We start from the raw sequence: 57,671 nt of genomic DNA, 5'->3' as shown, positions 1-57,671 counted from the left end.
GGGTGATTTCTTTATGGATGTAGACACCAATACACCAGTGGTGCTGATTTCTGCAGGTGTCGGCCTTACGCCAACACTGTCAATGCTAGAAAGCTTGACGGAACATCACGCGCCAGTGACTTGGGTACATGCAACAGAAAACAGCAAACACCACGCCTTTAAAGAGCACGTAAACCAGCTAGTCACAGCGAAAGAAAACATGAACGCGCTCATTTGGTATAACCAACCAACGGCAAAAGACAAGATAGGTGAAGACTTCCACTTTACCGGCTTTGTAAACCTGCATGAAATCGAAGCCGCACTCAAACAAGACAACGTACAAGTGTACTTCTGTGGTCCGGTGGGCTTTATGCAGCACGTCGCGAAACAGCTACAAGAACTTGGCGTCCCTGAGGAACAATTCCATTACGAATGCTTTGGCCCACATAAGGTGGTTTAAGCGCGTTCACCTATCGGGAAAACAACAAAGCCCACGAAGTGTGGGCTTTGCTGTATGAAGTTACCGAGAATTTTCTGGAGATCTACCAGAACATGTCACGCCTTTTTGCGCGTGCAATGATGTTTTGTGGCATACGCTGTTCTAGCCCACGCCTTAACACGGCAATGCGTTTGTGTTGACGCTGATCGGCGGTCACCGAGTTGTACAACCAGCGGTAAGCATCTTCATAGTCCAACGGACTACCGTAATCGCGTAGCAGTAATTCAGCCAGATGAATACGCGCGTTTAAATTACCCATAGAAGCCGCTTCACGCAAATACGGAATCGCACGCTCTTTGTCTTGTTGCACCAAAGTACCGCGCGAATAGTAACGTCCAATCTGCTCTAATGCCGCAGGTAAGCCTTGCTGCGCGGCATTTTCCATGTAGTAGAGCCCCAGCTCGACATCTTGCTCGACACATACGCCCCACGCCAACATGTCGCCATATAAGAACTCGTAAGCAGGCAAGTTAATTCGAGTCGCACGAGCTACGATATCTTCCACCAGCTGGCAGTTATCAGCGCGCACGCGTTGTAAATGCTTATTCTGCTCAATAAGCTTTATCAGTTCTGCTTCGGTGTAGATGGGGACTGGCGCGCCAACATCAGCAGCACTCGCTCGCACTGTTGTGGCAGACAGCATCAGTAACAGTGAAGCAGCCACTGTTCGTAACTTCATAAACGTACTCTTCAAGGTATCTGAGAAACCAAAGATCAGCCAAGGATCTCCTCTGCTTGATAAACTTATCGGCAATCAGCAGCTAAGCTTTAGACAATTTTTGCCTCTTCCTTAAGCTTAACGGCAATAACTTGCCATATGCAGATTATTTATCGCTGTGGGTATTTTTATCTCAGATACAAAAAAGCCGACCTTGAGGTCGGCTTTTAAAATCTCTAACGAGTACTTATTAAGCTTCGAATGGGTGAACCTTAATGATAGTTTCGTTACGGTCTGGACCAGTTGAGATGATGTCTACTGGTACGCCCGTTAGCTCTTCGATACGTTTGATGTAGTTTAGAGCTGCTTGTGGTAGAGCATCTAGTGACTTAGCACCAAATGTGTTCTCAGACCAACCTGGCATTGTTTCGTAGATTGGCGTCGCTTTTTCGAATGCTTCAGCAGCCATTGGAGACACTTCTAGTACAGAGCCATCTTCCATCTTGTAACCAGTACAGATTTTAAGCTCTTCTAGGCCATCTAGTACATCTAGCTTAGTTAGACAGAAACCAGATACAGAGTTGATTTGGATTGCACGACGCATAGCTACAGCATCGAACCAACCAGTACGACGTAGACGACCAGTGGTTGCGCCGAACTCGTGACCTACAGTACCTAGGTGCTTACCTACTGGGTCTTGCTTCTCTAGACCATCGTATAGCTCAGTCGGGAATGGACCTGCACCAACACGAGTACAGTACGCTTTCGCGATACCTAGAATGTAACCGATGTGACGAGGACCGAAACCAGAACCTGCAGCAACACCACCAGCAGTCGTGTTAGAAGAAGTTACGTATGGGTAAGTACCGTGGTCGATATCAAGTAGTGTACCTTGCGCACCTTCGAACATGATCTTGTCGCCGCGCTTGCGTGCTGCGTCTAGTTCGTCAGTTACGTCGATAACCATTGAAGTTAGTAACTCTGCGTAGCCTTTTGCTTCTTCAAGCACTGCTTCGTAGCTTACTGGCTCAGCTTTGTAGAAATTAACTAGTTGGAAGTTGTGGTATTCCATAACTTCTTTAAGTTTCTCAGCGAAAGCTTCCATATCGAATAGGTCGCCAACGCGTAGACCGCGACGAGCAACTTTATCTTCGTATGCAGGACCGATACCACGACCAGTTGTACCGATAGCTTTTTTACCGCGAGCGATTTCGCGAGCTTGGTCCATTGCAACGTGGTAAGGAAGAATTAGAGGACATGCTTCAGAAATGAAAAGACGTTCGCGTACTGGAATACCACGCTCTTCAAGAGGTTTCATTTCTTTAAGTAGAGCTTCAGGTGATAGTACAACACCGTTACCGATAACACATTTTACGTTATCGCGAAGGATACCTGATGGAATTAAGTGAAGAACGGTTTTTTCACCGTCAATTACAAGAGTGTGACCTGCGTTGTGACCGCCTTGGTAGCGCACCACGTATTTTGCATCTTCAGTTAAAAGGTCTACAATTTTACCTTTACCTTCGTCACCCCATTGGGTGCCTAGAACGACTACGTTATTTCCCATCTTTCCAAGTCTGATTGCTAGTTAAAAATGGATTCTAGCACCGAATCGCAATTCTTGCAGTCATTTTTTGTTCACAGAGTTGATACCAGAATGTAATCTCATCAACGCTGTACATTTCGAAATCAATACATCACTGATAATATTTACTTTTCTAAATTCGACTGGAAATCTTTATGTCTGACTCTATTTGGCTAGCGATTGGACTTGTTTTAATTGTCGAAGGCATAGGCCCTTTGATCGCGCCAAACGGCTGGCGAAACATGGTGGCACAGCTGAGTGAACAACCGGACAACCAGCTACGGCGCATTGGTGGCTGCCTTGTGGTGGCGGGAGCCGTCATCGCATTTATGATGAGCTAATGTTTGGTGGCATACCAATGGTACAACCGATACAAAAAAGGCTCCTTACGGAGCCTTTTTAGATTTCAGATGGTCCGCTTATTCAGCTTTCGCACCTTTCGCGTTATTCATGTACTGGAAGAAGTCACTCTTCGGATCCAGAACAAGAATGTCGTTCTTAGAGCTGAATGATTTTTCGTATGCTCTTAGAGAACGTAGGAAGCTGAAGAACTCAGGATCTTTGTTGTATGCATTCGCATAGATCTTCGCTGCTTCTGCATCCGCTTCACCGCGTGTAACACGAGCGGTTTTATCCGCTTCTGCAAGAATGGTTGCTACTTCAAGTTCCGCTTGTGCACGAATGATTTCTGCTTTCTCACGACCTTGAGAACGGTGCTTACGAGCTACCGACTCACGCTCAGCGCGCATACGACGGTAAATCGACTCACTGATCTCATCAGGAAGGTTGATTTTCTTCATACGGAAATCGACAACACGAACACCCAAGTCTTTCATTGCACTTTCACGAGTATCTCGCAGTACATCCGACATGATTAGGTCACGTTCACCATCAATTTCTAACGCTTCACGTGCCGCTTCTGTGTTCACTTCATCACTGCTTGCGTCTTCTGGTAGCACGTCATCATTACGTGGACCTGAAACGATTTGTTTGATTTCACGAGCACCAATTTCAGAACGAAGTACGTCTGTGACTTTACGCTCAAGAAGTGCTTCAGCTGTCAGAGAGTTACCACCGCCTGTTGCTAGGTAGTAACGGCCGAAGTCTTCAATACGCCATTTCACGTACGAATCGATGATAACGTCTTTTTTCTCTGACGTTACGAAACGGTCAGCACGTCCATCCATCGTTTGAATACGAGCATCTAACTGCTTCACGCGATCAAACAGTGGCATTTTGAAATGCAGACCCGGCTCATAAATTCGAGTGATGTCGTTGTTGTCTTTAAGAACACGACCAAATCGAACCACAATACCGCGCTCACCTTCAGGAATCACAAACAGAGACATCAGCATCAATGCTAGTGCGATTACCAGTACAGGGATCATTAACTTACGCATTCTTAGTATCTCCCTTGACGTGTACCTGTTGAACGAGACTGCGTGTTCGATGTTTCTTCTTGTGTACGCTCAGACTCTAGTTGAATGTGATCGTAGGTTGAAGAAGATTTCGATTTACGTTTAGTGTCTGTTTGACCTTCTTGACCTGCCAATTTATCGATTGGTAGGTACAAAAGGTTGCCGCTTGATTCAGAGTCAATCAACACTTTAGATGTGTTGGTGTAAACCTCTTCCATCGCGTCAATGTACAGACGGTCACGTGTTACGCCAGGAGCCGCTTGGTATTCAGGTAGTAGTTTTTCAAACTGTGCTACTTGACCCAATGCTTCGTTAGTTACACGCTCGTTGTAACCTTGAGCTTCTTTCTTCAAACGTTCAGCACGACCCGTTGCCTTCGGCAAGATTTCGTTCTTGTAAGCTTCTGCTTCACGGATGAAACGCTCTTCATCCTCACGCGCAGCAATCGCGTCATCAAACGCATCTTTTACTTGCTCTGGCGGACGTGCAGACTGGAAGTTCACGTCAACAATCACCAGACCCATATCATAGCTATCGATGATTTGGTTTAGTGTTTCTTGAGTGCTTTGACGAATTTGCTGACGACCACTGGTTAGAATGCTATCCATTAGTGAATCACCAATTACCGCACGTAGTGCAGAGTCTGTTGCTTGACGCAAGCTATCATCTGCGTTGGTCACGCGGTATAGGTATTTGTATGGGTCAGCAACTCGGTATTGAACGTCCATTGCAACCGTTACTACGTTTTCATCTTTCGTCAGCATTAGACCAGATGCACGTAGTGAACGAATCGCTTGTACGTTAACCGCTTCGTATTCATCAATAAAACGAGGACGCCAGTTAAGGCCTGGGTCTACGATACGATCGTATTTACCTAAACGCAGTACAACACCACGTTCTGCTTCACCGATGGTGTAAAAACCAGCGAAAATCCACACCGCAATTGCAATGATCGCAATGACACCAAAGCCAATTGCACCACCGCCACCGCCGATAGAGGAACCACCGCCGCCTTTTTTACCAAACTTGCCACCCAGCTTTTGACTCAGTTTGTTGAACACTTCATCTAAATCTGGCGGACCTTGATCTCGGCCACCAGGACGCTGGCCACCACGATTATTATTACCCCAAGGGTCATTATCGCGGCCATTGTTGCCGTTGTTATTTCCAGGCTCATTCCACGCCATTAGAAAGCTCCATCATTTGATATGACGTTATACTGTAGCAGTCCTTTAAGTGACTATAAAGTCAGTCAAAACTGCCCCTTCTCTTTTTTCAAGTCTAGACCAATCTACTTGCTGCATTCGAATATCGATCAACAAGTTACCATCCTGGTCGTATTCCTCACGTTGAATACACTTCATTTGGAAGAATGTACTACGGAATCTTCCTTGATACTGTGGAGGAATTCGCAACTGATGCTCGACCATTTGCGACGCCAGACGTTCCGTCAGCGCATCAAACAGGAGCTCAATGCCCAATCCTTCCATTGCAGATACCCAGACCGCACGAGGAACCCCTTCCTCATCACGTTCTATACGTGGTGTCTGCGACTCTAGATTGTCGATTTTGTTCATGACGACAAGCGTCGGCACTTCGTGCGCGTCGATCTCTTCTAATACTTCATGAACAGCTTGAATATTCTCACGAAAACGCTCATCACTGGCATCAACAACATGTAACAAAATGTCAGCTTCTTGCGTTTCCTGCAAGGTCGCTTTGAAGGCAGCAACCAAGTCGTGAGGCAAATGTCGAATAAAACCAACCGTATCTGCCAGTATGGCTGGGCCAACATCCGCTAATTCCATCTTACGTAGTGTAGGATCCAAAGTAGCAAACAATTGGTCAGCGGCATACACGCCAGCTTCGGTTATTCGGTTGAAGAGTGTCGACTTACCCGCGTTGGTGTAACCCACGAGAGAAATTGTTGGGATTTCAGCTCGATTTCGGGCACGGCGTCCTTGTTCACGCTGCTTGGCTACCTTTTCTAGGCGGCGCAGGATGGCTTTGATTCGTTCACGCAATAAACGACGGTCGGTTTCCAGCTGGGTTTCACCCGGGCCACGTAAACCGATCCCCCCTTTCTGCCTTTCAAGGTGCGTCCAACCACGAATTAAACGAGTAGAAATGTGTCGAAGTTGGGCCAGCTCGACCTGTAGCTTACCTTCGTGTGTTCGTGCTCGTTGAGCAAAGATATCGAGGATGAGACCAGTGCGGTCGAGAACTCGACATTTGCACAGTGCTTCGAGGTTACGTTCTTGGGCAGGAGAGAGGGAGTGATTAAAAATCACAATTTCAGCACCAGTCAACTGTACCGTAGTAGCAATTTCTTGGGCCTTACCCTCTCCGACATAGTATTTCGGGTGTGGGGATTGACGACTACCAGTTACAACTTGCAGCGTCTCAACCCCAGCGGAAGAAACCAGCATCTCGAACTCAGCCAGATCTTCCCATTCACCTTCTTGCGTGAAGTTGATATGAACAAGTACGGCTCGCTCACCGGATTCATAACGGTCAAACAAGCAATCAACTCCTTATTTTAAAAATACTCGATGAAGAATTAATCTTCTGATTTCTCTTGTGGACGGTCGCCTTGAGGACGATCACCGCTGTGGTGGCTCACTGGACGAGCCGGCACAACTGTAGAAATCGCGTGCTTGTACACCATTTGGTTTACAGTATTTTTCAGCAGGATCACGAATTGATCGAATGATTCGATCTGACCTTGTAGCTTGATACCGTTCACAAGGTAGATAGACACTGGAATACGCTCACGACGTAGCGCGTTTAGAAATGGGTCTTGTAGAGATTGCCCCTTAGCCATTTTATTTTCCTTATTTAATTTGTAGTTGTAATTATTTAGCTAGTGGTGCAATGCAAAAAGTACTGCTTTTGCATCTGAGCTAAACGAATCAAAAATGCACTCTAAGTAATTAGCAGCATAGTATAAAAACTGCCAACAACAGATCCTTTGAGAGTGCGTTCACGCAAAAACGATCACATTATACACAGCTATCTCAATCAGATGCTATTGCTTCTGACATGGTTTCGAGTGCCTGCTCAATGTTATCGCTATCCAACCAAGTTAAGTCATCCCAGCTGCGTAACCAGGTGATTTGACGCTTGGCCAATTGACGAGTCGCACATACGCCACGAAATACAGCTTCATCACGTGTGCACTCCCCATCTAAATACTCCCACATCTGTCGGTAACCAACGCAACGAATAGAAGGAAGATCCGGATGAAGATCTTTGCGCGCATACAACGCTTTCATTTCATCTTCAAAACCCGCTTCCATCATTTTGTCGAAACGCAGTTCAATGCGACGGTGAAGTTCTGCCCTATCCTTGGGAGCTATTGCAAACTGTTTAACTCGGTACGGCAGGCTTTCACCTTTAGTTTGAGTCAACTCAGTAAGAGTTTTACCTGAAATACGATACACTTCCAACGCCCTAGATAAACGCTGGGGATCATTTGGATGTATTCTCGCCGCTGATACAGGATCAATTTCTTTCAGTTCATCGTGCAACACTGACCAACCTTTAGTCAATGCTTCTTGTTCAATTTGCTGACGAATTTCAGGATTTGCAGCAGGAAGAGGTGATAAGCCTTCAAGTAATGCCTTGTAATACAGCATTGTACCACCCACTAGGAGTGGAATTTTTCCTTCTGCAACAATATCATCCATCGCTTGCAAAGCATCGCGGCGAAAGTCCGCCGCCGAATAAAATTCGCTAGGATCTAGGATATCAATTAAGCGGTGCGGCGCTAAACTCAACTCTCTTTCGTCAGGTTTTGCCGTACCGATATCCATTCCTTTGTAGATCAATGCAGAATCCACACTGATGATCTCAACCGGAAACTTTTGACGCAAGCGAATCGCTAGCTCGGTTTTACCTGATGCAGTTGGCCCCATCAAGAAAAGAGCCAAAGGTAGTTTGTCTGTCATGGTTTTAATTTGGCTATCGTGGCAGAGAAATCAACAGCAGATACGAATGTTTTATCGTCTAGTGGCAATTGACCATGCCTTAACTGTTCAAGTTCCGCAATAATTTGAATGGCTTCAGAGAGAGTATAGTGACTCTTGACCGTTGTGACCTGCACAGCAAGCCAATCGATCAGAGCAGGAAGCATCTGAGTTGACGCCTTTTCTCCCTTCATCCACGTTTGCGCGTAAGATAACAGATCTGGCACTAAATTTTGTAAGTTTTGTTGGCGTAATGGTGCTGGCACGCCCATGACCATTAGCGCTTTATCATTTCTGGCTTTTAATTGGATACCCAACTGAGCAAAGTCTTGTTGATAATCTTGTGCCAACTTCACTAAGTCAGTGTCCAACTTCATCGACAACGGTACTAATAAAGGCTGCGCTTTTAACGCTCCTTCACTTGGCGTCAACTGACCTTTGGTGCGATAGAACTCAGCTCGAGGTAATGAAACTAATGCTACTCCACTGTCGCTGCTCATCAGTACAAATTGTTCATCCACAACAGCCAACGCTTTCCCCAATGCTGTAACTTGAGGCAAACTCACTTCTCGAACGGACTCTGTCGATGTCGGTTGCTCAGCTTGTTGAGATTCGAAGTCGGGTGTTTTTAGCAGTTCATGGTAAGCGTGGACTTCTCGCTTACTTGGTGCAGGTTCAGCATGACGCTCTTTACCTACATTTGGTTTAGGCGCAGGTTTGGACTCAATCCAATCCGTTCGCTTAAAGGAATCTGCAATGCGCGCTTCACGCACAGATGAATCACTCGGCGCACGATCGCGTGGCTTTATCTCATAATCAGTACGTCCAGGGTACGTAGGCGTTTTATCAATCGCTTGATACACACGCTCTGGGACAGTAGTACTCACTGATTGTGGCGAGTATTGAGGCGTCGTTTCCGGTTGGCTTTCTCGCTCTTCAGGCTCTGCTCGATGGAACGCGGACTCATTGACTTGCGGCTTATCAATCACAGAGCTTTGTGCCAGTGCATCAGCCAAAGCTTGATAGATAAAGTCATGTACCAATCTTGCTTGGTGGAAACGCACTTCATGCTTCGCTGGATGAACGTTCACGTCCACCTGATGCGGGTCTAGCTCGATGAACAACACATAAGCGGCGAATTGATCCGGCTTTAAACTCATTTCGTAGCTTTGACGGATCGCATGATTAATCAGTTTGTCCCGCATCATGCGGCCATTCACGTAACAATACTGCAAATCGCTTTGCTGACGAGCCCCATCCGGGGTGGTGATCCAACCATGCAACTTGAGGCCTTGATGCTCAAGCTCAATACGAAGCATGTTACGCACAAATGCATTACCACACACCGCCGCTATACGCTTTTCGGTTTGCAGTTGATTCTTAGCCGCACGGTACTGGCGGATAACTTTGCCGTTATGGCGCACGTTGATCGAGACATCAAAGCGGCTCAGTGCAATGCGTTTTAACAGCTCGTCAATGTGAGCAAATTCCGTTTTTTCGGTACGCAGAAACTTACGGCGTGCAGGAGTATTGAAAAACAAATCCAGCACTTCAACCGTGGTACCAATGGGATGGGCAGCAGGCTGCAATTTGACCTGCATATCACGCCCTTCCGAATATGCACTCCACGCTTCTTCTTGCGCAGCAGGGCGAGAGGTTAATGTAAGACGAGAAACGGAACTGATACTCGCCAATGCCTCTCCACGAAAGCCCAAGCTCATGATCGCTTCTAAATCATCTAAGGTATGGATTTTAGACGTTGCATGACGACTGAGTGCCAGCCCGAGCTCATCTTTCGCAATCCCTTTTCCGTTGTCACGAACACGAATAAGCTTGGCACCGCCTTTTTCGATATCGATATCGATTCGGGTTGCGCCAGAGTCGAGGCTATTTTCCACCAACTCTTTGATGACAGAGGCAGGTCTTTCGACCACTTCCCCTGCCGCAATTTGGTTGGCGAGCCTAGCTGGCAAAATTTTTATCGTCATAATGAGTTAGAAGCTCACTTACTTATTTGTTTGGAATGATCAGGACTTGCCCAACAGCAAGCTCGTCCGAGCGCAAGTTGTTTGCTTGGCGAATACTCGCAACACTCACGCCATATTTGGACGCAATCTTACCAAGGTATTCCCCTCGCGCGACTTTGTGCTTGCGAATCGGTTTATCTTTCACTGCTACGGTGATCTTAAGTTTTTGACCAACCCATAAGGTATCGGATTTTAAGTTGTTCTCACGACGAATATCCGACAGCTTCACTTTATAGTGACTTGCGATCTTACCCAAGAACTCACCCGATTTAACGGTATGAGTAATCGTTTCAGTCTCTACTGTAATAGGCTTGCTTGGCACTTGGATCTTGCCAGCTGACGGAATACGCAGTTTTTGTCCAACCGCTAAGCTGGTCGATTTCAACTTGTTCTCAGCCATCAACGCTTTCGAGTTAGTACCGTATTTATTCGCAATCACAGACAGCGATTCACCACGCTTAACAATGTGCACCATTGGTTTAGAGGAAGGTGAGAACACCGTGCCTTCAGGTGGGTTATCTTTTAGATATTTAACCACCGCTTTAGAGATAGCCTGCGCTAACTTATCTTGGTGCGCGCGTTGGAACAGCAGTTTCTCTTCTGTTGGGTTAGAGATAAATCCAGTCTCTACAAGGACCGATGGAATTTGTGGCGAACGCAATACTGCCAGACTAGTGTTGATTGGCTTGGTGTTGTGTAGATGCGCGACGCGTCCCATTTCACCCAAAATTTCGGTCGCCAACTTGTAGCCTTCTTTTTGCGAATGGCTGAACTGGAGATCGAGCAAAGTTTGGTTCACGTTGCGGTCTTTCGTGTTCGTGACAAATGCATTGCCAGAACCACCGAGCAACTCGGACTGTTTCTCGTGGTTCTCAACCCAACGAGCAATCTCAGTGTTTGCGCGACGCGTATTCAATACGAATACCGATCCCCCACGAGGTTGTGGTGACGTGAACGCATCCGCGTGAACTGAGATTAACAGGTGCGCGTCATTTTCGCGGGCAAATGCAACACGGCGGTTTAAGTTAACAAAGTAGTCACCGGTACGCGTCATGCGCGTTTTGATTCCCGGCGTCGCATCAAGTTGCGCTGCAAGCTTACGAGAAATGCTCAGTACCGCGTCTTTTTCATACTTGCGACGAGATGGACCAATTGAGCCAGGGTCTTCACCACCATGACCAGGATCGATCACGATCAATACTTCTTGAGCACGCTGTACGGTACTCATGTCTTTGCTGGTTGTCGTCGGTTTGCTTGGTTTCGCTGCTGCTGTCGCGGTTTTCTTACCGTGTGGCAGGTCAATCACCAAACGATGCCCATATTGGCCGCCCGGCGTTGGACTGAGTTTGAATAACTCTGCCTGAACGTTTTTCTTTAATTCAAAAACAAGGCGATAGGTGCCTTTCTCTGGAGGCGAGCTTTTACGCACCAATTTAAGCACTGGGCTATCAGAAACGGTCACTGGCAATTTAGCTTGCATGGTGGTGTCTTTCATATCCACCACAAGACGGTCCGGCCCTGACAAAGAAAAATAGGAATAGTCCGCTTCCGAGCCTAAATCGATGACAACACGAGTCTCATCTGGGGAAGGCCACACTCGGAAACTTTTAACGACGTTAGCAAATGCTACATTGGGGATGATAAGGAGAAAAGTGGCGACAAACGTCGCCACTGCTCTAAAATTTGAAAGACTCAACATAGCTCCAATCGACTGAGTAACTGCACACCGTAATCATTGTTCGCCGTTATCTCAGCGACGCGTTGCTCACCTTGATAACGAATTTCTACATCTAAATCTGGTTGTGGCAGCAATCCTTGCCCTTTTTCAGGCCATTCAACCAAGCAGATCGCATCATCTGTGAAGTAATCTCGGATCCCCATGAATTCCAATTCTTCAGGATCTGCCAATCGGTAAAGATCAAAGTGGTAAACCTGCCACTTATCTAATTGGTAAGGTTCGACAAGCGTATAAGTCGGACTTTTCACGTTTCCTTGATGCCCAAGAGCACGGACAAAACCACGACTGAAGGTTGTTTTACCTGCACCTAAATCGCCATGCAGATAAATAGTGGTTTGTTGAGAACAAAGTTGAGCCAGCTCGGTGCCCAGTGCTACCGTTTCTTGCTCATCTTTTAAAGTAAATTGTTTCGTGCTCATTGATGCTTCTCTAACTAATGATCGTTGACTATATAAAAATCAAAAGAACAGGAATAGTAAACCGTGTTGGTTTTGAGAGACAAGCTTTCAAATGTCATATGTGCGAAAAAAGTAGCCAAAAACTGTAACTTATTTACCGAGTATTAACTTTGATCGAAAAGAGTTTAACTCACAGTTATAAGAACGCCGCATATAGCAAAAGGTTCCGTGATACATGCATAATGATTTTGCTGATAAAAACGCGCCAATGGCCATTCAGCCTGAACTTTGAGAAACGAATTTACGAGTACCAACCTCAACTTTACGGTAGCACCAATAGAATAGATCCGTTAAGATCCCGCCCCCTTTATCTCGGTGATAAAACATGAACTACGAACAACTCGCACAACAAATCAAAGTTTGGGGAAAAGAGCTCGGCTTTCAAAAAGTGGGCATCTGCGACGTTGATCTTAGTGAACATGAAGCCGCACTACAAAAATGGCTAGATGCTGGCTATCACGGCTCAATGGATTGGATGGCTCGTCACGGAATGATGCGCGCCAGACCCAATGAGTTATTACCGGGAACCGTTCGCGTTATCAGCGTCCGGATGGACTACCTACCGCCAGAAGCGCAATTCGCTTCAAATCTCGCGAATAAAAATCACGCTTATATTAGCCGCTATGCGCTAGGGCGTGATTACCATAAGCTGGTCAGAAAGCAGCTCAACAAGTTGGGTAAGCTCATAGAAGAAGAAGTGGGTCAGTTTGGTTATCGCCCTTTTGTCGACTCTGCGCCAATACTTGAGCGCCCTTTAGCCCAAAAGGCCGGATTGGGTTGGACAGGTAAACACTCACTGATCTTAGATAAAGAGTGTGGTTCTTGGTTCTTCCTTGGTGAACTGCTGATTGACCTACCTTTGCCAGTCGATACTCCAAGTGTCGACCAATGCGAAAAATGCCGAGCGTGTATTACGTCATGCCCGACTCAAGCCATTGTAGAAGATAAAGTTGTCGATGCGAGACGCTGTATCTCTTATCTCACGATAGAGTTTGATGGTGTCATCCCTGAGGAATTCCGCAAACCGATGGGTAACCGCATCTACGGCTGTGATGACTGCCAACTCGTCTGCCCATGGAACCGCTATGCAGACGTAACCGAACAAGAAGATTTCCATCGCAGGGAAAGCTTTCACAATCCAGACTTAGTTGAATTATTCCAATGGGACGAGGCGACGTTCTTAAAAAATATGGAAGGTTCTGCTATCCGTCGTATCGGTCACGAACAATGGCTACGTAATATATCTGTCGCACTTGGTAATGCAGAATACAGCCAACGGGTGATAGACGCACTTAATGCGCGACTTGGTGAAAGTAAATTACTGGATGAGCACATCGAATGGGCACTTACCCAGCAGCTCAACCATATCCCTTCTGTAGATGCAGAACTGATTGAGACGAAGAAAAAGCGTTTAATTAGAATTGTTGAGAAAGGCTTACCTAGGGATGCCTAGTGCGTAGCCTATATGCAAGAGATTGAAAACACTTTTTGCATGCTCAATACATGACCCTGTTCTCAATTCTGTAATGTGGAAAAAAATTCTAGATTTGATTAAAAATGGGTTGCAAAAAAAAGTTAAACACAACCTGAGTAAATGACTAGGATCAAAAAAAGACAAGGTTATGATCGTATTTTAACGTATTCGATCCGATGAAATAATACATTTAACCTTAAATAACAATAAGTTAAGACCAAATCACCAGCAACCAAGACTTCCTAAAAAACAAAAGATCTTTCTTTACCCATCAAAATCCTCAAGCTAAAAACACTTTATCAACCAACTTATCCACAGAACGTTATATGTGGATAACTCTGTTAATTAACATAGGTAAAACGCTCCGAACATCATGAAATGATTACGCCAGCCGATTCATATCGTGTTTTAAACACAAACGAAACCGTCCGACATCATTTGATGCGGATTAAGATATGCTTTTAGGGGATTCATGCTTCGCAGCATTATGAAAAGAGCGATGGAATGGAGCGAAAGCCAAAGTGAACTGGGCGGCGCATCCGTGACGATCTGAGAGCTAGAAAATACCAACTACTCAAACTGCAACTATCGTCTGAAATTGGTTGCGGGGGCCGGATTTGAACCGACGACCTTCGGGTTATGAGCCCGACGAGCTACCAAGCTGCTCCACCCCGCGTCCGTATTACGTCACCGTTAAGTACGATGAGAACTTTGCTTTTTCATTAGAGAAAGTGGAGCGACACACGAGGTTCGAACTCGTGACCTCAACCTTGGCAAGGTTGCGCTCTACCAACTGAGCTAGTGTCGCACATTCTCTTAAAAGAATTGGTTGCGGGAGCCGGATTTGAACCGACGACCTTCGGGTTATGAGCCCGACGAGCTACCAAGCTGCTCCATCCCGCGTCCATGTATTATCGCGTAGTGCAATAATATAAATTTGGAGCGACACACGAGGTTCGAACTCGTGACCTCAACCTTGGCAAGGTTGCGCTCTACCAACTGAGCTAGTGTCGCAATGTCACTGTTAAGCACAATGAGGGCTATGCAGTTCACTTTGAAGAAAGTGGAGCGACACACGAGGTTCGAACTCGTGACCTCAACCTTGGCAAGGTTGCGCTCTACCAACTGAGCTAGTGTCGCATGTCACTGTTAAGCACAATGAAGGCTTTACTTTCCACTTAAAGAAAAGTGGAGCGACACACGAGGTTCGAACTCGTGACCTCAACCTTGGCAAGGTTGCGCTCTACCAACTGAGCTAGTGTCGCATGTAATTGTTAAGCACAATGAAGGCTTTACTTTTCACTTAAAGAAAAGTGGAGCGACACACGAGGTTCGAACTCGTGACCTCAACCTTGGCAAGGTTGCGCTCTACCAACTGAGCTAGTGTCGCATATCAACAGCAAATGCTATTGATTGAATTTGGTTGCGGGGGCCGGATTTGAACCGACGACCTTCGGGTTATGAGCCCGACGAGCTACCAAGCTGCTCCACCCCGCGTCCGTATGTATTCCATTGTTAAGCACAATGAGAGCTATACTGTCCACTTAGAAAGAAAGTGGAGCGACACACGAGGTTCGAACTCGTGACCTCAACCTTGGCAAGGTTGCGCTCTACCAACTGAGCTAGTGTCGCATATCAACAGCAAACGCTATTGATTAAATTTGGTTGCGGGGGCCGGATTTGAACCGACGACCTTCGGGTTATGAGCCCGACGAGCTACCAAGCTGCTCCACCCCGCGTCCGTATTTCATTGTTAAGCACAATGAGAGCTATCAAATTGGAGCGACACACGAGGTTCGAACTCGTGACCTCAACCTTGGCAAGGTTGCGCTCTACCAACTGAGCTAGTGTCGCATATTCTCAGAAGAGAATTGGTTGCGGGAGCCGGATTTGAACCGACGACCTTCGGGTTATGAGCCCGACGAGCTACCAAGCTGCTCCATCCCGCGTCCATGTATTATTATTTAGTGCAATAATAAAAATTTGGAGCGACACACGAGGTTCGAACTCGTGACCTCAACCTTGGCAAGGTTGCGCTCTACCAACTGAGCTAGTGTCGCATCAACAACGTTTCCGCTGTTCAGGGCTGCGAATTATAAGAGCATTTTTTTTTGATGCAAGTCCTTCGTTCAAAAAAACTTTAATTTTTTACTGAACGACGAAAAAGCAAGCAAAACAATCAAGAATGACAACAATTTAGATCGCAGCCTTAACAGTTAGATCTTAAAGATCGTTTCGCGGTAGTACTTTAACTCCGCAATAGATTCACGGATGTCGTCCAACGCTAAATGTGTGCCCTGTTTAGAGAAACCGTCCAACACCTCTGGCTTCCAACGACGAGTCAGCTCTTTTAGTGTGCTCACATCTAAGTAACGGTAGTGGAAGTATTCTTCCAGTTCAGGCATATGCTTGTACAAGAAACGACGGTCCTGACCAATGCTGTTACCGCAGATTGGCGATACGCCTTTTGGTACCCATTTTTCTAAAAATTCGATGGTCTGTGCTACGGCATCTTGCTCAGAGATTTTGCTGTTACGAACGCGCTCAACCAAACCGCTAGCCGTGTGCGTGTTGGTGCACCAATCGTCCATTTTGGCTAGCTCTTCTTCTGGCTGATGCACGGCAAGCACTGGCCCTTCAGCTAAAATATTCAGTTCGCTATCTGTGACGATAGAAGCAATTTCGATGATTTTGTGCGTTTCAGGATCAAGCCCTGTCATCTCTAAATCCACCCAAATTAGGTTTTGATCGCTAAAGGACATGGTTACGCCGCCTATTTGTTTATCGATAAAAGAGGTACTATACCTGAAAATACTTGAAACACGATACTCACGAACTTGAGCCGAGAACGAGCTCAATCGCTTGAGTTAACTCACTAAGTAAAACATTGTGGCAAAAAAGAAAAAGTTAACCAAAGGTCAGGTGCGCCGCGTACGCAGCAACCAACAAAAACGCCTAAAGAAGCAAGAAGAGTCCATCCAATGGGATGAGAACATGCTTGGCGCAAGTAAACAGGGTCTAGTAATTACTCGCTTTGGCCAGCACGCTGACATCGAAGATTTAGAAACTGGCGAGGTTCAACGCTGTAACCTACGTCGTGGCATTGAGTCTCTGGTTTCCGGTGACCGAGTGCTCTGGCGTGAAGGTCTTGAATCAATGGCAGGCATCTCAGGTGTTGTTGAAGCCGTAGAGCCACGTACATCAATGCTGACTCGCCCAGACTACTACGACGGCCTCAAACCAGTTGCGGCAAACATCGATCAGATGGTGATTGTCTCGTCTGTCTTGCCTGAGCTATCACTGAACATTATCGACCGTTATTTAGTGGCCGCAGAGACACTCAACATCGCACCATTGTTGGTGCTCAACAAGGTCGATTTGCTTGAGGCAGATGACCGTGCAATGTACGAAGAGTGGCTCAAAGAGTACGAGCGAATTGGTTATAAAGTGCTGTTCGTGAGTAAAAATTCCGGTGAAGGCATTAGTGATTTAGAAGTGCAGTTACGCGATCGTATCAACATCTTTGTTGGTCAATCTGGCGTAGGTAAATCGAGTTTGGTTAATGCATTAATGCCTGAACTAGAACAAGAAGTGGAAGAAGGCGCAATTTCTGAAAACTCTGGCTTAGGTCAACACACCACGACAGCAGCACGCCTTTACCACATTCCAACTGGCGGCGATCTTATTGACTCACCAGGGGTTCGCGAATTTGGTCTTTGGCACTTAGAGGCTGAAGAAGTCACCAAAGCGTTCGTTGAGTTCCGCCCATACCTTGGTGGCTGTAAATTCCGAGACTGTAAACACAACGACGACCCTGGCTGTATTCTGCGTGAAGCCGTTGAGAAAGGCGGAGTGAGTGAGGTTCGTTTTGAGAACTACCATCGCATTCTAGAAAGCATGATGGAGAACAAGGCAAACCGCCAATACTCACGCAATAAGAAAGCCGATCTGTAACCAGATTGTCTGAGCAACTGTGTAAGAATTCTTCACCGAATACTGACAAGCACATTAAAGTTCAGTAACATCACGCGCCCAAAGCGCGAATCTAACAGAACAGACAGAAGTATCGGAATTAAAGATGGACAAGATTAAAGTTGGACTGCAGTACTGGATCCCACAACATGGCCTAACTCGCCTAATGGGCAAACTGGCATCAGCCAAAGCTGGTAGTCTAACCACCGCGGTCATTCGCTGGTTTATCAAACAGTACAATGTGAATATGGACGAGGCAAAGCACTCTGATCCTAAGCATTTCAAAACGTTCAACGAGTTTTTTGTTCGTGAGCTCAAAGAAGGCGCACGCCCAATCACTGAAGGTGATGAGATCATTACGCACCCAGCAGATGCTTGTGTGAGCCAATTTGGCCCAATTGAAGATGGTCAACTGATTCAAGCAAAAGGCCACAACTACTCGGCGCAAGAGCTGCTTGGTGGTGATGAGAAACTCGCAGAAGAATTCAAAGACGGTTCATTCGCAACGCTATACCTATCGCCTCGCGATTACCACCGTGTACACATGCCATGTGACGGCACATTGCGCCAAATGATTTACGTTCCTGGTGATCTGTTCTCAGTAAACCCTCTGACAGCAGAAAACGTACCGAACCTATTTGCACGTAACGAACGAGTGGTATGTATCTTCGATACCGAATTTGGCCCAATGGCACAGGTTCTGGTTGGTGCAACCATCGTAGGCAGTATCGAGCAAGTTTGGGCAGGCACCATCACGCCACCTCGCGGTAACACGGTCTACAAATGGGATTACCCAGCAGAAGGTGACAAAGCCGTTATCCTGAAAAAAGGCGAAGAAATGGGTCGCTTCAAACTGGGTTCGACTGTGATCAACCTGTTTGCGAAAGACGCGATTGAGTTTGACGCAAGCATGGAAAACGGCCAGCCAACCGTAATGGGCACACCTTACGCCCTGAAAAAATAAGCGAAATTCAGCTAAAAGAGCCCTTTATCAAGGGCTCTTTTTTTATTGATGAAAAGCAAAATTCTGTTCAAAATTTAGACTCTCTTCTCCAAACTCATACCTGCCTCTAAGACCCTCAATCTACAATCATTTATCCTGCGCTTAGGATGAATATTTAGAGGGGCTACCAATGCCAAAGATGAATGTCAGCACACTGGCTAAATTGCTGGTGTGTTTTTTAATTCCGCTCGGTGTTTTGATGATGCCGATTGATGCTATTCCCATTGATGATCTCACTTTAATTCAGCATCGCTTGTTGGCCATTTTTCTTCTTGCGGCCCTGCTTTGGGTTCTTGAGCCTGTTCCCGTTTTTGCTACGTCCATTCTTATTATCGCTCTCGAACTGATCATGATTTCTGACAAAGGCTTGCATCTGTTTCGCAATCCACCACCAGGGCACGATCTTGGCGAGTTGATCAACTACACTGATATCTTCTCTGCCTTTTCGTCACCAATCATTATTCTTTTTATGGGCGGCTTCGCATTAGCGATTGCCGCTTCTAAGTATGAGCTCGACAACAACCTCGCTCGCGTGTTGCTTAAACCATTTGGCAACCAGCCCAAATTCATCATGCTCGGACTGATGTTGATCACCGCGGTGTTTTCCATGTTCATGTCCAATACCGCAACAACGGTCATGATGTTAGCGCTACTTGGCCCTATTGTGGCGTCAGCACCGAAAGGTGACTTAGGCATTAAAGCACTGGTTTTGTGTATTCCAATAGCCGCCAATACAGGTGGTATTGCTACGCCAATAGGTACGCCACCGAACGCCATCGCACTGCAATATCTCACTGGAGAAAACACCATCGACTTCCTCTCATGGATGATGATGGGCTTACCTTTTGTCTTAGTGCAATTGACCATCGCTTGGTTCTTACTGCAAAAGCTGTTCCCATCGAGCGAGCCAGAAATGAAACTCAAGTTGGATGGCACTTTCAAAAAGAGCTGGCGCGCAATGGTGGTTTACGTGACCTTCGCCCTCACCATCGTCTTATGGATGACCACCAAAGCTCATGGCATGAATACGTACGTCGTCGCGATTATTCCTCTAGCAGTCTTTACCTTAACGGGCATCATGGGCAAAGAAGAGCTCAAACTGATCAACTGGGACGTATTGTGGTTGGTTGCCGGTGGTATTGCGATTGGCATTGCACTCGATAAAACGGGCTTGGCAGAAGCGCTCGCCCACGCAATTGATTATGAGGCACTGTCTCCATTTGCGGTGGTGGTTGCACTCTCCATCGTGTGTTGGTTGATGGCCAATTTTATGTCGAACACCGCGACCGCGAACTTGTTGATGCCAATTGCCGCAGCTATCGGGGTTTCCATGCCGAGTTTGGCCGCTGTCGGTGGCTTACAAGGCTTACTGGTTGTGGTCGCATTCTCGGCTTCACTGGGCATGATTTTACCTGTCTCCACCCCACCAAACTCATTAGCGTATTCAACGGGCTTGATAGAAAGCAAAGACATGGCGAAAGTCGGACTCATCATTGGCTTAATTGGTCTGTTTATAGTTTACGGCGCTGTGTTGATTCTCTTCTAACGTTCTGGCTCTGTGAGGGGTTACGCCTTCACAGAGCCCCTTCATTCCCATTACCTCGACTTCGTCCCCCTTTGCACACCATGATGAATAGAGATTTAACATTGCATTGCTGAATAAAAATCACACCATGTGCCTCAAGTTTCATCACTAACTGTCGATAAATTCACTAAAGCCTTTCATGTAACGCTCTGTGCTTGAATCGTCTAAACCCTCTGGAGTCACACGTTGTGACACTGATCTTTTTGTCTGTTTATAAAGGTTAGACAATGAGAAATACCATTAAGTTAAAAATCCAGATTGCTATCGCAGTCATTATCGCCATCGTAAGTGGCGTTCAAGCTTGGGTTTCCGTTAATCAACTTCACGAAGAAACCACATCCACACTCAACCGAGAAATACAGAATATTTCTGAGTCGACTAACCGTTATATCAGCGATTGGCTCTCAATTCGTAGCGATATGATGTTGGCTAACGAACAAATCATCGCCGGTTATGATGATGCAGATCGCGAGTTATTGTTGACCAAACGCGCGGGGAAATTTCTCTCTGTTTACGCAGGGTTCTCTGACGGCGCGATTGCCTACGGCGATAAAAGCGAATCATGGCCATCCGATTACGACCCTCGAACTCGCCCTTGGTATCAAGACGCGATGGCACAATCTGGGCTGATCATTACCGAGCCATACCAAGATTTTGATGGCAGTATTGTGGTCAGCTTTGCCAAAGCGTTTAACCAAAACAAACAAGGCGTATTGGCCGCTGACTTGGCCGTCACAGACATCATCAACGAAGTATTGAATATCCAACTGGATAACAACGGCTTCGCGTTTTTGGTGGATGGCAACAATAACCTCGTCGCTTATAAAGATGAAAAGCTCAGCCAGAAACCGCTCACCACGTTAAATCCAGAACTGACGCGCGATAAAATGGCCAACTTGGCACAACACGCGAAGCTAGAAACAATCACGTGGCCAAAACAAGGCGACCAACTGATTTATGTTGCTCAAGTCCCTAACACCGATTGGTCTCTGGGCGTTGTGCAAGACAAACAAATGGCTTTTGCATCCGTTTCGGAGCAAGTGACCTTTACTGCCATTGCTTCAATCGTGATGTATTTGATCATCGCTGCCATCAGCACTTACGTGATCACTCGCCTACTACGTCCACTGCAAACTTTGTCGGATGCACTCTCTGAACTGTCACAAGGTGAAGGTGATTTGACGCAGCGCATCGAGATTGAACGCATGGATGAAATTGGTGAACTGGCCACGCACGTCAACCAGTTCCTTGCTCAGATGCAATCAATGCTAAAAAACATCGTCGAAAACAGTCAGCAGTTGTCAGAACAAGCACAACAGGCGAATGAACTCTCAGCCATGGCGGCAGGACGCGTTGAGCACCAACAAAATGACGTAAACCAAATTGCTACGGCCATTCATGAAATGTCGGCAACCGCTGCAGAAGTCGCAAGTCATGCAGAATTGACCGCAAGTGCATCCCAAAACTCCGCATCTGCGTGTGTGGAAGGTCAAAGCGTTATTCAGAAAAACCGAGAAGCGATTGTGTCGCTTGCTGAGCAAGTGAGTGATGCGGCAAATGTGATTTCTGAACTGGAAGCGAACACCCAAAGCATCAACCAAATTTTGTCTACGATTCAAGGCATTGCTGAGCAAACCAACCTGCTCGCTCTCAATGCGGCCATCGAAGCAGCACGCGCGGGTGAACAAGGACGCGGATTTGCCGTGGTAGCGGATGAAGTACGTGTACTTAGCCAACGCACTCATGGCTCAACAGAAGAAATCCGTACCATGATTGAAACGCTGCAAAGCAATACCAAGCTTGCCGTAAACAGCATGCAAGCCAGCACTAGCTTAGCAGATACCAGCGTGGATTACGCACAGCAAGCGCACGACAGTCTAACCAGCATCACCAACTCTATCACTGAGATTAATGATATGGCGATGCAGATTGCGAGCGCAGCAGAAGAGCAGCGAGCGGTAAGTGAAGACATCAGCCGCAATACTCAAGGCATCAAAGACGATGCAGATGTCATTGCTGAGCAATCACTGAAAAGCAGTGAAGGCGCACGCAGAATGTTCAACACAGCGAACACCATGCGAGAAAACATCAGTCGCTTTAAAGTGTAAACCGCCCCAAAAAAGCAGCTCCCAGAGCTGCTTTTTTATTGATGTTATCTAGCCCTTTAACTTCCCAATTATAAATAAAAAAATGATGGCATTGCTCGTGGCATTTCATGCATATTAAGAGCCCTCAACCCTATTCAACAAGGACGTCTATCAATCATGGGTTACGAATGGCTTGCTCTGTGCGCTGCCTTTTTATGGGCGGTTTCCAGCCTGATTTCGGTTATTCCTGCGCAGCATCTGGGTGCCTTTTCTTACAGTCGTTGGCGGATGGGCTGCACAGCCATGATTTTGTCGACCATGGCGTGGATAACCGGCGGTTGGCTAAGTGTGTCTTGGGAACACATTACGCCGATGATGGCATCCGGATTGATAGGGATCTTCATTGGCGACACCGCACTGTTTGCTTGTTTGAATCGCATGGGGCCAAGGCAAGCGGGCCTGTTGTTTTCCTGCCATGCCGTGTTTTCCACCATCTTAGGTTATTTCCTGTTTAGCGAAAGCATGACGGCCATTGAACTGCTTGGTTCTGCACTGGTGTTTAGCGGTGTGGTGATGGCGATATTCTTTGGCCGACGCGGACAAACTAACAATGTGCTCGAGGAAATCAAAGGCAACATTTGGGTTGGAGTCTCACTCGGCCTTACCGCTGCAATATGTCAGGCGCTCGGTGGCATTATTGCCAAACCGGTCATGCAAACCAGTGTCGACCCAATCGCTGCATCGGCAATTCGAATGATCAGCGCGTTCGTTGCGCACTGCTTATTACTTATCGTTGGAGTAAAAGTTGCTCGCTCCACCCAACGCATTACTTGGCGTGTTTTTGGCATTACGGCGTTGAATGGCTTTCTCGCGATGGCCGTAGGAATGACGTTAATTCTTTACGCGCTGCGCGAAGGGAACGTAGGCATGGTTGCTCTGCTATCTTCAACCACGCCAATCATGTTACTACCGCTGCTCTGGGTTTACACTAAACGCCGACCAAACCGATTTGCTTGGTTGGGCGCGGCCCTAGCGGTGATTGGTGCGGGGATTTTAGTTCAGTAATCTTACAAACCAGTCCTTATTACCAGACACAAAAAAGCCCGAGTTTATACTCGGGCTTTTGTCATTCTGAGTCGTCAGTTAATTACTTAACTAGCACATCACCAGACATTTCAGCAGGGATTTCTAGACCCGCTAGAGAAAGCATTGTTGGTGCAAGGTCAGACAGTTTACCGCCTTCTTTGAACTCAACTGCTTTGTCACCTACGTAGATTAGAGGCACTGGTAGGTTAGTGTGTGCAGTGTGAACGCCGCCAGTTTCAGGGTCGATCATCATTTCTGCGTTACCGTGGTCCGCAGTGATCAGTAGCTGACCGCCAACTTCTTTGATTGCTTCAACCACTTTGCCTACGCTTTCGTCTAGTGCTTCGATCGCTTTTTCAGCTGCTTCGTAAACACCAGTGTGACCAACCATATCTGCGTTAGGGTAGTTACAGATGATTGTGTCGTACTTACCAGACTTGATAGCCGCAACCAATTTCTCAGTTAGCTCTGGAGAGCTCATTTCTGGTTGTAGGTCGTAAGTAGCTACTTTTGGAGAAGCAACCAATTGACGCTCTTCGCCTTCAAATTCGTTCTCAACACCACCGTTGAAGAAGAAAGTAACGTGCGCGTATTTCTCTGTTTCAGAGATACGTAGCTGAGTTTGACCTTGCTTAGATAGCCATTCACCGTACGTGTTTTCTAGAGACGCTGGTGGGAATGCTGTTGCTAGAGGGATATCTGCCGCGTATTGAGTCAGCATCACGAAGTTGATTGCTGGGAATACTGCGCGCTCAAAACCGTCAAAACCAGGAACGAATGCACGTGTGATTTGACGTGCACGGTCAGCACGGTAGTTCATGAAGATAACCGCATCACCGTCTTGCATGATTGCGTCTTCTTGACCTTCTGCTTTAATCGCCGTTGCTTTCACGAACTCGTCGTTTTCGTCACGAGCGTAAGCCGCTTCAAGACCAGCAACAGCCGTTTCTGCTGTGAATTCAGCTTTAGCTTGGGTTAGTAGATCGTAAGCAACTTGAACACGTTCCCAGTTGTTGTCACGGTCCATTGCGTAGTAACGACCAACTAGAGAAGCAACGCGGCCTTTACCTAGTTTCGCGAATAGATCTTGGAAACGTTGTAGTGAGTTTTCTGCACTGCGTGGTGGTGTGTCACGACCGTCTAGGAAACAGTGTAGGTAGATTTTCTCAGCGCCACGAGCTGCCGCCATTTCAACCGCTGCGTAGATGTGATCTTCGTGAGAGTGTACGCCACCTGGAGACATAAGACCCATGATGTGTACCGCTTTTTCTGCTTTCACTGCAGCGTCGATAGCTTCCACTAGAGCAGGAGTTTGTTCGAACTCACCATCAGCAATTGATTTAGTGATACGAGTTAGATCTTGGTATACAACGCGACCTGCGCCAATGTTAGTGTGACCAACTTCTGAGTTACCCATTTGACCATCAGGAAGGCCAACATCCATGCCTGAAGCAGAGATTAGAGTATGTGGGTTGTTCGCAATCAGAGCATCCATTACTGGTGTTTTCGCATTCGCAATTGCGTTACTTGCTGTGTCTTCACGGTAACCGTAACCGTCAAGGATAACTAGAGCCAGTGGCTTCTTAGCTGACATAGTGATGACCTCATCAAATTTAAGTAACTTTTGGCGTAGGGCTTCGCTGCCCTATCTAACCTTGAAACAAAACTAGCGTAATTTTACTACACTTTTTAACCAAAACTGTAGGTTAAGATCAAATAATGTTTGCGATTTAATGTTGCTATCTTACAAGTTAGCGAGCAACCAAGCGTCACCAACAAACGTGTTCCACAAGCATAGTCATTCCCAATACGCTTTGTACACCCAAGCCAACATTCGATGGCGCGCCTCTCAACGTTGCCACAAAACTGTCAAAACGGTCTGCTTTTAGAGCGCTCAACATAACTGGCTGAGGATAGGTTCTATTGTTCTCTTTTCTTGGCAAAACAGAAGTCACTTAGACCGATTACTTCGATAGGGAAAAGTGATGAATAAGGATAGGAGAAGGGATGCGACAACAAGGACGTAGCGAGTTTATAGAGATCTCAATTATTCGTTAGAAAATTTTAACCCTCTCGCCTAAGAGGCTTAACCCCGCTATACTCCTGCTTTATTTTTCCGCCAACAGCGTAAGAGCTCAAGACATGCAAGAGTACATTGAATTTTTCCAACAGAACATGATTCTATCTTTGGTTTGGGTAGGTCTTCTTGTCGCATTTATCATGAACATCGTGAAGTCAGCGACGGCAGCATACAAAGAAATCAACGTAAACCAACTGACTCACCTAATGAACCGTGAAAACGGCGTTGTTGTGGATATCCGCACAAAAGATGAGTTCAAAAAAGGTCATATCACCGACTCACTTCACATTTTACCTTCAGACATCAAAGCTGGTAACTTGGGTAGCCTTGAAAACCATAAATCAGACCCAATCATTGTTGTATGCAAGACGGGCCAAACCGCTCAAGAAAGCGCGAACCTTCTAGTAAAAGCGGGCTTTGAAAAAGTTAGCCTACTTAAGAATGGTTTGATTGCATGGAACGAAGCAAACCTACCTTTAGTTCGTGGTAAAAAGTAGGAACGTGGCAAAAACTAAGGTACGCATTTAAACGCGATTTTGCCAAGCCTCGTGGATATAAAACTGAGCAAATAGAAAGCAGTTGAAGCCCTAAGTTGTGACGCTTTGCACGTAATACACGCTTCATCTAGTCAAGGTACATTTGCTCAGTTAGTCTCAGGACAAACCAAATTTCTGAGTTTAGGCGTTTCTAGACTCAACAAATGTTTATTAAGGATTTAAAAATGGCTGAAGCAGCACCTCAAGAAGCACAACAAAACTTCGCAATTCAACGCATCTTCCTAAAAGACGTTTCTTTCGAAGCGCCAAACTCTCCAGTAATCTTCCAAAAAGAATGGAACCCAGACGTTAAACTAGACCTAGACACTCAAAGCCGTGAGCTTGGTGAAGGCGTTTACGAAGTGGTTCTACGTCTAACTGTGACTGTGAAGAACGAAGAAGAAACTGCGTTCCTATGTGAAGTTCAACAAGGTGGTATCTTCACTGCTGAGCAAATGGAAGCTGGTCAACTAGCACATTGCCTAGGTGCATTCTGCCCGAACATCCTATTCCCTTACGCTCGTGAAACTATCTCAAGCCTAGTTGTTAAAGGTACGTTCCCTCAACTGAACCTAGCGCCAGTTAACTTCGACGCGCTATTCATGAACTACCTACAACAGCAAGCTCAACAAGGCGAAGCTCAAGCGTAATTCACGTTTTGTAAGTGACGAACAGCCATAAGCGCTTTCGTCACCGACTCGAAGAAAATGCACATAGCGTCTACCATCCGATGCAATGTGCATTTTTTATTTCTGACAAAAGTTCCTAGTTCCTAATCCCTAGAGAGCGTAAAATCTGGTGATTATGAACTAGATTCTACTAGTAGAAAGACAATTAGGCGGTAGCATGACACAAGCAAATACAAACAATGCTTACGGTAAAGACATCGCAATGACTGTAATTGGCGCAGGCTCATACGGTACTTCTCTAGCGATCTCCCTCGCGCGTAATGGTGCGAACGTTGTCCTTTGGGGACACGAGCCTGAGCACATGGCTCGCTTAGAGGCGGATCGCGCGAACCACGCATTTTTACCAGGTGTTGATTTCCCAGAAAGCTTGATTATTGAATCGGATTTAGAAAAAGCCGTTCAAGCAAGCCGTGACTTGTTAGTTGTGGTTCCAAGCCATGTCTTTGGCATCGTGCTTAACAGCTGCAAACCGTTCCTGCGCGAAGATTCGCGTATCTGTTGGGCAACCAAAGGTCTTGAACCTGAAACTGGCCGACTGCTCAAAGACGTCGCATACGACATCATCGGTGAGAACTACTCGCTGGCCGTTCTATCTGGTCCAACGTTCGCGAAAGAGCTCGCGATGGGTCTACCAACTGCAATCTCCGTTGCCTCTCCAGATGCGGAATTCGTGGCGGATCTGCAAGAGAAAATCCACTGTAGCAAAACCTTCCGCGTGTACGCGAACAACGACTTCATCGGCATGCAACTTGGCGGTGCAGTGAAAAACGTTATCGCAATTGGCGCAGGTATGTCAGACGGCATCGGTTTTGGTGCAAACGCACGTACTGCGTTGATTACCCGTGGCTTGGCTGAAATGAGCCGCCTTGGCGCTGCACTTGGTGCTAAACCAGAAACCTTCATGGGTATGGCTGGTTTGGGTGACTTGGTTCTTACGTGTACTGACAACCAGTCACGTAACCGCCGCTTTGGTTTAGCTCTCGGTCAAGGTAAAAACGTTGACACGGCACAAGAAGAAATTGGCCAAGTCGTAGAAGGCTACCGCAACACGAAAGAAGTATGGATGCTCTCCCAACGCATGGGCGTTGAGATGCCGATTGTTGACCAAATTTATCAAGTATTGTATCAAGGAAAAGATGCACGCCTGGCAGCGCAAGATTTACTTGCTCGTGACAAAAAAGCCGAAGGAAAGTAGCACTCTACGCACCTTCGCACCTCATCTGAGAAGAATAGAAGTTGTCGGGTCACGGAAGAACCACTCAGGATATTGAGAATGAAACACTGCGAAAAACAAAAAGTCTGGAACAAAATTGTCTCAGAAGCCCGTGAAATGTCAGAGCAAGAGCCTATGTTGGCGAGCTTTTACCACGCAACCATCATCAAGCATGAAAGTTTGTGTGCGGCACTGAGTTACATTTTGGCCAACAAATTAAACACGGCGTCGATGCCAGCAATGGCCGTTCGTGAAGTGGTCGAAGAGGCATTTGCCGCAGACCCTACCATCACGGATTTTGCTGCGTGTGACATTTGTGCGACGGTCAACCGCGACCCTGCTGTTTCCATGTACTCAATGCCATTATTGTATTTGAAAGGTTACCACGCGCTGCAAGGCTATCGCGTGGCAAACTGGTTGTGGAAACAAGGCCGTCATGCCCTTGCGACGTATTTGCAAAACCAAATTTCTGTGGCGTGTCAGGTAGACATTCACCCAGCAGCACGTATTGGTAGCGGCATCATGCTCGACCATGCGACGGGCATCGTGATCGGTGAAACAGCGGTGGTTGATAACGATGTGTCGATCCTACAAGACGTCACCCTAGGTGGTACAGGTAAAGAGTGCGGCGATCGTCACCCGAAAATCCGTGAAGGCGTGATGATTGGTGCAGGTGCCAAAATTCTTGGTAATATCGAAGTGGGCGAAGGGGCGAAAATCGGCTCTTGCTCCGTAGTATTGCAAGCGGTGCCACCGCACACAACCGTGGCGGGCGTACCCGCGAAAATCGTCGGTCGACCAAAAACAGACAAACCGTCTCTCGATATGGATCAAGGCTTTAACGGTAAATCACAAAGCTTTATCCATGGAGATGGCATTTAACCGTCTTCTGATCCTTTGACAATAATGTGGTAGGTAACTCTCAAGTGCGAAAACAAAATCACCCAGTGCTCCGCTCGGCTATTTTATTAACTTGTGCTTTATCTGCCACCTATCCCCTCTCTTCTTTCGCCGCAAGTCAGCAAGAGCTCAAAGGCGTTTCTAGCGAAATCAATCGCCAAAAGAAGGCGCTAACCTCGCAAGAGAAACAGCTTAACGAGCTGCAAAAATCGCTCAAAGACCAAGAGCTTGGCATTTCTAAGCTGGAGCGAGAAATCAAGCAAACTAAAGCCGACCTTGCTCAAGCAGACAAGAACATCAATAAACTGGAAGAGAAAATCTCCTTGCAAGAAGCCCAGCGCCAAGCACAAGAGGAAGAGCTCAAGCAGTTGCTGCAAACGTATTACGTGACCGAGCGAGCGAAAGCGAATGGGCACTTATTGAATCAAGGCGTAGAAGAAGACCGCATTAGCCAATACTTTCAGCACTTAGCCAAGGCTCGTGCCGAAGTGATTGATGCCATCACCAAAACCACTCAAGAGTTGGCGCACAACAAAAACCAACTTGAGCTAGAGAAAGAGCAGATCGAAACCCTGCTCAAGCAGCAATCAGAAAAGCGTACCGCACTGGCCAGTACGCAGTCGAATCGTAAGCAAACGCTGAACAAAATTCAGAGCAGCATTAAAAACGACAAACGTTACCTTGCTGAGCTACAACGCAATGAAACCCGTCTAAAAGCCGAGATTGCAAAAGCCGCCAAGCGAAATGCGGTACCAATGGACGGGCTCGGCAAACAGCGCGGCAAACTACCATGGCCACTCAAAGGCAGTGTGTTACATAACTTCGGTACGCGTCAAACCGGACAAGTAAACTGGAAAGGTATGGTGCTTTCCGCTAACTATGGTCAACAAGTTAAAGCAGTTTACCCTGGCACAGTCGTATTTGCAGAGTATTTAAGAGGTTACGGTTTAGTGGTGCTGCTTGATCACGGTAAAGGTGACATGACGCTTTACGGCTACAATCAAGCGTTAACCAAAAAAGAAGGCGATAAAGTCACCGCGGGCGAAGTGATAGCTCTCGCCGGAGATACAGGCGGGCAGGACCGACCATCACTGTATTTCGAAATCCGCCGTAATAGTGAAGCACAGAACCCGAAATCTTGGTTAAAGCGCTGATTATCTAACTTATTTACTTGTAGTAAAAACAAAGGAGCCACTCGGCTCCTTTGTTGTATTCATATTTTGGAAAATGCTATGCGTAGTACGTTTCGACCGCATCAATAAATGCATTCACATCTTCTTTGCGTAAGGCATTAATACCCGCAGCCGCCTCTCGCCCACCACCTGTCGGGAACTGCCCACACACGGCAACAGCACCTTGTTTATTGTTCAATGGTGCACGGAGTGAAACTGTGTAAGTACCATCTGCGTTTTCTGTGAGTACCGCATGCGCAGAGTCTGGATTTTGGTTTGCCAGCCAGTTGCCATACACACCGCTGATTCGACGTGATGCGGCCGTGTTTGGTAGCTCAAACAACTTCAATGTGTCGCTTTCATGTGTGGCTGGAACCGCTTGCGCGGCATCCATGTCTTGTTGGTAAGCCGATTGCAATTGATAGTAAGGCGAGGCTTTATCTTCAATGACTTCGAATGGCGAAATATATTGAACCAACGCTCGGTATAAATCCGCAGGATGGAAATGAAGATCGTCGACTTTCGAGCCATAACCGTTGTAGTTGATTAATGTACCGAGCTCTTTTAACTGCGCTTTTTGCTCGTTATTAAGTCCGGCTTGATCCGCCAGCGCATCCGCTTTAGCAATCAAGTTATCACCGTAAGCAGCGGTGATCGCCCAAGTATGAAAGCGTCCTTCCAGCAACTTATCGACAATCAAAGCGGTACACATATTAGCGTCAAGATCGATGTGGGCGTCCAAATTACCGTGTTGAGGAATGTCACCAGCTTTGTGGTGATCGGCGTAAAACACGTGCGCGCCTTGAGCCAATGCTTGCTCTAAACCAGCCATGTTCTTTTCCATCGAAATGTCTAACACAGTCAGCTCATCACCCGCTTGCACGTCCACTTTTTCCACCAGCTTAATATCGCGCTTTACGCCGGTAATTAATTGGGAATCGATAGGGTCAGCCAAACGCAGTTGTAGAAGTGCGATGATGCCGTCTGCATCACCATTGAAGATGTCGTAATTCATTGAGCGATAGTTCCTTTATCGAGAGTCAATCCCTTGAACTAATCGAGGGAGATAGTCGTCTTATTGTGCGTAGCAAGTATGACAAGTCAACTCAAGGCGCGACTCGAAAATGAGAGTGACTCTCGAAATATTGAAGCAAGTGACCGATCAGCCCTGCAGTGTGCTGACCGCTTCTTCCAACAGCTGTAGTTGCTCCAAACCTTGTTCAGTCGCGACAGGTTTCACAACATTCAGCATCTGCAGCATCCCCTGCTTCACCATTTGCTCGGTAATGCTGGTTTTCGATGCCATTGCAGATTGGTAAGCTAACCAACTACAAGCGATCAAATGCAGCGTGCACACCAGTGATTTCAACTGCTGTTCATTCACATCCAGCAGCTTCAAAGAAACAAACTCCTGCATAATCGCAATGAGGTTGGCTTGCAGCTTCTCTTGCACATCGATGTACTGCTCATGCAGCTGTTCATCTCGTGACAAGATTTCTGGTAGGTTTGCGTAGAAAAAGCGGTATTTCCACATCAAAGTAAAAATAGAGTCTAGGTAGCTCTTCAGCATAGTCAGGCTCTCTTGTGAGCCTTGAATAGGGGTAAATCTTTCTAAAAGTTCTGCTGAATAAAGCGCAAAGATCTCACGAACGATTTCTTGCTTATTGCGGAAGTGGTAATACAGATTACCAGGGCTAATTTCGATGTGATCGGCAATGTGATTGGTGGTGATGTTGCGCTCACCATGTTGGTTGAACAACTCCAGTGCCGCGTAGACGATTTTGTCGCGCGTTTTCATTGTTATCGTATTCCCTCTTCATTAACGAATCGAGTATAGCGACTTCACCAACCTAGGTCGATAGAGGCTCCAAATACGGTAACATAACAGACCAGTTAAGATGCCAGTCGAGTTGGCGACAAGGTCTAACCAAGAGGTTTGTCTGCCGACATAGCCTTGTAGCCACTCAATGACGGCGCTAAATAGCAAAATACCCATCGCCACCGCCCAACGTTGACGCCAACGCCACACGCAAAAGCAACCTAAAAACGCAAAGCCGCTGTACGCCATGGCGTGCTGCATTTTGTCGAGGTACGCGATATTGCCCCAGTCTTGTAGTTCACCTGAACTCAGAGATAAAAAAGCGATCAATATGGCGTAGCTCAAGATGACGAAACGTGCAGCCGTCAAGTTCATTGGATATCCTTATGCGATTGGAAATGGAAAGGCCGTGACTTGATCAATGTGGTCACAGCCTAGCGCCAGCATGATCAAACGATCGATACCCAGCGCAACCCCTGCACAGTCTGGCAATCCTGCTTCCAGTGCAGAAATCAGATGATAATCGATCGGCTGCGGTTTTAAACCCATTTCGATACGCTTTGCGTTATCTTGTTCAAAGCGCGCTAATTGCTCTTTCGGGTTGTCCAGTTCATGGAATCCGTTCGCCAGCTCTATCCCCTTAAAGTACACTTCAAAACGATCCGCGACGCGATGATCTTGAGGATTGATTTTTGCGAGCGCCGCCTGTGACGCAGGGAAGTCGTACACAAAAGCCGGCACATCCTGACCAATTTTGTTTTCTACTCCCACGCTAAATAACAGTTGCAGCAACGTATCGCGATCTTCTTCTGGCTCAGCAATGTCACTCAAGCCCAGCTTGCTTGCCGCCGCTTTCAGCTCCGTCATCGAGCCTTCTAATGGACACACACCCAACACATCAATGAAGGCTTGTTGATACGTCATGCGCTGCGCTGCGCCACACTTCAATACCAGTTGCAACAGGTCATCCATTTCATCCATCAATTTATGATGGTCAAAGCCAACGCGATACCACTCCAACATCGTAAACTCGGGGTTGTGGTATCGACCATTTTCTTCGTTACGAAACGCTTTATTGATTTGATAAATACAACCACTGCCCGCTGCTAAAAGGCGCTTCATATGGAATTCTGGACTGGTCATAAAGAACAGCTTACTGCCATCAGCGTAACCAGGGCCAACAAACTCGGTTTGAAAAGTATGCAAATGAATGTCAGTCACGGTCGCGTGGCTCATCGCTGGCGTGTCCACTTCCATCACCTGTCGCTCGGCAAAGAATTGACGAATGGCGGCGATTAACGTCGCACGTTGACGAAGTTGCTCAATGGAAGCGGTAGGTTGCCAGTTGGTTTGCATAATAAGTCTCTCAAAACTCTAATTTAGCGCGTAAAAACCCCATTCTACATGCTTTTCACGGTTCGACGAGAGGGGAATTTCCCTTCTCTATTTTCCCGCCACATTGTTTAAATTTGAAGCAAGCATTACTCGTGCTGCAGTACAAAAAACATTCGAAATAAAACCTATTATCAATGACAGTAATGTCGGGCAACACTCATTTAACATTCATGGATATGACGTTTGAGTTTCAAATGTTTCGTGCCGTGATAGCAGTCACATAACCTATAAATTCTATGCCCTTAAGTGCATTACCGAAGCAAAAACCCAATTACATCAATTTTTCTGCCATGTGGCTCATCTACACTAACCCTACTACTTTTGGGGAGTTCTTTTAAAAGAGCGCCTCGCAATCACAATAACAAGCGGATTTCCGCAATCACACACTGGAGGATAACTGTGCAAATTATCACCACAGATATCGCAGTCATCGGCGCAGGCGGCGCTGGTCTTCGTACTGCTATTGCAGCGGCTGAAGCAAACCCTGACTTAGAAGTCGCTCTGATTTCTAAAGTTTATCCAATGCGCTCCCACACGGTCGCTGCAGAGGGTGGCTCAGCAGCAGTTATCAAGGATGAAGATAGCTTAGACAACCACTTCAACGACACTGTTGGCGGTGGTGACTGGCTATGTGAACAGGATGTTGTTGAATACTTTGTAGAGAACGCGACTCGCGAAATGATCCAAATGGAGCAATGGGGTTGCCCATGGAGTCGTAAAGAGAACGGTGAAGTCAACGTACGCCGCTTTGGTGGTATGAAGGTTGAACGTACTTGGTTCGCTGCAGACAAAACTGGCTTCCACATGCTTCATACGCTATTCCAGACATCAATGAAGTACAGCAACATCAAACGTTTTGATGAGTACTTTGTGTTGGATCTGCTTGTTGATGAAGGCGAAGTTCAAGGTCTGATTGCTATTCACATGTCTGAAGGCGAGCTTGTTACTATCAAAGCAAAATCTGTTGTTTTAGCAACAGGTGGCGCGGGTCGTGTTTACCACTGTAACACCAATGGCGGTATCGTAACGGGCGATGGTATGGCAATGGCTTACCGTCACGGCGTTCCTCTACGTGATATGGAATTCGTTCAATACCACCCAACAGGTCTTCCTGGCACAGGTATCCTGATGACGGAAGGTTGTCGTGGTGAAGGCGGTATCATCGTTAACAAGAACGGCTACCGTTACCTACAAGATTACGGCATGGGCCCTGAAACTCCAGTTGGCCAACCAAAGAACAAATACATGGAACTGGGTCCTCGTGACAAAGTTTCTCAAGCTTTCTGGCACGAACAACAGAAAGGCAACACCATCAAACACCCACTGGGTGACGTGGTGCACCTAGACCTTCGCCACCTTGGTGAAGAGTACCTACAAGAGCGTCTACCGTTCATCTGTGAGCTAGCAAAAGCTTACGTAAACGTGGACCCTGCAAAAGAGCCGATTCCAATTCGTCCAACCGTTCACTACACCATGGGTGGTATTGAAACAGACGGCGGTTGTGAAACTCGCATTAAAGGCCTATTCGCGGTTGGTGAATGTGCGTCTGTTGGTCTTCACGGTGCAAACCGTCTAGGTTCTAACTCACTGGCTGAATTCGTGGTATTTGGCCGCGTAGCTGGTGAAAACGCAGTGAAACGTGCGGCAGAATTCAAAGGCTGGAACGACGCGGCAATTGACGCGCAAGTAAAAGCGGTTGAAGAACGCATCGCGAAACTGATGAACCAAGAAGGCGACGAAAACTGGGCAGAGATCCGCACAGAAATGGGTCACACCATGGAAGCGGGCTGTGGTATCTATCGCCAAGAAGATTTGATGCAAGCGACTATCGACAAAATCACTGAGTTGAAAGAACGCTACAAACGCATCAGCATCAAAGACAAAGGTAAAGTGTTCAACACAGACCTTCTATATGCAATCGAAGTGGGTTACGGCCTAGAAGTCGCTGAAGCGATGGTTCACTCTGCGATTCTACGTAAAGAATCTCGCGGCGCGCACCAACGTCTAGACGACGGTTGTACAGAGCGTGATGACGTGAACTTCCTAAAACACTCACTTGCTTTCTACAAACCAGATTCAGCGCCAAGTATCGATTACAGCAATGTGACCATCACTAAGTCACAACCAAAAGCTCGTCTATACGGTGAAGCAGCAGAAAAAGCAGCGGCTGAAGAGAAGAACGCAGAGGAGCAAGCATAATGTCAGCAAATCGCATTCAAAAAGTAGACATCCTGCGTTACGACCCAGAAAAAGATGCAGAACCATACAAGCAAACATTCGAAGTACCATTCGATGAAACCATGTCTGTGCTTGACGCACTTGGCTACATCAAAGATCACCTAGACAAAGATCTGTCTTACCGTTGGTCTTGCCGTATGGCGATCTGTGGTTCTTGCGGCATCATGGTGAACAACGTACCGAAACTTGCTTGTAAGAGCTTCCTACGTGACTACCCAGACGGCGTGACTATCGAGCCTCTAGCAAACTTCCCAATCGAGAAAGACTTGATTGTTGATATGACACCGTTTATCGAACGTCTTGAAGCAATCAAACCATACATCATTGGTAACGACCGTAAACCAGAAGACGGTACGAACTTGCAAACGCCAGAACAGATGGCGAAATACAAGCAGTTCGCTGGCTGTATCAACTGTGGTCTTTGCTACGCAGCATGTCCTCAGTTTGGTCTAAACCCAGAGTTCATCGGTCCTGCGGCACTAACGCTAGCGCACCGCTACAACCTAGACAGCCGTGACAACGGTAAAGATGAGCGCATGAAGCTTATCAACGGTGAAAACGGTGCTTGGGGTTGTACGTTTGTTGGTTACTGTTCTGAAGTTTGTCCAAAGAACGTTGACCCAGCAGCGGCAGTAAACCAAGGCAAAGTGGAGTCTTCTATGGACTTCGTGATTGCTATGTTGAAACCTCAGGAGGCATAAGGATGAGCAACCGTAAACCTTACGTTCGTGAAGTAAAACGCACTTGGTGGAAGAACCATCCTTTCTACCGCTTCTACATGCTACGTGAAGCGACTGTGCTTCCTTTGATCCTATTCACTCTGTTCCTAACTTTCGGTTTAGGTTGCTTGGTGAAAGGTCCTGAAGCTTGGCAAGGTTGGTTAGCGTTCATGGCGAACCCAATCGTAGTCGCAATCAACATCGTTGCACTGCTAGGTAGCCTATTTCACGCTCAAACTTTCTTCAGCATGATGCCACAAGTAATGCCAATTCGTTTGAAAGGCAAACCAGTGGACAAGAAAATCATCGTATTGACTCAGTGGGCCGCTGTTGCGTTCATCTCACTGATCGTTCTCATCGTGGTGTAAGGAGCTGAGCAATGAAACCGAATTATAGTGTAAACACATCACCAAAACGTTCTGATGAGCCAATCTGGTGGGGTCTGTTTGGTGCGGGCGGTACTTGGTTCGCGATGCTGACGCCAATCACTGTTCTTGTGCTAGGTATCTTGGTACCACTAGGCGTGATTGACGCAGAAGCGATGAGCTACGAGCGTGTCTCTGCATTCGCAACCAGCATCATCGGTGCGCTATTCATCATTGGCACGCTAGCATTGCCAATGTGGCATGCAATGCACCGTGTACACCACGGCATGCACGACCTTAAATTCCACACTGGTGTGATTGGTAAAGTAGCATGTTACGCATTTGCAGGCTTAATCACTGCACTAGCAGTTATCTTTATCTTCATGATTTAAGAGACTGACCCAAAAGAAAAAGCTGGCTCAATGCCAGCTTTTTTATTGCTTTGGGTTACCAATGATCTTTTTGCTTTTTAAGCTTTTGACCACCCATGATCTTATTGCTGTGTGACCTTCTTTGTTTGGTCCATAAGACCCAGAGCACCAAAGCCAGTAATCACATCTAAGTTCGTTTTCAAGCCCGTTTCGTCACTTCCACCGATGTAGTTTTGTGGCATCTGAACTTGGAAGTTTTGCAAGTTGTTGTACAACGAGTTCGCTACGTCTCGATTCAATTCCGCCAAGTAAACTTCACGGTTTGCTCCTAACGCCGCATACTTACCTTTTAGGACTTCAGATTCTGCGCGACCTTTCGCTAATATCGCTTTCGCTTCAAACTCTGCGGAAAGTGCGTTCGCTTTTTGAATCGCTAAGTTAGCCTCGGCAATTGCCAACTCTTTCTCTTTCTCAACTTCTGCAAGTCGTTTGGTCTTTTCCACTTCGACGATTTCACGTTCCGCGATTTGGCGCGCAACCTCGACCTCTTTTTGCTGTGAAATAATCGCCAACTCTTTCTGACGCTGTGCATCTTGCACTTCACGAGTACGTTGAATTTCTTTCCGTAGCTGCTCCGTTTCCGCCTGTGCTTTCGACGTTTCTTGTTCCTGAATCGCACGAATGCGATCTGCCACTAAACGCTTTTTATCCGCCAGCAATTGGTCGAGCTGTTTCTCTGGTTGTGGATCACCAATGGTTACCTGCGTTACCTGAATACCGTATTGTTGCAACGGGTTATCCTGACGAATCGGTTGCCCGGTTTTGTCTACGACTGGCACCGTTTTCCAAACCAGCTGATTGGTACGTTGCAATTGGTTCGCGTTAGCCTGATTCGCCCCAACAGGCGCAAGGTCTAGTTCTTCCACTTCAACCTGACGTCGCTCTGTAAGATAAATCCCCTCTCGCAACTGATCGCCAAGTTTCGATTTGAACTGGTTCAAACCACCTTGGAAAAACTCTTCTCCGGTGTATTGCGTGGCGGTAATCACTGTCACGTTACGCGCATTTTTCACAAGCAGTGCGTCGATCAAGTTGTTGTTATTGCGAAACTCACGATGCATCTTTTTTAGAGCTTCTGGATCGTTACTCAATTTAAAGCGGAACGTCACTGGTATTTGGCCAATATAGGTATCAGCGAAACGAACTTGAACCGAATCAAGACGTTGGTAAAAGTCTTCACCCTTGCTGTTACCAAAAGACACTGTGATCACTTGATCGTACTTAGTGATTTTGGATAGAAATGGCATCCGGAAATGAATACCAGGTTCAGTAAACACATCCAACTCACCAGTGATGTTGTTTTGATGCACATAACTATAGCCAGCATCTGTCATCAAAACCGAACTGTTGATCGTTAAGCCTACAGCCAGTAAAGGCACACCAATCAATGCCGTTTTTATCCCGCGATGAAGCAACTGACGTCGTTCTTCTACTTTTAAGCCTTGTCCTAAGCTTCTGCTTTCCATGTTTTTCTCCTTATTATTTCGGTTGTCATTGAGTTAAATCGATGAAAATCAAGCTGCTATGCAACTCGCTGACAACATGTGTTAATGTATCAAATTGTTACATTAAGAAATAATCGAAAGATTCATGAAATTAATGCGATTTTTACGAATAATACAAAATAGATAAGAATATGCGGTGAGCTTCGTATTTCGCTGAAAAGCAGTAGAAAAGGGAAATTGCGGGCAATAAAAAAGGCCGCCGAAGCGACCTTTCTCAGAGAAGTATTAATTACTTCACACGACCTACGTATTCACCAGTACGAGTGTCAACTTTGATCACTTCGCCAATTGCGATGAATAGTGGAACACGAACAACAGCGCCAGTTGCTAGTGTAGCTGGTTTACCACCAGTACCTTGAGTATCACCTTTCAGACCTGGATCAGTATCTGTAACTTCTAGCTCAACGAAGTTTGGTGGAGTAACGGTAATTGGGTTACCGTTCCAAAGAGTGATCATACAAGTGTTGTTTTCTACCAACCACTTAGCGTTTTCACCTACCGCTTTCGCGTCAGCTGCGATCTGTTCGAACGTTTCATTGTTCATAAAGTGGTAGAATTCGCCGTCTGAATATAGATAATCTAGGTCGATATCCATTACGTCTGCCACTTCACAAGTGTCACCAGACTTGAATGTTTTCTCTAGCACTTTACCAGAAAGAAGTTTACGAATTTTCACGCGGTTGAACGCTTGGCCTTTACCTGGTTTAACGTATTCGTTTTCCAGAATTACACAAGGCTCATTATCAAGCATTAACTTAAGACCGCCTTTAAATTCATTGGTGCTAACTGTAGCCATTTTTTCCTCTTACATTCTTAGAGCTAAATTCCAATGCCGCACATAATAACCCGAAAAGTCGATTCTGTTGAGCAAAACTGGCTCAAACAGTTGGCGAATGGGATCTCTGATCCTGCAAAATTGCTCGAAATACTGGAAATAGATCCCTCACCGTGGCAAGACGGGTTTGCCGCACGCAAGCTGTTTGCACAGCGTGTACCGCAAAGTTTTGTCGATAGGATGGAAAAAGGCAATCCTAAAGACCCTCTTTTGCGTCAGGTTTTACCCTTGAGTGACGAGTTTGAAGTGCATGCAGGCTATTCCAATGATCCTCTTGACGAACAGGACAATGCGATCCCGGGATTGCTGCATAAATACAAAAACCGAGTGCTGATGATCGTCAAAGGCGGCTGTGCGGTGAATTGCCGTTATTGCTTCCGTCGTCACTTCCCATATCAAGAGAACAAGAGCGGCAAACAAGCTTGGAGCCAGTGCATCGAATACATGGCGGAAAAACCAGAGCTCAATGAGGTGATTTTCTCTGGCGGTGATCCATTAATGGCAAAAGACGATGAGATTCATTGGCTGCTGGAACACATTGCTAAGATTCCGCACATCAAACGTCTGCGCATTCACAGCCGTTTGCCTGTAGTGATCCCAGCTCGAATCACAGATGAGCTGTGTCAGTTGCTAAAAGCGTCACGCTTGCAAATTATCCTTGTTACGCACATCAACCATGCTAATGAGATTAACGATGAACTGCGCCAGGCAATGAAAAAACTAAAAGAAGCCAATGTCACCCTGCTAAATCAGGGAGTTTTACTAAGAGGCGTTAATGATTCCGTTGATGCCCTGAGCCAGCTCAGCGAGGCCCTGTTCGATGCTGGGATCCTGCCGTATTACTTGCACGTGCTAGACAAAGTCCAGGGAGCGGCCCACTTTATGGTCGATGACGAACGAGCCCGACAACTAATGGCAGGCTTATTAGAAAACGTCTCTGGCTACCTGAGCCCGACCCTCACCCGTGAAATCGGCGGCCGAAAAAGCAAAACGCCGCTCGACCTACACCTTGCATAACCATCTATAACCCCTACAAATCATGAGATTTTGTGTCAGTCGAGACGCAAAATCTTACGATTTCTCTCTGATTTTTGTTTATTTTCAGAAAACTCAATAAAAAAGACACCAAACCGTTCTAAAACATTTAAGTCTCATGTAGTCTCTGCCGCCTAGATTGTTTGCGACACAAAATATGGAATGAAAATCACACTATTGTAATGAAAAATGGTCGAGTTTACGACATCCATATTCAACCAAACTGAAGATGAAAGACGTTAAGAACGGTAGCCAGTAAACGTGAAGTCTACGCAATGGTAAATGCCTTCATCGCCTTTAAGGCAGCCCTGCGGAAAGTTAACCAGTCCATCAGAAAGTATTGCGGCAACCATTACCTAGCTGAAACCGATGATTCGGGACGTAACCAAGCATTCTGTCGACCAGGCCAACGCCTCACTTAACGGTTTACGCAGCGAAATCTCAACCGTTACCAAAGCATGGAAGAGAGGATTGAATCGGTCAAAGAGAGATCTTTTCCTGCGAACACTTATCATTCAATCTTGCCGCACTGAGCAACAGTGCCGAAGAAAACCGATTATCTACTAAGGACGCACAACAAGGGGTTGAAGAGCGGAAACGCAAGGCTACTGCGCTACGCGACGTTGTGCATCTATTTACACTTTAACTTCAACCAACAAGAAGAAAAAACTCATAACAGGAGATATCCTTTGAAACTGAAACTTAGCCTAACTGCACTGGCTCTGATGGGCCAAACAGCCGCACATGCCGCTCCTCTGCTAGTTGATTTTGATGACAGCGAGCGCGAAGAGCGCGTTCAGGCGAGCAACGCTTGGCTGGAAATTGATACTCAGGCATTTTCAAATAATATTCAGTTGCTTCAGAAGGATCTAAAGGGCAACACTCAGATCTGTGCCATCATGAAGGCTGACGCGTACGGTAACGGTATCGCAGGCCTGATGCCTAGCATCATCGCGAACAACGTTGCATGTGTAGGTATCACCAGTAATGAAGAAGCTCGCGTAGTGCGTGAGCATGGCTTCGAAGGCAAGATCATGCGTGTCCGTGCGGCTAGCCGCAACGAAATTGAAAACGGCGTACAGTACGAAATCGAAGAGCTGATTGGCACTAAGATGCAGGCGGATCAAATCATCGAGATTGCATACAACTACAATACCGTTATTCCTGTTCACCTTGCTCTGAATACTTCAGGCATGGGTCGTAATGGTCTGGATCTGACAACGTATGAAGGTCAGGTTGAGGGTGTGGAAATCGCAAGCGATCCTAACCTAAAAATCGTAGGTATGATGACCCACTTCCCGAATGAAGGTCTTGATGAAATCCGCCGCAAGGTTGACCGTTTCAAAGTAGAAACAAAGTGGCTAATGGACAGCGCAGGTCTGAAACGTAAAGACATCACACTGCACGTGGCTAACTCTTACATCACGCTAAATCTGCCTGAAGCACATCTGGATATGGTTCGTCCTGGCGGCATGCTGTACGGTGATTACCCTGCAACCCTACCTTACGAGCGCATCGTGTCTTTCAAAACACGCGTAGCATCACTGCACTTCTTCCCTGCAGGCAGCACAATCGGCTACGGCAGCACTAAAGTTTTAGAGCGTGACTCTATCCTGGCTAACCTGCCTATCGGCTACTCAGACGGTTTCGCCCGTTCACTAAGCAACAAAGCTGACGTTCTGATCAACGGTCAGCGTGCTCGCGTAATGGGTAAAGCGTCAATGAACACTACTATGGTTGATGTCACTGACATCATTGGTGTTCAGGCAAACGATGAAGTAGTTGTATTTGGTCGCCAAGGCTTTGAAGAAATCACAGCAGAAGAAACCGAAGAGAAAAGCGGTCGTATTCTGCCTGAGCACTACACTATCTGGGGCGCAACTAACCCTCGCGTTTACCGTTAAACGGCAAGTGCAATAGTCACCAAGGCCAGTCTCATACTGGCCTTTTTTATGCCTGTTGTTTAATAACAGTCATTCCACCAAAACGATAAAATAAGATCATCGCCAATTTGATCGTTTTTGCTCTCCATTTGGCTCATCGTCGCGCTCCAAACCAGAAGCAGATGTTCAATGTAAATTTGTCGACACGAACGATCCTTTTTGTTCGCTTTGCAGGATAAGTCTATGCATACTCCGCTGCTTTGGAGGTCAAGATGCATACAACATTCGAACAAATTTTCGATCTTGGCCCATTCAGTTGGCCTGCCCTATTTTGCTGTGCCATCAATGGGTTAATGATTGGCATAGAACGCCAAACCCGTGGTAAACCAGTAGGTATTCGCACAGCAATTCTCATTATTTCAGGCACCTACCTGTTTATGTCGATGGCAGTGTCATTATCACCAAACACGCTCGACCAAGCTCGTGTGCTTGGTCAGATAATTACTGGCGTCGGCTTCTTGGGTGCAGGCGTGATGATGACGCTGGATGGCAAAATCCATGGCGTCACTTCGGCAGCCGTCATTTGGGTACTGGCAGGGCTCGGTTTGATGATCGGCCTCGGTTACTTAATGCAATCGGTCGTGATTACCTTGCTTGCGTTGAGCGTTCTGCTTGGCGTGGATAAAGCCGAAAACCGTATCAAGGCGTTACGTCGCGGTGTTCATCAAAAAATTCAGCAGCGCAAAACCTCCTCTCGCTTGATCAAATAAGAGAATGGTTGGCCTGTTTCAATTTTCCAATAAAAAAGCCCGCGAACATCGCGGGCTTTTTGGTATCTGGCTTTTGCTAAGATTATTTAGCGAAGTTGATGATAGGGAAACATTTGAAGAAGCCGTTATCCGCACAGTTCAACAGACCAATTTGCACGCCATCGATTTGGTCTGTCATGTTGAAGAAGCCAAGTTGGAAGTTAGACTTTTTAGAAATACTCGCCAGACCAACATCTGCCATGGTGTAACCTTCTGAGTAGTTCACCGCACTCCAGTTTAGGCCTTTCACGTTGTTCGTGATGTTTACCGCACCAAAGTTCACACCGGTTGTTTGGCCTTGGTTCCAGTTAACCAAACCCAGTGATGCACCTTTCATTTCTTGGTTTACTTTCGCTGCCCCAAAGAACAGACCGAAGTTCACACCCGTAGTACGGTCAGTTTCAGACATACCTAGAACTGAGAAGTCGACGCCTTTTACTTCGTTTACTTGGCCATGCAGTACCGCCAAACGAACACCACCAACAGCAGAGTTTGATGGAGCGTTAGTATGGTCGATCGTTGAAAACATCACAGGGGTGCTATTCGCAAGAGCAACAGGTGATGCGATAGTGGCTGCAACAGCCAATGACGTCATAAGCTTTTTCATTTTTATCTCCATGATGGTAAGCAGTAATTTACAACATAGTGTAATGTTCAGATTTTGCGCTATTCGGACACAAAAAGTGTTAGCAATAGGTCATATTTAACAATCTGACTATCCTAGAAAAAAATTCATCTCAGTTATTTTTCTGTTTTTCCACTGACGCTGCCGGAACGCATCCCTCACAATTCACATCTTCTTTTACCTGCCCTGAAAAATGCACAGTGGGCAAACACCAGACGCAAAAAAGCCGAGGTTCACACCTCGGCTTTTTGTTCTACTCGGCTTGGAATAGCGCGGGATGATTACATCATGCCCATGCCACCCATACCGCCCATACCACCCATGTCAGGCATGCCTGCGCTTTCTTTTTGTGGTAGGTCAGTTACCATCGCTTCTGTTGTGATCATGAGACCAGCGACAGACGCTGCAAATTGTAGAGCGCTACGAGTTACTTTAGTTGGGTCTAGGATACCCATCTCTAGCATGTCGCCGTATTCGCCTGTTGCTGCGTTGTAGCCGTAAGAACCTTCACCCGCTTTCACGTTGTTCGCAACAACAGAGTCTTCGTCACCTGCGTTCTTCGTGATTTGACGGATTGGTGCTTCCATTGCACGTAGCGCAACGCGGATACCAACGTTTTGTTCTTCGTTGTCGCCTTCTAGGTCAACAATCTTAGATGCAGCGCGGATTAGTGCAACACCACCACCAGCAACTACGCCTTCTTCAACCGCTGCGCGAGTCGCGTGTAGCGCGTCTTCTACGCGGTCTTTTTTCTCTTTCATTTCAACTTCAGTCGCTGCACCAACTTTGATTACTGCAACACCGCCAGCCAGTTTAGCAACACGCTCTTGTAGTTTCTCTTTGTCGTAGTCTGAAGTTGCGTCTTCGATTTGTTGACGAATTTGAGCAACGCGGCCTTGGATCATCGCTTCTTCACCCGCACCATCGATGATGGTTGAGTTTTCTTTCGTGATGCTTACGCGCTTAGCCTGACCTAGATCTTCAAGCGTTACTTTTTCTAGTTCTAGACCGATTTCTTCAGAAATCACAGTACCGCCAGTTAGGATAGCGATGTCTTGTAGCATTGCTTTACGACGATCACCAAAACCAGGCGCTTTAACCGCAGCAACTTTCACGATGCCACGCATGTTGTTCACAACCAATGTCGCTAGAGCTTCGCCTTCTACGTCTTCTGCGATGATTAGCAGTGGACGAGATGCTTTTGCTACTGCTTCTAGAGTTGGTAGAAGCTCACGAATGTTTGAGATCTTCTTATCAACTAGAAGGATGAATGGGTTTTCTAGCTCAACGCTGCCCGCTTCTTGGTTGTTGATGAAGTAAGGAGATAGGTAACCGCGGTCGAACTGCATACCTTCTACTACGTCTAGCTCGTCTTGTAGAGCCTGACCTTCTTCAACAGTGATAACACCGTCGCGGCCAACGCGTTCCATTGCTTCAGCAATGATGTTACCTACGCTTGCGTCAGAGTTCGCAGAGATAGTACCAACCTGTGCGATTGCTTTGGTGTCGTTACACTCAACAGAAAGCTCTTTTAGTTGCTCTACTGCCGCTGCAACAGCTTTGTCGATACCGCGCTTAAGATCCATTGGGTTCATACCCGCTGCAACTGCTTTTAGACCTTCATTTACGATTGCTTGCGCTAGTACGGTTGCTGTTGTTGTACCGTCACCCGCAGCGTCGTTTGCTTTAGACGCTACTTCTTTAACCATTTGCGCGCCCATGTTCTGGAACTTGTCTTCCAGCTCAATTTCACGCGCTACAGATACACCGTCTTTAGTGATGGTTGGAGCACCGAAAGATTTATCTAGAACTACGTTACGACCTTTAGGACCCAGTGTTACTTTCACTGCGTCAGCCAGAACGTTTACACCTTCTAGCATCTTAACTCGTGCGTCATTACCAAATTTAACGTCTTTAGCAGCCATCTTTGATTTCCTTTCTAAAATTCTTTGTGTTTGATTTTCAATTTGAATCTGAGCAAAAAATTACTCAATGATTGCTATTATTCAACGATCGCCATGATGTCGTTTTCAGACATGACAAGCACTTCTTTACCGTCGATTTTTTCAGTTTTAGTACCGTAACCTTCAGCGAAGATAACGGTGTCACCAACTTTTACGTCTAGCGGTAGTACTGTGCCGTTTTCTAGGATGCGGCCTTTGCCTACAGCTAGAACAACACCGCGAGTTGATTTTTCCGCAGCAGAACCAGTAAGAACGATGCCACCAGCAGACTTAGATTCAACTTCTTTACGTTCAACGATAACTCGGTCATGTAATGGACGAATGTTCATCGGTCGTCTCTCCTGAAAATTTCCATGTTTATTTGATAATTGCCCGCGTTGGGGCACGTGATCCCTATATAAGGGGTCAAACGAGTAATCCCAAGGGGGAGACGTATTTTTTTTGTGACTTAGTTAAAATAACGAACAGCTAAGCAACGGTTTGCGTGCGAAATGCTCACTCGCCCAGCTTCTCGCTTTCTTGTATCCTTGCAGTTTGCCCACCAGATAGATGTTCAACATGCTGGAAAAGAACAAGCCAGAAAACCACGCGACAGATAAGCATGGTTTGCTGAGCGCGCCCATTCCCGAAACACTGCGCAAGATGACCGTCCCCATGACCATGGGCATGATCGCAATTTTAATGTTTAACTTGGTGGATACGTTTTTTATCTCGTTGTTGGGGACGCATGCCCTCGCAGCAATCAGCTACACGTTTCCTGTCACCTTTGCGGTTAACTGCATCACGATGGGGATCGGGATGGGGCTATCGACCAACATTGGCCGCTTACTTGGTCAAGGTCATGCTCCACAAGCAGCGCGATTTACGACTCACGGTTTGCTGTTGGCGGTGTTGCTCGTCGCTATCGCTTCTTCTATTGGCTTTGCTACCATTGCGCCACTGTTTCGTTTCCTTGGCGCGGCCGACGATCTGATTCCACTCATCGAACAATACATGCAGGTGTGGTATCTCACCATTCCACTGTTGGTGATTCCAATGGCGGGCAACAGTGCGATCCGTGCCACTGGCGACACTAAGACACCCGCTAAGATCATGATGTTGGCCGGTCTGATCAACGGCATGCTCGATCCACTACTGATTTTCGGTTATGGCCCCTTCCCAGAACTTGGCATTCAAGGCGCTGCTATAGCGAGTGCCTTTAGTTGGCTAGGCGCTTTGTGCGGCTCTTTCTATGTGCTGGTTAAACGCGAAAAACTGCTCGCACAACCTCAATGGGCCTCATTGAAACAAGATTGGCAACAGACGTTAAAAATTGGCACCCCTGCAGCGCTATCCAATGCGATGAATCCGTTATCGGGGGCGATTTTGATGATGCTGCTATCTAGCCACGGCACGGCAGCGGTGGCAGCTTACGGCGCTGCGCAGCGTATTGAGTCGATTCTGATCTTAGTGTTGATGTCGCTGACCTCCGCACTCACGCCATTTATGGCGCAGAACTTAGGGGCAAAAAATCCTCAGCGCGCTTTCTCTGGTTTGTTTCTCAGCATGCGTTTTGCTGTGGTGTTCCAAGGGTTTATCTTCTTGATGATGGTGCCATTGAGCATTCCTTTAGCGGCGTTATTTTCACAAGAAGAAACAGTAAAGAATCTACTTTGGCACTATCTACTAGTGGTTCCATTTAGCTATGGTTTCCAAGGTATTGTGATGATGTTGGTGAGTGGGCTGAATGCGATGCACAAGCCGCTACGCGCTTTCCAATGGAGCTTCATGCGCCTGTTTGTGTTTACGCTGCCTGCTGCATGGGTTGGCAGCCAAGTGTACAGCATTGAAGGCTTGTTCATCGGTATTGCGCTGGGCAACACACTAGGTGGGCTGCTGGGTTACATGTTCGCGTTGCGCGAACGTAAATTGACGCTGATTGAACAAAACAGCGCTTCGTAAGATTCTACCCGATACATCAGCTTCCTTTCGCTGATACTCAAATACAAAAAAACCGCGGAAAGCCGCGGTTTTTCTTTATCTATTTCAAGCTTGCTTAGAACAGTTCTTCAGCAACTTTGTATAGATCGTTACGCACTGGACGCTTCATGTTTTCGATCGCGTCGATGATGTCGTGGTGAACAAGTTGCTCTTTCACGATACCGACACAACGACCGCCATGACCTTCAAGCAGTAGGTGAACAGCATAGTTACCCATGCGAGATGCTAGAACGCGGTCAAATGCAGTTGGACGACCACCACGTTGGATGTGACCAAGTACTGTTGCACGAGTTTCACGACCTGTAGCCGCTTCAATGTCACGAGCCAGTTCATTTGCATCCATCATTAGCTCAGTAAGCGCGATGATTGCGTGTTTCTTACCTTTTGCGATGCCGTCTTGGATGTTGCTGATCAGCTTGTCTTTATCTAGACCAGTTTCTGGAGTGATGATGTACTCACAACCACCCGCGATTGCAGACATCAGAGTTAGGTCACCACAGTGACGGCCCATGATTTCTACAATTGAAATACGTTGGTGAGATGAAGAAGTATCACGTAGACGGTCGATTGCATCGATAACTGTGTTTAGTGCACTTAGGTAGCCCACTGTGTAGTCAGTACCAGCGATATCGTTATCGATTGTGCCTGGAAGACCGATACATGGGTAACCCATTTCAGTCAGTTTCTTCGCACCCATGTACGAACCGTCACCACCGATCACGACTAGCGCATCAATACCATGTTTCTTTAGGTTCTCGATCGCTTTTTCACGCACTTCCACTTGTTTAAATTCAGGGAAACGTGCAGAACCTAGGAACGTACCACCTTTGTTGATCACATCTGAAACGCTAGAACGATCTAGCTTCTCGATGCGGCCTTCGTATAGGCCTAGGTAGCCGTCGTACACACCGAAAACTTCCAATCCCTCGGATAGTGCTGTACGTACTACGCCGCGTATAGCAGCGTTCATACCAGGTGCGTCACCGCCACTTGTTAAAACACCGATCTTCTTAATCATGCTCACCCTCGATCTTTGGCAATCAATTATTTAATTTTCTTTTAGGCCCCTTGTTACCAAGCAACCTGCATAATCCAGAACTGTGCGTTATGTTACATTTCCTCTACAGGAATACCAATTAAAACGCACTTTTTTATGTAACTTTTCTACTTATGTAAGAGTATTACAGTTTCTCTTTGAAACTTTGTTGATTCACATCAGGATCACGAATCTTAATAAGCATTGATGGAAAGATAGTCAATAAGCGCTTGTTTGTCGTTAAGATCAAAACGTTTTTTCGACTCTTACCAATCTTGTGCTTTTTGCTCTTTTTCTGGCCCAAATACCACCGACAACGGATCTTGATGGATCAATACATCCGCCTCTGGGAACAATGCCAACAAATTATCTTCCACTTTATCGGCGATATAATGCGCCTCAATTAAACGCAAGTTGTCATCCAATTCCAAATGCAATTGAATAAAACGTGTTGGACCAGACATACGGGTACGCAACTGATGTACGCCCAACACGCCTTTCACGCTCAAACAAGCTTGGTTAATTTGCTCAAGCTCTTCATCGGGCAGCTTTCTGTCGAGCAACGTTTGAATCGCTTCGCTGACCATTTTGAAGGCGCTGTAAAGAATGAAGATACCAATACCAATCGCGAAGACCGCATCCGCTTGCGTTACCCCAAAGTAGCTGAGCCCTAGCGCGACCATGATCGCCCCGTTCATGTATAAATCCGTTTGATAGTGCAACGAATCTGCTGCGATTGCTTGGCTGCCCGTGATGCGCACCACGCGTTTCTGGAACATGACCAAACCAAACGTCACCATCATCGCAAACAAGGAGACATACACACCCAGCTCCGGCGCGTTCAGTTCGTGTGGCCTGAAGAAACGATCGATACCGTTGAGGATCAAAAATACCGCAGAGCCGGAGATAAACATCGCCTGTGCCAACGCAGCGAGAGACTCGGCCTTACCATGCCCAAAAGTGTGTTCTCTGTCGGCTGGTTGCAGCGAATAGCGAACCACCACCAAATTCACCACTGAAGCGGCGATGTCCAGCATCGAATCAATAAGCGATGCCAATAGGCTGACCGATCCCGTCACCCACCATGTGATGACTTTTACAATGAGAAGAAGCGTCGCCACTATGGTTGCTGTCCAAGCTGCCGTCGTGACTAAGCGTGCATATTGCTGTTTCATAATCAAAGAGTTAACTCAAACCGTATTTTGAGTATACGTTGAATGCGCGTGAAATCGCCAGATCAAAAAGAGGCAACCTGTGGCTGCCTCTTCATATATATCATCGGATCATGACTTAATTATTGCGGTGTTTTCCCATGCGTTGTTGCATTTGGTCACCACATTCTTGCATGCGCTCGTTTTGCAGTTTTACAAATTCAGCTTTTTGCTCTGGAGTCAGCACGCTCAACATTTGGTGTTTTCTCTCCAGCATTTTCACGCGGTGCTCAGTTTGGCGCTCAACCATCTCTTTCGCTAGAGCAGTGGCTTGCGCTTCATCGAACGTATCCGCTAGCAATAGAGACTGCATTTTCGCGTGATGCGCTTGGCGTTCTGCCATGCGTGCTTCGCGGTTTTGTGAATATTTGCCTTTCATTTCCGCGCGGTTTGCATCACGGAAAGATTGCAGTTGGTCTTTTTGTGCATCAGTTAAGTTCAAATCGCGCATGATGCCGCGGTCCATACCCATACCACATTCATCGCGTGGGCCTTTGTGGTGATCTTTACCGCCAAATGCGAATGCACTCGCAGTGCCTAAAGTTAGAGGTAGAACAACAGCAGCTAACACAAGCTTTTTTGCAGATTTCATAATTCGATTCCTTACACAAGTGAGTGATTCTTCTGGGCTGTTCTCACAGCGCTTGAGTATAGAATACGACTCGCTAGGTAAAGCGGCGTATAGGGAGCGTAAAGAATCGTAAAGAGTGATTTTTGCCCTCTTCGTCGCACATCAATCCAATGTAATATTAAGTAAACGGTAACTGACCAAAGGTGCCCCGATGGCAAAAATTCTTTTAATTGATGACGACATAGAACTGACAAGCCTATTAAAAGAGGTGCTCAGCTTCGAAGGATTCGAAGTCAGTGAAGCAAACGACGGTGAAGCCGGCCTTAACGCAATCAACAGCGATATCGACCTCATCCTACTGGATGTAATGATGCCCAAATTGAATGGTATGGAAACGCTGAAGCGTCTGCGAGAGAACTGGGAAACCCCCGTGTTGATGTTGACCGCCAAAGGCGAAGAGATTGATCGAGTGATCGGTTTAGAGCTCGGCGCAGATGACTACTTACCAAAACCTTTCAGCGACCGAGAGCTGCTCGCTCGTATTCGCGCGATTTTACGTCGCACCAGTAACACGCAGAAAAACGGCAAAAACAGCGATTGTATTGAGTACCAAGAGTTGCGCCTGTATCCGGGCAAGCAAGAGGCTTACTGCGATCAACAATTGCTGGATCTAACCGCAACCGAGTTCGCGCTGTTGACCCACTTTGTCCAAAACCCAGGACACGTACTCACCAAAGAGACGTTGAGCCTCGACGTACTAGGTAAACGACTGGCGGCCTTTGACCGCGCAATCGATATGCACGTGTCGAACTTACGCAAAAAGCTGCCCGACCAAAGCAATGGCAAACCGCGCATCAAAACCCTACGTGGTCGCGGCTATATGCTGCTTGAGGAGGATTAATGCGCCTATCACGCATCAAACTGCCAAAGATTAATAGCTTGTATGGACGCATCTTTGCCATCTTTTGGTTCACTATGCTATTGGTGTTGATAGCCGTGCTATCACTGCCACATTTGGATCCAAGGAAAGCACGCGACATTCCCGACGAGCATTATCAGCGGATCATTGAAACGCGTGATGCCATTCAAAACAAATACAGCAAAGAAACCGATCTAGGACGCATTTTATTCCGTATAGAGGGCAATCGCGCAGGTAAACATGACCCACGACCACGAGTGTTCTTTTCGGATTACAACGGCAACGTCTTAACCACCGATAAGCGCAGCAACTTTCAACTGCGTGCGATGCAAAACTTTGTCACCAGTATTGAAGATTACAACAAGCCAAAACAGAGACTTTATGGCCGCTATATGATTGCCGGCCCTGTGCCAATCGTTCTGGCCGACTCTGAACTGCTGATGTACGTTGGCTTTAAATGGAACGAGCCACCACCGCTGCTGCTGCGTCTCTTCGACCATCCGTTCCAGTTACTGTTGGCCGTCATGCTGGTGAGCACGCCATTACTGCTGTGGCTTGCTTGGGCGCTGAGCCAACCCGCACGCCGCCTTGAAGCCGCCGCACAGCGAGTGGCAAAAGGTGAGTTCGTCATCGATCCGAATCTTGAAAAAGGCACCGCAGAATTTCGTCAAGCGGGCAGCAGCTTCAACCAAATGGTCGAAGCGGTGAATCAGATGATTTCAGGTCAGCAGCGTTTACTGTCGGACATTTCTCACGAATTACGCTCGCCACTCACTCGATTGCGCATGGCCAGTGCATTAGCGACGCGCAAACAGGGTGACAGCCCTGAGTTGGTTCGCATTGATACCGAAGCGCAGCGCCTTGAGCAGATGATCAGCGAATTGCTTGAGCTCTCGCGCATGCAGGTGAACAGCCACATGACACGCGAGACACAGCCAATAGAAAGTTTGTGGGAAGAGATCATTAAAGATGCGCAGTTTGAAGCCGAGCAAATGGGTAAAAAACTCCGCTATTCAGAGATCCCTGAGCGACATATCTCAGGCAACCCAAAACTGTTGATGAGCGCGGTAGAAAACATCATTCGCAACGCGATTTATTACGGAAAAGATGAAGTGCAGATAGACATTCAAGACAAGACTGACACACTGACGATTACCGTCGATGACAACGGTGATGGTGTGCCGGATGAAGAGTTAGATGCGATTTTCCGTCCATTCTATCGTGTGTCTACCGCTCGTGATCGTCACTCTGGCGGCACTGGATTAGGGTTAACCATCACAGAAAGTGCGATTCGTCAGCACAGCGGTACGATAGTCACGAGCCGCAGCCCACTGGGAGGTTTGCGCGTCTCCATCACGTTGCCTTTAGTTAAAGTAGGCAAATAACCCTACAAGATTTTAGTTGATAATGATTTTCATTAACATTAGAGTAAATCCTCCGATTAAGGAGGGTTTACTATGTCGCATACATTTCCCGCTCTGCCTTACCCATACGATGCGTTAGAGCCATACATCGACGCAAAAACCATGGAAGTGCATTACAGCAAACACCACAAGACTTACTTCGATAAATTCGTCACCGCCGTGCAAGGCAGTGATCTTGAAACACAATCGCTAGACGAAATCTTCGCAGCCGTTTCGCAACATAGCCCAGCCATTCGCAACAATGGCGGCGGCTACTACAACCACATCCTTTACTGGAATTGCATGTCGCCAGAAGGCGGCGGTGAACCACAAGGCGCACTTGCGCAAGCCATCAACGACAAGTTTGGTCACTTCGAAAAGTTCAAAGACGAATTCGCTCAAGCAGCCGTTAATACGTTTGGATCTGGCTTTGCATGGTTAGTTGTGAAAGATGGCGACATCCACATCTCCTCCACCAGCAATCAGGATAACCCGTTAATGGACGTGGCCGATGTACGCGGCGAACCTATCCTTGCATTAGATGTGTGGGAGCACGCGTACTACATCAGTTATCAGAACCGTCGACCAGAATACATCGACGCTTGGTGGAATGTGGTGAACTGGCGCGCCGTCGAAGAGAACTACGCTCGCGCGCTCGTGTAACCGCTAACGATAAAGGGCGAAGGTTGGTAAGCGCCAAGCCCTCTTTTGTACCCAAGTCGCTGCACTTGGGTATATACTGCCCCTCTCTTTGACCAACTCTATTTCAATACCATGTTTGATATCGCTTTATACGAACCAGAAATCGCGCCGAATACCGGCAAAATACCCCCCCTCATTTCTATGAATTATTTTTAGGTTCTTTTGGCACTATTAAACACTCCGTACTAGTCTTTTAAAGTTATCTATGTACAGTGCGGACACTCATGTATAAAGACATTTATCACAACTTTAATATCGACGGCACAAATATCGACAAGCTGTATGTATATTGTGACGATAACCGTGAGCCTATCATTTTACCTAGCCTTTGGCTGATCCAAATGGGAATCAAGCAAGAGGTTTGGGGATGGCATACTACTGGTAATTTTGATACACACGGGAGACGATACAGACCCCCTAAAACTGTAGAGCTTTCTTTTAGAGCCGAATCTGTATCAGAAAACACATTGGATAATTATGTTGGTCATGTGTACAAGCTTCTTGAGTACATCAATCAACACCCTAACCTCAGCGTTCACCACACCGAAAAACTCACTACACGCTTTCTCAATTATTACCTAAATACAATATTACCCGATAGCTTAGGGTCTCTAACTTCTCTCAAGGCTCACCAATCAGGCATTGCAGCTTATTGCAACTTTTTATGCGCCTTAGGTATTTGGCCAAAAGACTATAGCCGTTCTACGACAATCTATCGAAAGACCAGGCAATACATGGCTGAAAAAGACACTCGGCCTCTGAAGATTAATTATGTTGCAACCTATGAATATAACGAACTACTACGTTGCTGCTCTTGTAAACGCGACAGACTAATACTACAAATGGGCTACGAGGTTGGCTTACGAGCTTCTGAAAACTGTGGATTAGAGCTTAACGATCGCGGAAAGCATAAAGGTTTACGATCAATATTCGAAGAGCTCACATCTCGCCCAGAAAAAATGGAATGGGAATATACACTTAGGGGATACTACACAAAAGGGAAGAAAACGGGAAAAATATACTTTGACCGTGAATTGTTAGAAATAATGAAGTCTTACCACGACAATGAACGTGCTTCCATTGTAGAGGAGTCAGAACATTCAGAAGCCCCAACCTTGTTCGTTCGTGAAGACCCTAAAGGCAGAGGGTTTCCTATTGGTGTTAAACAGGCCTCAACAATTTTCTGCAATGTTAAAAAGCAATTAGCTCATATCAATCAAGAACTCTCTTATCATGATCTTCGCCATACCTTTGCAACAAAACTATTCCATGAAGAACTAAAGAATCCAGAAGGACAGGAAACTCGTTCCGAAAGTGCAGCTCTGGAAGTAGTGCGACAACGCCTTCGCCATAGTGAAGGCTCCACAACGGTCCATCGTTATATCCGACTTCGCAATGTAATGCTAACGCGCGAACACAAGGAGTTCGCATGAATGAACAACAACCTGCAATCAATGAGTTTGATAAAGCAATCCCCTCATTATCTACAAGCCTACAACTATCCCCAACTCGCCTGATTGTCAATGGTAGAGCCTTGCAATTAAACAATCAGCATCCAGACGCAAAATTGATTTATCGAACCACACATAGAGCAATGCTCTCGGAGTGGTGGCAACAAACCTTAGGAGAAGTTACTCAACGGACATATATCACCCGACTATCAATGTTTATTAATTGGCTGAACAATCATCAAATAAACAATACTAACCGTTTCAATTTACTCAATGAATTCCAAACATACCGAATTAATGAAGAAAATATCTTGCCCCAGTCTACAGGAACCAAAGATCTTATGGTATTGCTAAAAGAGGGGGCAAACAGCAATATTTTTACGGCAGAGCAACAAAATCATATCCTGTTGCTTGTTGAAAACACGAACTTACTTGAACGTGGTGAACCTACACCTGACACGTTAACAAGTTGGTTCACTCAAATGGACTGGTTACGACCAATTGTTGGTGATAATGACTGGTTAGCGATGGAGAGTCCAAAACGGTTAATGGCAAGTTTTAGTATTACCATAGCCAGCACATTAGTGTGGATACTTCAGAGAAAATCTGCCATAAAAGAGCTAATAACAAAGAACTCCCATATTAACAATGTAGGTGTTGGGCTGAGCTCTAGGCAACGTGAGCTACATTACTGTCGTGAATTACAAAAGATTATTTTACGGCAATCCTCAGAACTTCCTGATGGCTCCTTAGATTTGTTGCTAGCTGATTGTCTCAACCCTAAAGCATACGATGTATGTCGGCATCAAATGTATGATGGTAGAGATCTAGGCATAAAAACTAAAGTGGGTAATCAATATCAAAACACGTTCTTGAAGCCACATCTATTCCATCCGATGTATTTAGAAGCCCCAAGTCCACTGGAGCAAGTGCTGGTAGCTTGGCTTTGTGCATGGCAAACTGTACAACCTACCGATATTCGGAAACTGAAACCCAATAGTTTTTGCATACATTACAACAATAATCATAGACCTGTCGGTCTACAATGCATCTACTATAAAGGTCGAAGTGGTATTCAAGAGCCGCAGTTTTTAGACTCCTCCCTCATCGAGGCCAAAGCATTAATTGCTTATCTTCAAATGCTACCAAATGATAAAGAAAGAGTATGTCCTGACATTAAGGCTCTCCAATGTAGCCTGCACACAAACCTTACAGTACCGGGGCTATTAACTAAACTATGGCAAATACCAATCCTATCGAAGTGGATAGATACTCACCTTTATGCTCGGTCAACAAGCAATCTCTTTCGACGCCTATATTTGGCTATAGCCAACAACACTAACCAATCTCGCGATGCTTGGGCCAAAGAAAAGCAAAAGACTCAGCCACAATATAGCGCTGAACTCTACTATAGAGAGACCGCACACCCACTACCTCAATTGTTATTTGGACTATCCGCGATAAAAACCAGCTCAGTGCAAGCCCGAAGTGATCAATACCGCGACAGGGATTTAATAAACACCAATTCACACACTGCTGGAGTAGAGAAAACCTACTACATGACGGACAAAAATAAGGAATGGGTAAACCTGAATGGTCGGATAACTAGAATTGTTCTTGACGATATAGAGCACTATGCTTACAGACCCAATATTGACGCGGCCATAACCCTTGCTCGTGAACGTAGTATGCAGACCAAAATTCATAAGCTAACTGAAAGTCAAAGTGTACGTGTAAACCCATTAGGACAGATAATTACACCGCCGGCTGCTACGACTTCCACAGATGCTGAACCAGACGAATACATCGTATGGGATACTCCTGAAACGGTGGTTTACTTCTTACACTACCTTTCTGAAGCGGAACGACAATCAAGTAAACTTATTAGACATGCCTTGCAGTTTTTTGAACGCACTGTCCTGCCTGATGCTGAATGGATGTCATCATTATTGAACAATCAACTTAGTCCTGACGTTGTCAAATCAGGAAAAAAACAGTTTGAAAAACTTCGTGGGGTATTACCACCATTATTTGATGCTCAAATACACGGAGGGCTTGGAACGTGAGACCACAAACCCCAATAAAAACCAATACTAATCATCAAGCATATTCAACAAATGAATTACAGCAACGCCTAATAAATATGGGTTCTAAGAGTGCTTTAAACGATAGCAAGTGGTTTTTCCCAAGAGCTACCCTAGACTTTTCAGGCCTATATGCGCTGGAAGATGAAAACCCCGAGTGGTGCGATTTTGTTGGTATATCACCTAGCTGGTTAGCCCGATTGTTATTTTTGGATGCGACCAAAACGAATCGAAACACTTGGTCGCTGAGACATGACTTTGTCTGCATTTGTAAATGGTTATTTTGGTTAGCAGAACATTATCAACATCAAAAGCATCTTGCTCAAAAACAAGAAGTAAAACAGATATCGCTTCTAATTACTAAGAAGGAATTGAATCAACTGTTTGAGTATCAGTTAATGCACAACATCTCTGCAAGCGGTGCTTTAGAACGTAGATTAACACCATGCAGCTACTCTAAAATAACCCGTATTGATATAAGAGAGTGGCGGCTAACCTTACATCGCCTTGGGCTCGAAACCATTGGCTTTACTAGCACCTTCACCACAAATGTATTAAAGAAAT

General features: G+C 46.4%; 51 protein-coding genes and 13 tRNA genes (2 of these 64 cut by a window edge). 27 read left to right on the top strand and 37 right to left on the bottom strand.

Annotated elements, in window-relative coordinates:
• A protein-coding gene (hmpA, locus tag NL646_RS19785) for an NO-inducible flavohemoprotein (protein ID WP_253664595.1) crosses the window boundary here: on the top strand, positions 1–439 show its final stretch. The gene continues 746 nt to the left of window position 1, outside the view; 439 of the gene's 1,185 nt are visible here — the last part of the coding sequence; its start codon lies beyond the left edge, outside the window; the stop codon is at positions 437–439.
• A gap of 82 nt (positions 440–521) precedes the next feature.
• On the opposite strand, the gene NL646_RS19780 is transcribed toward hmpA, so the two are convergent.
• Both NL646_RS19780 and NL646_RS19775 read right to left on the bottom strand, forming a co-directional pair.
• Positions 522–1,157, bottom strand: coding sequence for a tetratricopeptide repeat protein (locus NL646_RS19780; protein ID WP_005496512.1), 636 nt, complete (start codon positions 1,155–1,157; stop codon positions 522–524).
• 229 nt (positions 1,158–1,386) lie between these two features.
• A complete protein-coding gene (locus NL646_RS19775; RefSeq protein ID WP_005460670.1) occupies positions 1,387–2,703 on the bottom strand; it encodes an adenylosuccinate synthase in 1,317 nt (438 codons plus the stop codon).
• A 173-nt stretch (positions 2,704–2,876) separates the two neighbouring features.
• Between NL646_RS19775 and NL646_RS19770 the strand changes: the two genes are divergently transcribed.
• Positions 2,877–3,062, top strand: coding sequence for a DUF2065 domain-containing protein (locus NL646_RS19770; RefSeq protein ID WP_005480030.1), 186 nt, complete (start codon positions 2,877–2,879; stop codon positions 3,060–3,062).
• 78 nt (positions 3,063–3,140) lie between these two features.
• Here the strand turns inward: NL646_RS19770 and hflC are convergent, their stop codons facing one another.
• The 8 genes from hflC to tsaE form a co-directional block, all read right to left on the bottom strand.
• Positions 3,141–4,121 carry a protease modulator HflC gene (hflC, locus tag NL646_RS19765; RefSeq protein WP_005460668.1) on the bottom strand — a complete coding sequence of 327 codons (981 nt, stop codon included), beginning with the start codon at positions 4,119–4,121 and terminating at the stop codon, positions 3,141–3,143.
• Positions 4,122–4,123: 2 nt separating this feature from the next.
• On the bottom strand, positions 4,124–5,326 hold the full coding sequence (gene hflK, locus NL646_RS19760) for an FtsH protease activity modulator HflK (RefSeq protein WP_005460667.1): 1,203 nt from the start codon (positions 5,324–5,326) through the stop codon (positions 4,124–4,126).
• Between the two features lie 45 nt (positions 5,327–5,371).
• A complete protein-coding gene (hflX, locus tag NL646_RS19755) occupies positions 5,372–6,661 on the bottom strand; it encodes a ribosome rescue GTPase HflX (RefSeq protein WP_005496507.1) in 1,290 nt (429 codons plus the stop codon).
• Positions 6,662–6,699: 38 nt separating this feature from the next.
• Entirely contained in the window at positions 6,700–6,963 is a 264-nt protein-coding gene (hfq, locus tag NL646_RS19750) for an RNA chaperone Hfq (RefSeq protein WP_005438329.1), read from the bottom strand.
• 193 nt (positions 6,964–7,156) lie between these two features.
• On the bottom strand, positions 7,157–8,089 hold the full coding sequence (gene miaA, locus NL646_RS19745; RefSeq protein ID WP_025627381.1) for a tRNA (adenosine(37)-N6)-dimethylallyltransferase MiaA: 933 nt from the start codon (positions 8,087–8,089) through the stop codon (positions 7,157–7,159).
• Positions 8,086–10,095 (bottom strand): DNA mismatch repair endonuclease MutL, encoded by a 2,010-nt coding sequence (gene mutL, locus NL646_RS19740; RefSeq protein ID WP_029840462.1) that lies wholly within the window; start codon positions 10,093–10,095, stop codon positions 8,086–8,088. The genes miaA and mutL overlap by 4 nt, the downstream gene beginning before the upstream one ends.
• 22 nt (positions 10,096–10,117) lie before the next feature.
• Positions 10,118–11,833 carry an N-acetylmuramoyl-L-alanine amidase gene (locus tag NL646_RS19735; protein ID WP_025818664.1) on the bottom strand — a complete coding sequence of 572 codons (1,716 nt, stop codon included), beginning with the start codon at positions 11,831–11,833 and terminating at the stop codon, positions 10,118–10,120.
• The gene (gene tsaE, locus NL646_RS19730; protein ID WP_005457080.1) at positions 11,827–12,291 is read right to left on the bottom strand and encodes a tRNA (adenosine(37)-N6)-threonylcarbamoyltransferase complex ATPase subunit type 1 TsaE; all 465 of its coding nucleotides are present in this window, start codon (positions 12,289–12,291) and stop codon (positions 11,827–11,829) included. Before tsaE ends, NL646_RS19735 begins: the two co-directional genes overlap by 7 nt.
• Before the next feature lie 364 nt (positions 12,292–12,655).
• Between tsaE and queG the strand changes: the two genes are divergently transcribed.
• Positions 12,656–13,783 carry a tRNA epoxyqueuosine(34) reductase QueG gene (gene queG / locus NL646_RS19725; RefSeq protein ID WP_140150932.1) on the top strand — a complete coding sequence of 376 codons (1,128 nt, stop codon included), beginning with the start codon at positions 12,656–12,658 and terminating at the stop codon, positions 13,781–13,783.
• A gap of 620 nt (positions 13,784–14,403) precedes the next feature.
• On the opposite strand, the gene NL646_RS19720 is transcribed toward queG, so the two are convergent.
• From NL646_RS19720 to orn, 14 genes are all read right to left on the bottom strand, one after another.
• Positions 14,404–14,480, bottom strand: a tRNA-Met gene (locus NL646_RS19720).
• A 56-nt stretch (positions 14,481–14,536) separates the two neighbouring features.
• Positions 14,537–14,612, bottom strand: a tRNA-Gly gene (locus NL646_RS19715).
• 18 nt (positions 14,613–14,630) lie between these two features.
• A tRNA-Met gene (locus tag NL646_RS19710) sits at positions 14,631–14,707 on the bottom strand.
• 35 nt (positions 14,708–14,742) lie between these two features.
• Positions 14,743–14,818: transfer RNA gene (locus tag NL646_RS19705), tRNA-Gly, on the bottom strand.
• A gap of 50 nt (positions 14,819–14,868) precedes the next feature.
• Positions 14,869–14,944, bottom strand: a tRNA-Gly gene (locus NL646_RS19700).
• 49 nt (positions 14,945–14,993) lie between these two features.
• Positions 14,994–15,069: transfer RNA gene (locus NL646_RS19695), tRNA-Gly, on the bottom strand.
• 49 nt (positions 15,070–15,118) lie between these two features.
• A tRNA-Gly gene (locus NL646_RS19690) sits at positions 15,119–15,194 on the bottom strand.
• A gap of 30 nt (positions 15,195–15,224) precedes the next feature.
• Positions 15,225–15,301, bottom strand: a tRNA-Met gene (locus NL646_RS19685).
• Between the two features lie 59 nt (positions 15,302–15,360).
• Positions 15,361–15,436: transfer RNA gene (locus NL646_RS19680), tRNA-Gly, on the bottom strand.
• A gap of 30 nt (positions 15,437–15,466) precedes the next feature.
• Positions 15,467–15,543 (bottom strand) — tRNA-Met (locus tag NL646_RS19675).
• 39 nt (positions 15,544–15,582) lie between these two features.
• Positions 15,583–15,658 (bottom strand) — tRNA-Gly (locus tag NL646_RS19670).
• An 18-nt stretch (positions 15,659–15,676) separates the two neighbouring features.
• Positions 15,677–15,753, bottom strand: a tRNA-Met gene (locus NL646_RS19665).
• Positions 15,754–15,788: 35 nt separating this feature from the next.
• Positions 15,789–15,864 (bottom strand) — tRNA-Gly (locus tag NL646_RS19660).
• Positions 15,865–16,020: 156 nt separating this feature from the next.
• The gene (gene orn / locus NL646_RS19655; protein ID WP_005456987.1) at positions 16,021–16,566 is read right to left on the bottom strand and encodes an oligoribonuclease; all 546 of its coding nucleotides are present in this window, start codon (positions 16,564–16,566) and stop codon (positions 16,021–16,023) included.
• A gap of 127 nt (positions 16,567–16,693) precedes the next feature.
• Here orn and rsgA point away from each other — a divergent pair, with 127 nt between their 5' ends.
• The 5 genes from rsgA to NL646_RS19630 all read left to right on the top strand — a co-directional run bounded on the left by rsgA (position 16,694) and on the right by NL646_RS19630 (position 23,516).
• Positions 16,694–17,758, top strand: coding sequence for a small ribosomal subunit biogenesis GTPase RsgA (gene rsgA, locus NL646_RS19650; protein WP_253664594.1), 1,065 nt, complete (start codon positions 16,694–16,696; stop codon positions 17,756–17,758).
• A 124-nt stretch (positions 17,759–17,882) separates the two neighbouring features.
• Positions 17,883–18,740, top strand: a complete 858-nt coding sequence (gene asd, locus NL646_RS19645; protein WP_020839784.1) for an archaetidylserine decarboxylase — start codon at positions 17,883–17,885, stop codon at positions 18,738–18,740.
• Positions 18,741–18,909: 169 nt separating this feature from the next.
• Complete coding sequence (locus NL646_RS19640) at positions 18,910–20,325, top strand: DASS family sodium-coupled anion symporter (protein WP_015297419.1); 1,416 nt, start codon at positions 18,910–18,912, stop codon at positions 20,323–20,325.
• A 266-nt stretch (positions 20,326–20,591) separates the two neighbouring features.
• On the top strand, positions 20,592–22,472 hold the full coding sequence (locus NL646_RS19635) for a methyl-accepting chemotaxis protein (RefSeq protein WP_253664593.1): 1,881 nt from the start codon (positions 20,592–20,594) through the stop codon (positions 22,470–22,472).
• A 156-nt stretch (positions 22,473–22,628) separates the two neighbouring features.
• The gene (locus tag NL646_RS19630; RefSeq protein WP_025558689.1) at positions 22,629–23,516 is read left to right on the top strand and encodes a DMT family transporter; all 888 of its coding nucleotides are present in this window, start codon (positions 22,629–22,631) and stop codon (positions 23,514–23,516) included.
• A gap of 82 nt (positions 23,517–23,598) precedes the next feature.
• Here NL646_RS19630 and gpmM read toward each other — a convergent pair whose 3' ends face one another.
• On the bottom strand, positions 23,599–25,131 hold the full coding sequence (gpmM, locus tag NL646_RS19625; protein WP_005456931.1) for a 2,3-bisphosphoglycerate-independent phosphoglycerate mutase: 1,533 nt from the start codon (positions 25,129–25,131) through the stop codon (positions 23,599–23,601).
• Between the two features lie 548 nt (positions 25,132–25,679).
• Here gpmM and NL646_RS19620 point away from each other — a divergent pair.
• From NL646_RS19620 to NL646_RS19600, 5 genes are all read left to right on the top strand, one after another.
• Positions 25,680–26,114 (top strand): rhodanese-like domain-containing protein, encoded by a 435-nt coding sequence (locus tag NL646_RS19620; RefSeq protein WP_005381472.1) that lies wholly within the window; start codon positions 25,680–25,682, stop codon positions 26,112–26,114.
• A gap of 224 nt (positions 26,115–26,338) precedes the next feature.
• Positions 26,339–26,803 (top strand): protein-export chaperone SecB, encoded by a 465-nt coding sequence (secB, locus tag NL646_RS19615; protein ID WP_005456911.1) that lies wholly within the window; start codon positions 26,339–26,341, stop codon positions 26,801–26,803.
• A gap of 196 nt (positions 26,804–26,999) precedes the next feature.
• Positions 27,000–28,037, top strand: a complete 1,038-nt coding sequence (gene gpsA, locus NL646_RS19610) for an NAD(P)H-dependent glycerol-3-phosphate dehydrogenase (RefSeq protein ID WP_025525116.1) — start codon at positions 27,000–27,002, stop codon at positions 28,035–28,037.
• Between the two features lie 78 nt (positions 28,038–28,115).
• On the top strand, positions 28,116–28,937 hold the full coding sequence (gene cysE, locus NL646_RS19605; protein ID WP_005496472.1) for a serine O-acetyltransferase: 822 nt from the start codon (positions 28,116–28,118) through the stop codon (positions 28,935–28,937).
• A 26-nt stretch (positions 28,938–28,963) separates the two neighbouring features.
• Positions 28,964–30,109 carry a murein hydrolase activator EnvC gene (locus NL646_RS19600; protein WP_005456946.1) on the top strand — a complete coding sequence of 382 codons (1,146 nt, stop codon included), beginning with the start codon at positions 28,964–28,966 and terminating at the stop codon, positions 30,107–30,109.
• Positions 30,110–30,185: 76 nt separating this feature from the next.
• Here the strand turns inward: NL646_RS19600 and NL646_RS19595 are convergent, their stop codons facing one another.
• The 4 genes from NL646_RS19595 to epmA all read right to left on the bottom strand — a co-directional run bounded on the left by NL646_RS19595 (position 30,186) and on the right by epmA (position 33,302).
• Complete coding sequence (locus NL646_RS19595) at positions 30,186–31,142, bottom strand: acetyltransferase (RefSeq protein WP_020839787.1); 957 nt, start codon at positions 31,140–31,142, stop codon at positions 30,186–30,188.
• 147 nt (positions 31,143–31,289) lie between these two features.
• Complete coding sequence (locus tag NL646_RS19590) at positions 31,290–31,925, bottom strand: TetR/AcrR family transcriptional regulator (RefSeq protein WP_005456944.1); 636 nt, start codon at positions 31,923–31,925, stop codon at positions 31,290–31,292.
• 21 nt (positions 31,926–31,946) lie between these two features.
• Complete coding sequence (locus tag NL646_RS19585; RefSeq protein WP_005456934.1) at positions 31,947–32,321, bottom strand: VanZ family protein; 375 nt, start codon at positions 32,319–32,321, stop codon at positions 31,947–31,949.
• A 9-nt stretch (positions 32,322–32,330) separates the two neighbouring features.
• A complete protein-coding gene (gene epmA / locus NL646_RS19580) occupies positions 32,331–33,302 on the bottom strand; it encodes an elongation factor P--(R)-beta-lysine ligase (RefSeq protein ID WP_005456968.1) in 972 nt (323 codons plus the stop codon).
• A gap of 438 nt (positions 33,303–33,740) precedes the next feature.
• Between epmA and frdA the strand changes: the two genes are divergently transcribed.
• The 4 genes from frdA to frdD are packed head-to-tail and all read left to right on the top strand — an operon-like array spanning position 33,741 to position 37,055.
• The gene (gene frdA, locus NL646_RS19575) at positions 33,741–35,540 is read left to right on the top strand and encodes a fumarate reductase (quinol) flavoprotein subunit (RefSeq protein ID WP_005496469.1); all 1,800 of its coding nucleotides are present in this window, start codon (positions 33,741–33,743) and stop codon (positions 35,538–35,540) included.
• The gene (locus tag NL646_RS19570; RefSeq protein WP_005456956.1) at positions 35,540–36,280 is read left to right on the top strand and encodes a succinate dehydrogenase/fumarate reductase iron-sulfur subunit; all 741 of its coding nucleotides are present in this window, start codon (positions 35,540–35,542) and stop codon (positions 36,278–36,280) included. Before frdA ends, NL646_RS19570 begins: the two co-directional genes overlap by 1 nt.
• A gap of 2 nt (positions 36,281–36,282) precedes the next feature.
• Positions 36,283–36,666 carry a fumarate reductase subunit FrdC gene (gene frdC / locus NL646_RS19565; RefSeq protein ID WP_005381491.1) on the top strand — a complete coding sequence of 128 codons (384 nt, stop codon included), beginning with the start codon at positions 36,283–36,285 and terminating at the stop codon, positions 36,664–36,666.
• 11 nt (positions 36,667–36,677) lie between these two features.
• The gene (frdD, locus tag NL646_RS19560) at positions 36,678–37,055 is read left to right on the top strand and encodes a fumarate reductase subunit FrdD (RefSeq protein ID WP_005456924.1); all 378 of its coding nucleotides are present in this window, start codon (positions 36,678–36,680) and stop codon (positions 37,053–37,055) included.
• Positions 37,056–37,156: 101 nt separating this feature from the next.
• Here the strand turns inward: frdD and NL646_RS19555 are convergent, their stop codons facing one another.
• Both NL646_RS19555 and efp read right to left on the bottom strand, forming a co-directional pair.
• Positions 37,157–38,560, bottom strand: a complete 1,404-nt coding sequence (locus NL646_RS19555) for an SPFH domain-containing protein (protein WP_025626800.1) — start codon at positions 38,558–38,560, stop codon at positions 37,157–37,159.
• Between the two features lie 268 nt (positions 38,561–38,828).
• The gene (gene efp, locus NL646_RS19550) at positions 38,829–39,395 is read right to left on the bottom strand and encodes an elongation factor P (protein WP_005456976.1); all 567 of its coding nucleotides are present in this window, start codon (positions 39,393–39,395) and stop codon (positions 38,829–38,831) included.
• 33 nt (positions 39,396–39,428) lie between these two features.
• Between efp and epmB the strand changes: the two genes are divergently transcribed.
• The 3 genes from epmB (at position 39,429) to NL646_RS19535 (ending at position 43,122) form a co-directional block, all read left to right on the top strand.
• Positions 39,429–40,451 (top strand): EF-P beta-lysylation protein EpmB, encoded by a 1,023-nt coding sequence (epmB, locus tag NL646_RS19545; protein ID WP_253664592.1) that lies wholly within the window; start codon positions 39,429–39,431, stop codon positions 40,449–40,451.
• Positions 40,452–41,158: 707 nt separating this feature from the next.
• Positions 41,159–42,373 (top strand): alanine racemase, encoded by a 1,215-nt coding sequence (gene alr, locus NL646_RS19540; protein WP_005496464.1) that lies wholly within the window; start codon positions 41,159–41,161, stop codon positions 42,371–42,373.
• Between the two features lie 251 nt (positions 42,374–42,624).
• Positions 42,625–43,122 (top strand): MgtC/SapB family protein, encoded by a 498-nt coding sequence (locus NL646_RS19535; RefSeq protein WP_005482203.1) that lies wholly within the window; start codon positions 42,625–42,627, stop codon positions 43,120–43,122.
• Positions 43,123–43,204: 82 nt separating this feature from the next.
• Here NL646_RS19535 and NL646_RS19530 read toward each other — a convergent pair whose 3' ends face one another.
• The 3 genes from NL646_RS19530 to NL646_RS19520 all read right to left on the bottom strand — a co-directional run bounded on the left by NL646_RS19530 (position 43,205) and on the right by NL646_RS19520 (position 46,079).
• Positions 43,205–43,768 (bottom strand): hypothetical protein, encoded by a 564-nt coding sequence (locus NL646_RS19530; protein WP_005457036.1) that lies wholly within the window; start codon positions 43,766–43,768, stop codon positions 43,205–43,207.
• 299 nt (positions 43,769–44,067) lie between these two features.
• Positions 44,068–45,711: a chaperonin GroEL gene (gene groL / locus NL646_RS19525; protein ID WP_005482180.1), complete on the bottom strand. Its 1,644-nt coding sequence runs from the start codon at positions 45,709–45,711 to the stop codon at positions 44,068–44,070.
• Positions 45,712–45,788: 77 nt separating this feature from the next.
• The gene (locus NL646_RS19520; protein ID WP_005381516.1) at positions 45,789–46,079 is read right to left on the bottom strand and encodes a co-chaperone GroES; all 291 of its coding nucleotides are present in this window, start codon (positions 46,077–46,079) and stop codon (positions 45,789–45,791) included.
• Positions 46,080–46,308: 229 nt separating this feature from the next.
• On the opposite strand from NL646_RS19520, the gene NL646_RS19515 reads away from it, so the two are divergent.
• Positions 46,309–47,691: an MATE family efflux transporter gene (locus tag NL646_RS19515; RefSeq protein WP_021453404.1), complete on the top strand. Its 1,383-nt coding sequence runs from the start codon at positions 46,309–46,311 to the stop codon at positions 47,689–47,691.
• Between the two features lie 94 nt (positions 47,692–47,785).
• On the opposite strand, the gene pfkA is transcribed toward NL646_RS19515, so the two are convergent.
• From pfkA to NL646_RS19500, 3 genes are all read right to left on the bottom strand, one after another.
• Positions 47,786–48,748: a 6-phosphofructokinase gene (gene pfkA, locus NL646_RS19510; RefSeq protein ID WP_005460467.1), complete on the bottom strand. Its 963-nt coding sequence runs from the start codon at positions 48,746–48,748 to the stop codon at positions 47,786–47,788.
• Between the two features lie 284 nt (positions 48,749–49,032).
• Positions 49,033–49,941 (bottom strand): CDF family cation-efflux transporter FieF, encoded by a 909-nt coding sequence (fieF, locus tag NL646_RS19505; RefSeq protein WP_005482190.1) that lies wholly within the window; start codon positions 49,939–49,941, stop codon positions 49,033–49,035.
• A gap of 115 nt (positions 49,942–50,056) precedes the next feature.
• Positions 50,057–50,569, bottom strand: coding sequence for a CpxP family protein (locus tag NL646_RS19500; protein ID WP_005487153.1), 513 nt, complete (start codon positions 50,567–50,569; stop codon positions 50,057–50,059).
• 190 nt (positions 50,570–50,759) lie between these two features.
• Here NL646_RS19500 and NL646_RS19495 point away from each other — a divergent pair, with 190 nt between their 5' ends.
• The 6 genes from NL646_RS19495 to NL646_RS19470 form a co-directional block, all read left to right on the top strand.
• Positions 50,760–51,449, top strand: coding sequence for a response regulator (locus tag NL646_RS19495; RefSeq protein ID WP_031821127.1), 690 nt, complete (start codon positions 50,760–50,762; stop codon positions 51,447–51,449).
• Entirely contained in the window at positions 51,449–52,852 is a 1,404-nt protein-coding gene (gene cpxA, locus NL646_RS19490; RefSeq protein WP_229612697.1) for an envelope stress sensor histidine kinase CpxA, read from the top strand. Before NL646_RS19495 ends, cpxA begins: the two co-directional genes overlap by 1 nt.
• 72 nt (positions 52,853–52,924) lie before the next feature.
• The gene (locus tag NL646_RS19485; protein ID WP_025522787.1) at positions 52,925–53,533 is read left to right on the top strand and encodes a superoxide dismutase; all 609 of its coding nucleotides are present in this window, start codon (positions 52,925–52,927) and stop codon (positions 53,531–53,533) included.
• A gap of 263 nt (positions 53,534–53,796) precedes the next feature.
• Entirely contained in the window at positions 53,797–55,005 is a 1,209-nt protein-coding gene (locus NL646_RS19480) for a site-specific integrase (RefSeq protein WP_253664591.1), read from the top strand.
• Positions 55,002–57,089, top strand: coding sequence for a hypothetical protein (locus tag NL646_RS19475; protein ID WP_253664590.1), 2,088 nt, complete (start codon positions 55,002–55,004; stop codon positions 57,087–57,089). Before NL646_RS19480 ends, NL646_RS19475 begins: the two co-directional genes overlap by 4 nt.
• Positions 57,086–57,671, top strand: partial view of a hypothetical protein gene (locus NL646_RS19470; RefSeq protein ID WP_253664589.1) — the 5' portion only. Its footprint extends 2,201 nt past the window's final position; the window shows 586 of its 2,787 coding nt (coding positions 1–586); it begins with the start codon at positions 57,086–57,088; its stop codon lies beyond the right edge, outside the window. The genes NL646_RS19475 and NL646_RS19470 overlap by 4 nt, the downstream gene beginning before the upstream one ends.

Source organism: Vibrio sp. Y20_XG_PY13 (genome assembly GCF_024181925.1).
Taxonomy (GTDB): Bacteria; Pseudomonadota; Gammaproteobacteria; order Enterobacterales; family Vibrionaceae; genus Vibrio; species Vibrio parahaemolyticus.
Note: the sequence above shows the minus strand (reverse complement) of the source record. Positions and strands in the feature narration are given on the sequence as shown.

Coding starts and splice junctions, on each gene's coding strand:
- NL646_RS19780 (WP_005496512.1), bottom strand. CDS start 1,157: ATGAAGTTACGAACAGTGGCTGCTTCACTGTTACTGATGCTGTCTGCC.
- frdC (WP_005381491.1), top strand. CDS start 36,283: ATGAGCAACCGTAAACCTTACGTTCGTGAAGTAAAACGCACTTGGTGG.
- hfq (WP_005438329.1), bottom strand. CDS start 6,963: ATGGCTAAGGGGCAATCTCTACAAGACCCATTTCTAAACGCGCTACGT.
- NL646_RS19480 (WP_253664591.1), top strand. CDS start 53,797: ATGTATAAAGACATTTATCACAACTTTAATATCGACGGCACAAATATC.
- epmB (WP_253664592.1), top strand. CDS start 39,429: ATGCCGCACATAATAACCCGAAAAGTCGATTCTGTTGAGCAAAACTGG.
- NL646_RS19555 (WP_025626800.1), bottom strand. CDS start 38,560: ATGGAAAGCAGAAGCTTAGGACAAGGCTTAAAAGTAGAAGAACGACGT.
- NL646_RS19500 (WP_005487153.1), bottom strand. CDS start 50,569: ATGAAATCTGCAAAAAAGCTTGTGTTAGCTGCTGTTGTTCTACCTCTA.
- NL646_RS19590 (WP_005456944.1), bottom strand. CDS start 31,925: ATGAAAACGCGCGACAAAATCGTCTACGCGGCACTGGAGTTGTTCAAC.
- NL646_RS19640 (WP_015297419.1), top strand. CDS start 18,910: ATGCCAAAGATGAATGTCAGCACACTGGCTAAATTGCTGGTGTGTTTT.
- NL646_RS19475 (WP_253664590.1), top strand. CDS start 55,002: ATGAATGAACAACAACCTGCAATCAATGAGTTTGATAAAGCAATCCCC.
- secB (WP_005456911.1), top strand. CDS start 26,339: ATGGCTGAAGCAGCACCTCAAGAAGCACAACAAAACTTCGCAATTCAA.
- NL646_RS19485 (WP_025522787.1), top strand. CDS start 52,925: ATGTCGCATACATTTCCCGCTCTGCCTTACCCATACGATGCGTTAGAG.
- orn (WP_005456987.1), bottom strand. CDS start 16,566: ATGTCCTTTAGCGATCAAAACCTAATTTGGGTGGATTTAGAGATGACA.
- NL646_RS19735 (WP_025818664.1), bottom strand. CDS start 11,833: ATGTTGAGTCTTTCAAATTTTAGAGCAGTGGCGACGTTTGTCGCCACT.
- NL646_RS19585 (WP_005456934.1), bottom strand. CDS start 32,321: ATGAACTTGACGGCTGCACGTTTCGTCATCTTGAGCTACGCCATATTG.
- asd (WP_020839784.1), top strand. CDS start 17,883: ATGGACAAGATTAAAGTTGGACTGCAGTACTGGATCCCACAACATGGC.
- queG (WP_140150932.1), top strand. CDS start 12,656: ATGAACTACGAACAACTCGCACAACAAATCAAAGTTTGGGGAAAAGAG.
- NL646_RS19530 (WP_005457036.1), bottom strand. CDS start 43,768: ATGAAAAAGCTTATGACGTCATTGGCTGTTGCAGCCACTATCGCATCA.
- frdD (WP_005456924.1), top strand. CDS start 36,678: ATGAAACCGAATTATAGTGTAAACACATCACCAAAACGTTCTGATGAG.
- cysE (WP_005496472.1), top strand. CDS start 28,116: ATGAAACACTGCGAAAAACAAAAAGTCTGGAACAAAATTGTCTCAGAA.
- pfkA (WP_005460467.1), bottom strand. CDS start 48,748: ATGATTAAGAAGATCGGTGTTTTAACAAGTGGCGGTGACGCACCTGGT.
- efp (WP_005456976.1), bottom strand. CDS start 39,395: ATGGCTACAGTTAGCACCAATGAATTTAAAGGCGGTCTTAAGTTAATG.
- cpxA (WP_229612697.1), top strand. CDS start 51,449: ATGCGCCTATCACGCATCAAACTGCCAAAGATTAATAGCTTGTATGGA.
- gpmM (WP_005456931.1), bottom strand. CDS start 25,131: ATGTCAGCTAAGAAGCCACTGGCTCTAGTTATCCTTGACGGTTACGGT.
- NL646_RS19775 (WP_005460670.1), bottom strand. CDS start 2,703: ATGGGAAATAACGTAGTCGTTCTAGGCACCCAATGGGGTGACGAAGGT.
- NL646_RS19515 (WP_021453404.1), top strand. CDS start 46,309: ATGCTGGAAAAGAACAAGCCAGAAAACCACGCGACAGATAAGCATGGT.
- NL646_RS19635 (WP_253664593.1), top strand. CDS start 20,592: ATGAGAAATACCATTAAGTTAAAAATCCAGATTGCTATCGCAGTCATT.
- fieF (WP_005482190.1), bottom strand. CDS start 49,941: ATGAAACAGCAATATGCACGCTTAGTCACGACGGCAGCTTGGACAGCA.
- tsaE (WP_005457080.1), bottom strand. CDS start 12,291: ATGAGCACGAAACAATTTACTTTAAAAGATGAGCAAGAAACGGTAGCA.
- NL646_RS19620 (WP_005381472.1), top strand. CDS start 25,680: ATGCAAGAGTACATTGAATTTTTCCAACAGAACATGATTCTATCTTTG.
- mutL (WP_029840462.1), bottom strand. CDS start 10,095: ATGACGATAAAAATTTTGCCAGCTAGGCTCGCCAACCAAATTGCGGCA.
- hflC (WP_005460668.1), bottom strand. CDS start 4,121: ATGCGTAAGTTAATGATCCCTGTACTGGTAATCGCACTAGCATTGATG.
- hflK (WP_005460667.1), bottom strand. CDS start 5,326: ATGGCGTGGAATGAGCCTGGAAATAACAACGGCAACAATGGCCGCGAT.
- miaA (WP_025627381.1), bottom strand. CDS start 8,089: ATGACAGACAAACTACCTTTGGCTCTTTTCTTGATGGGGCCAACTGCA.
- NL646_RS19630 (WP_025558689.1), top strand. CDS start 22,629: ATGGGTTACGAATGGCTTGCTCTGTGCGCTGCCTTTTTATGGGCGGTT.
- groL (WP_005482180.1), bottom strand. CDS start 45,711: ATGGCTGCTAAAGACGTTAAATTTGGTAATGACGCACGAGTTAAGATG.
- NL646_RS19495 (WP_031821127.1), top strand. CDS start 50,760: ATGGCAAAAATTCTTTTAATTGATGACGACATAGAACTGACAAGCCTA.
- NL646_RS19770 (WP_005480030.1), top strand. CDS start 2,877: ATGTCTGACTCTATTTGGCTAGCGATTGGACTTGTTTTAATTGTCGAA.
- NL646_RS19535 (WP_005482203.1), top strand. CDS start 42,625: ATGCATACAACATTCGAACAAATTTTCGATCTTGGCCCATTCAGTTGG.
- gpsA (WP_025525116.1), top strand. CDS start 27,000: ATGACACAAGCAAATACAAACAATGCTTACGGTAAAGACATCGCAATG.
- NL646_RS19520 (WP_005381516.1), bottom strand. CDS start 46,079: ATGAACATTCGTCCATTACATGACCGAGTTATCGTTGAACGTAAAGAA.
- epmA (WP_005456968.1), bottom strand. CDS start 33,302: ATGCAAACCAACTGGCAACCTACCGCTTCCATTGAGCAACTTCGTCAA.
- NL646_RS19570 (WP_005456956.1), top strand. CDS start 35,540: ATGTCAGCAAATCGCATTCAAAAAGTAGACATCCTGCGTTACGACCCA.
- NL646_RS19595 (WP_020839787.1), bottom strand. CDS start 31,142: ATGAATTACGACATCTTCAATGGTGATGCAGACGGCATCATCGCACTT.